This window comes from Pseudomonas sp. ES3-33, from assembly GCF_000952175.1.
Lineage (GTDB): Bacteria > Pseudomonadota > Gammaproteobacteria > Pseudomonadales > Pseudomonadaceae > Aquipseudomonas > Aquipseudomonas gregormendelii.
In genome coordinates, this window is record NZ_JZRI01000046.1 from 115,343 (window position 1) to 156,594 (window position 41,252).

The 41,252-nt window shown below is 61.2% G+C and carries 38 protein-coding genes, 1 tRNA gene and 1 riboswitch (1 of these 40 cut by a window edge); of the genes, 23 read left to right on the top strand and 16 right to left on the bottom strand.

The window, feature by feature from the left end:
• A protein-coding gene (bamC, locus tag UB23_RS07790) for an outer membrane protein assembly factor BamC (protein WP_045058766.1) crosses the window boundary here: on the bottom strand, window positions 1–1,057 show its 5' portion. The gene continues 59 nt to the left of window position 1, outside the view; 1,057 of the gene's 1,116 nt are visible here — the first part of the coding sequence; the start codon lies at window positions 1,055–1,057; the stop codon falls past the left edge of the window.
• Between the two features lie 17 nt (window positions 1,058–1,074).
• The gene (gene dapA / locus UB23_RS07795; RefSeq protein WP_045058767.1) at window positions 1,075–1,953 is read right to left on the bottom strand and encodes a 4-hydroxy-tetrahydrodipicolinate synthase; all 879 of its coding nucleotides are present in this window, start codon (window positions 1,951–1,953) and stop codon (window positions 1,075–1,077) included.
• A gap of 326 nt (window positions 1,954–2,279) precedes the next feature.
• Here dapA and UB23_RS07800 point away from each other — a divergent pair, with 326 nt between their 5' ends.
• A complete protein-coding gene (locus UB23_RS07800; RefSeq protein ID WP_045058768.1) occupies window positions 2,280–2,840 on the top strand; it encodes a glycine cleavage system protein R in 561 nt (186 codons plus the stop codon).
• Window positions 2,841–2,851: 11 nt separating this feature from the next.
• The gene (locus UB23_RS07805; protein ID WP_045058769.1) at window positions 2,852–3,325 is read left to right on the top strand and encodes a peroxiredoxin; all 474 of its coding nucleotides are present in this window, start codon (window positions 2,852–2,854) and stop codon (window positions 3,323–3,325) included.
• Between the two features lie 89 nt (window positions 3,326–3,414).
• Here UB23_RS07805 and UB23_RS07810 read toward each other — a convergent pair whose 3' ends face one another.
• Window positions 3,415–4,485, bottom strand: coding sequence for an AI-2E family transporter (locus UB23_RS07810; RefSeq protein WP_045058770.1), 1,071 nt, complete (start codon window positions 4,483–4,485; stop codon window positions 3,415–3,417).
• A 32-nt stretch (window positions 4,486–4,517) separates the two neighbouring features.
• Window positions 4,518–4,757, bottom strand: coding sequence for a sulfurtransferase TusA family protein (locus tag UB23_RS07815; RefSeq protein ID WP_045058771.1), 240 nt, complete (start codon window positions 4,755–4,757; stop codon window positions 4,518–4,520).
• 98 nt (window positions 4,758–4,855) lie between these two features.
• On the opposite strand from UB23_RS07815, the gene UB23_RS07820 reads away from it, so the two are divergent.
• Window positions 4,856–6,289 carry a M48 family metalloprotease gene (locus UB23_RS07820; protein ID WP_045058772.1) on the top strand — a complete coding sequence of 478 codons (1,434 nt, stop codon included), beginning with the start codon at window positions 4,856–4,858 and terminating at the stop codon, window positions 6,287–6,289.
• A gap of 77 nt (window positions 6,290–6,366) precedes the next feature.
• On the opposite strand, the gene UB23_RS07825 is transcribed toward UB23_RS07820, so the two are convergent.
• The 4 genes from UB23_RS07825 to rpoE all read right to left on the bottom strand — a co-directional run bounded on the left by UB23_RS07825 (window position 6,367) and on the right by rpoE (window position 10,147).
• Entirely contained in the window at window positions 6,367–7,800 is a 1,434-nt protein-coding gene (locus UB23_RS07825) for a DegQ family serine endoprotease (protein ID WP_045058773.1), read from the bottom strand.
• Between the two features lie 181 nt (window positions 7,801–7,981).
• Window positions 7,982–8,938 carry a MucB/RseB C-terminal domain-containing protein gene (locus UB23_RS07830; protein ID WP_045058774.1) on the bottom strand — a complete coding sequence of 319 codons (957 nt, stop codon included), beginning with the start codon at window positions 8,936–8,938 and terminating at the stop codon, window positions 7,982–7,984.
• A gap of 8 nt (window positions 8,939–8,946) precedes the next feature.
• Window positions 8,947–9,534 (bottom strand): sigma-E factor negative regulatory protein, encoded by a 588-nt coding sequence (locus UB23_RS07835; protein ID WP_045058775.1) that lies wholly within the window; start codon window positions 9,532–9,534, stop codon window positions 8,947–8,949.
• A gap of 31 nt (window positions 9,535–9,565) precedes the next feature.
• Entirely contained in the window at window positions 9,566–10,147 is a 582-nt protein-coding gene (gene rpoE / locus UB23_RS07840; protein ID WP_007944079.1) for an RNA polymerase sigma factor RpoE, read from the bottom strand.
• Window positions 10,148–10,706: 559 nt separating this feature from the next.
• Here rpoE and nadB point away from each other — a divergent pair.
• Window positions 10,707–12,323: an L-aspartate oxidase gene (gene nadB / locus UB23_RS07845; RefSeq protein ID WP_045058776.1), complete on the top strand. Its 1,617-nt coding sequence runs from the start codon at window positions 10,707–10,709 to the stop codon at window positions 12,321–12,323.
• Here the strand turns inward: nadB and UB23_RS28355 are convergent.
• Window positions 12,292–12,744, bottom strand: coding sequence for a protein YgfX (locus UB23_RS28355; protein ID WP_082069149.1), 453 nt, complete (start codon window positions 12,742–12,744; stop codon window positions 12,292–12,294). The genes nadB and UB23_RS28355 overlap by 32 nt on opposite strands.
• Complete coding sequence (locus UB23_RS07850; RefSeq protein WP_045058777.1) at window positions 12,728–12,982, bottom strand: FAD assembly factor SdhE; 255 nt, start codon at window positions 12,980–12,982, stop codon at window positions 12,728–12,730. Before UB23_RS07850 ends, UB23_RS28355 begins: the two co-directional genes overlap by 17 nt.
• Before the next feature lie 149 nt (window positions 12,983–13,131).
• Between UB23_RS07850 and ygfZ the strand changes: the two genes are divergently transcribed.
• Together ygfZ and UB23_RS07860 are read left to right on the top strand one after the other, a co-directional pair.
• Complete coding sequence (ygfZ, locus tag UB23_RS07855; RefSeq protein ID WP_045058778.1) at window positions 13,132–14,073, top strand: CAF17-like 4Fe-4S cluster assembly/insertion protein YgfZ; 942 nt, start codon at window positions 13,132–13,134, stop codon at window positions 14,071–14,073.
• 38 nt (window positions 14,074–14,111) lie between these two features.
• Window positions 14,112–14,933 (top strand): HDOD domain-containing protein, encoded by an 822-nt coding sequence (locus UB23_RS07860; RefSeq protein ID WP_045058779.1) that lies wholly within the window; start codon window positions 14,112–14,114, stop codon window positions 14,931–14,933.
• A gap of 38 nt (window positions 14,934–14,971) precedes the next feature.
• Here the strand turns inward: UB23_RS07860 and UB23_RS07865 are convergent, their stop codons facing one another.
• Together UB23_RS07865 and UB23_RS07870 are read right to left on the bottom strand one after the other, a co-directional pair.
• On the bottom strand, window positions 14,972–16,357 hold the full coding sequence (locus UB23_RS07865; protein ID WP_045058780.1) for a sensor histidine kinase: 1,386 nt from the start codon (window positions 16,355–16,357) through the stop codon (window positions 14,972–14,974).
• On the bottom strand, window positions 16,350–17,021 hold the full coding sequence (locus UB23_RS07870; protein WP_045058781.1) for a response regulator: 672 nt from the start codon (window positions 17,019–17,021) through the stop codon (window positions 16,350–16,352). Before UB23_RS07870 ends, UB23_RS07865 begins: the two co-directional genes overlap by 8 nt.
• Window positions 17,022–17,399: 378 nt before the next feature.
• Here UB23_RS07870 and UB23_RS07875 point away from each other — a divergent pair, with 378 nt between their 5' ends.
• Genes UB23_RS07875 through UB23_RS07890 form a run of 4 tightly spaced genes read left to right on the top strand, consistent with a single transcriptional unit; the run spans window position 17,400 to window position 21,435 of the window.
• Window positions 17,400–18,377, top strand: coding sequence for a Bug family tripartite tricarboxylate transporter substrate binding protein (locus tag UB23_RS07875; RefSeq protein WP_045058782.1), 978 nt, complete (start codon window positions 17,400–17,402; stop codon window positions 18,375–18,377).
• Between the two features lie 56 nt (window positions 18,378–18,433).
• Window positions 18,434–18,892, top strand: coding sequence for a tripartite tricarboxylate transporter TctB family protein (locus tag UB23_RS07880; RefSeq protein ID WP_045058783.1), 459 nt, complete (start codon window positions 18,434–18,436; stop codon window positions 18,890–18,892).
• Window position 18,893: 1 nt separating this feature from the next.
• A complete protein-coding gene (locus UB23_RS07885; RefSeq protein WP_045058784.1) occupies window positions 18,894–20,408 on the top strand; it encodes a tripartite tricarboxylate transporter permease in 1,515 nt (504 codons plus the stop codon).
• Window positions 20,401–21,435 (top strand): AbrB family transcriptional regulator, encoded by a 1,035-nt coding sequence (locus UB23_RS07890; RefSeq protein WP_045058785.1) that lies wholly within the window; start codon window positions 20,401–20,403, stop codon window positions 21,433–21,435. The genes UB23_RS07885 and UB23_RS07890 overlap by 8 nt, the downstream gene beginning before the upstream one ends.
• Here UB23_RS07890 and ung read toward each other — a convergent pair.
• Window positions 21,432–22,124 carry a uracil-DNA glycosylase gene (gene ung, locus UB23_RS07895; protein WP_045058786.1) on the bottom strand — a complete coding sequence of 231 codons (693 nt, stop codon included), beginning with the start codon at window positions 22,122–22,124 and terminating at the stop codon, window positions 21,432–21,434. The two genes, UB23_RS07890 and ung, sit on opposite strands and share 4 nt — an antisense overlap.
• Before the next feature lie 132 nt (window positions 22,125–22,256).
• Here ung and UB23_RS07900 point away from each other — a divergent pair, with 132 nt between their 5' ends.
• On the top strand, window positions 22,257–23,369 hold the full coding sequence (locus tag UB23_RS07900) for an enoyl-CoA hydratase/isomerase family protein (protein WP_045058787.1): 1,113 nt from the start codon (window positions 22,257–22,259) through the stop codon (window positions 23,367–23,369).
• A 341-nt stretch (window positions 23,370–23,710) separates the two neighbouring features.
• Here UB23_RS07900 and UB23_RS07905 read toward each other — a convergent pair whose 3' ends face one another.
• On the bottom strand, window positions 23,711–24,154 hold the full coding sequence (locus tag UB23_RS07905) for a hypothetical protein (protein WP_045058788.1): 444 nt from the start codon (window positions 24,152–24,154) through the stop codon (window positions 23,711–23,713).
• Between the two features lie 348 nt (window positions 24,155–24,502).
• Window positions 24,503–24,603: riboswitch (guanidine-I (ykkC/yxkD leader) on the top strand.
• A gap of 61 nt (window positions 24,604–24,664) precedes the next feature.
• On the opposite strand from UB23_RS07905, the gene UB23_RS07910 reads away from it, so the two are divergent.
• The 12 genes from UB23_RS07910 to UB23_RS07965 all read left to right on the top strand — a co-directional run bounded on the left by UB23_RS07910 (window position 24,665) and on the right by UB23_RS07965 (window position 38,495).
• On the top strand, window positions 24,665–25,732 hold the full coding sequence (locus tag UB23_RS07910) for a putative urea ABC transporter substrate-binding protein (protein WP_045058789.1): 1,068 nt from the start codon (window positions 24,665–24,667) through the stop codon (window positions 25,730–25,732).
• Window positions 25,733–25,747: 15 nt separating this feature from the next.
• The gene (locus UB23_RS07915; protein WP_045058790.1) at window positions 25,748–26,563 is read left to right on the top strand and encodes an ABC transporter permease; all 816 of its coding nucleotides are present in this window, start codon (window positions 25,748–25,750) and stop codon (window positions 26,561–26,563) included.
• Window positions 26,560–27,348 carry an ABC transporter ATP-binding protein gene (locus UB23_RS07920; protein WP_045058791.1) on the top strand — a complete coding sequence of 263 codons (789 nt, stop codon included), beginning with the start codon at window positions 26,560–26,562 and terminating at the stop codon, window positions 27,346–27,348. The genes UB23_RS07915 and UB23_RS07920 overlap by 4 nt, the downstream gene beginning before the upstream one ends.
• A gap of 12 nt (window positions 27,349–27,360) precedes the next feature.
• Complete coding sequence (locus UB23_RS07925) at window positions 27,361–28,086, top strand: urea amidolyase associated protein UAAP1 (protein ID WP_045058792.1); 726 nt, start codon at window positions 27,361–27,363, stop codon at window positions 28,084–28,086.
• A gap of 11 nt (window positions 28,087–28,097) precedes the next feature.
• Window positions 28,098–28,739, top strand: a complete 642-nt coding sequence (locus UB23_RS07930; protein WP_045058793.1) for an urea amidolyase associated protein UAAP2 — start codon at window positions 28,098–28,100, stop codon at window positions 28,737–28,739.
• A gap of 278 nt (window positions 28,740–29,017) precedes the next feature.
• Window positions 29,018–32,650 carry an urea carboxylase gene (uca, locus tag UB23_RS07935; protein ID WP_045058794.1) on the top strand — a complete coding sequence of 1,211 codons (3,633 nt, stop codon included), beginning with the start codon at window positions 29,018–29,020 and terminating at the stop codon, window positions 32,648–32,650.
• Between the two features lie 26 nt (window positions 32,651–32,676).
• Window positions 32,677–34,449, top strand: a complete 1,773-nt coding sequence (gene atzF, locus UB23_RS07940) for an allophanate hydrolase (RefSeq protein WP_045058795.1) — start codon at window positions 32,677–32,679, stop codon at window positions 34,447–34,449.
• A 172-nt stretch (window positions 34,450–34,621) separates the two neighbouring features.
• Window positions 34,622–36,121, top strand: a complete 1,500-nt coding sequence (locus tag UB23_RS07945; RefSeq protein WP_045058796.1) for a sensor domain-containing diguanylate cyclase — start codon at window positions 34,622–34,624, stop codon at window positions 36,119–36,121.
• Entirely contained in the window at window positions 36,114–36,332 is a 219-nt protein-coding gene (locus UB23_RS07950) for a cysteine-rich CWC family protein (RefSeq protein WP_045058797.1), read from the top strand. The genes UB23_RS07945 and UB23_RS07950 overlap by 8 nt, the downstream gene beginning before the upstream one ends.
• 32 nt (window positions 36,333–36,364) lie before the next feature.
• Window positions 36,365–37,057: a pseudouridine synthase gene (locus tag UB23_RS07955; protein WP_045058798.1), complete on the top strand. Its 693-nt coding sequence runs from the start codon at window positions 36,365–36,367 to the stop codon at window positions 37,055–37,057.
• A gap of 314 nt (window positions 37,058–37,371) precedes the next feature.
• Window positions 37,372–38,256: an alpha/beta fold hydrolase gene (locus tag UB23_RS07960; RefSeq protein WP_045058799.1), complete on the top strand. Its 885-nt coding sequence runs from the start codon at window positions 37,372–37,374 to the stop codon at window positions 38,254–38,256.
• A 165-nt stretch (window positions 38,257–38,421) separates the two neighbouring features.
• Window positions 38,422–38,495, top strand: a tRNA-Gly gene (locus UB23_RS07965).
• A gap of 153 nt (window positions 38,496–38,648) precedes the next feature.
• Here the strand turns inward: UB23_RS07965 and UB23_RS07970 are convergent.
• Complete coding sequence (locus UB23_RS07970; RefSeq protein ID WP_045058800.1) at window positions 38,649–39,863, bottom strand: hypothetical protein; 1,215 nt, start codon at window positions 39,861–39,863, stop codon at window positions 38,649–38,651.
• A 12-nt stretch (window positions 39,864–39,875) separates the two neighbouring features.
• Window positions 39,876–41,252: hypothetical protein (locus tag UB23_RS07975; RefSeq protein WP_045058803.1), on the bottom strand; the 1,377-nt coding region annotated here is incomplete at its 5' end.

Here is a 41,252-nt window from a genome sequence, read left to right on the forward strand (position 1 = left end):
CGGTGTTGATGTTCTTCTCGACGGTGACCTGGACGTTTTCACCCACCTTGCTCAGGCGAACCTGATAACGCTCGGCGCGGGCTTCAACTTCTTCCTTGTTCGGCGCGCTGCCGAACAGGCTGCTGAAGAAACCAGGCTTGTCGTCTTTCTTCTCGGCCTTTTCAGCCAGGTTGATGTAGTACAGGCCCAGGCTGCGGTTGATGTCTTCAACTCGCCATTCGCCCTGTTCCAGCGCACGACCGACACTCGACCAGGCGCGGTCCAGGTCGTTGCCGATGTTCAGGACCGGGTTGCCGCTGCCGTCTTCGCTCAGGCTGACGCGGCTTGGCGTATCGAAATCACGCGAAGCCAGCATGGAGACCGAACCGCCCTTCTCGGAGATACGGCTCATGCTCGCGAGCATGTCGTCGACCAGTGCCGCGTCCAGGCCGGTGTTGACCGAACGGTTGGTGAACTCGACATCGGCAGTGCTGCCCGCAGGACGTTCGGCGCTGACCACGTAGATTTCACTGGTATTGCGCTGCACGCCCGGCTCGATGCGCACCCGCACGCGGGTTTCGCTGTCGCTGCCGACACCGGCAGCGCTCAGGCGCTTGGCCATGGCGGCGGACAGTTCGTCGGAATGCTGCCAGGTGGTGGTGAATTCGCCGGTTTGCGGGCGCTGTTCGTCCAGGCGGAAGCCGTTGTCCTGGAAGAACTGCACGGCCACTGGCCAGGCTTCTGCCGGTGGATTCTGCGCGACGATCCAGCGAGTATCACCACTCTTCTGCAACGAGTAGGCACTGGCGTCAGCCGCCGCGGTCAGCGGTTGCGGACGAGGCACGACGTACTCGCCCTTGACGGAGTCATCGGCCACGTTGCGCGGGATCGGCAGCAACGGGTCCAGGCGCTTGGCGGTGGTGACATCCGGTGGCAGTTGCATCGGTGCAGTCTGTTGCGCTTCTAGGTAATCGCTACCACGGTCACGGAAATAACCTTCCGGGCCCCAGACCCATCCACAGCCACTGGTGCTGGAGATGATCACGGCTAGTGCGGAAAGTCCGGCCAATCGCTTCATGCGTAATACTTCCTCAATTAAACCAGGACGCCGGACTGGCGCATGGCCTGCCGCAGCGGTTCGTGACAGGCAGTGCTGAGCCAGGTGAGCGGCAGACGGATACCGTCCGGCATCAAGCCCATTTCATGCAGCGCCCATTTCACGGGAATAGGGTTGGATTCGATGAACAGGGTTTTATTGAGTGGCATCAGCTTTTCGTGAATGGCGCGGGCCGTGACGGCGTCGCCTTTCAGAGCGGCATTGCACAGGTCGGCCATGGCGCGCGGGGCCACGTTGGCGGTCACCGAAATGTTGCCCTTGCCGCCCATCAGGATCAGTTCGACGGCGGTCGGATCATCACCCGAGATCACCAGGAAGTCTTCGCTCACGCCATCGAGGATGGCCTTGGCACGGGACAGGTCGCCGGTGGCTTCCTTGATGCCGATGATGTTCTTCACAGTCGACAGGCGAATCACTGTGTCGGCCTGCATGTCGCACGCGGTGCGGCCAGGCACGTTGTAGAGGATCTGCGGGATGTCGACAGCTTCGGCGATGGCCTTGAAGTGCTGGTACAGGCCTTCCTGGGTCGGCTTGTTGTAATACGGCGTCACCAGCAGGCAGGCGTCGGCACCCGCGGTCTTCGCGTTGGTGGTCAGCTCGATGGCTTCGCGCGTCGAGTTGGCGCCCGTACCGGCGATCACTGGAATGCGCCCCGCAACCTGCTTCACCACGAAACGAATCACTTCGATGTGCTCGTTCACGTCAAGGGTGGCCGATTCACCTGTAGTGCCGACCGCCACGATGGCGTGGGTGCCGTTTTGCAGGTGAAAGTCCACCAGTTTGCTCAGGCTGTCCCAGTCGAGACGACCCTGTGCATCCATGGGTGTGACCAGTGCCACCATACTGCCCGCAATCATGCAACCGCTCCTGCCGGAAAAAGAGAGCGGTAATGGTACTGGCGCCAAGATGCTTGTACAAGCGAAGTACTGCGCTGCTGCCATTCCCCTTGGCGCCGCTTTTCGCTACCCTTCAGACTTTGATCGGTACTGATAAGCTCGTACGCCGGGTTCCAGCCTCCATTTTCGGCATCATAAGCCCCGATCCAGCGTTGCCACCCTTCGCTCTTGCCTCAATAGAGCACGTTGCAACCTGCCATCGGGTTTTCTGAATTCGCATCCGCAGGCTCGTGCACGGTAAAAAAGCCCGTTGAGGTATCGACCGCTCATCGCTTTAGGAATGCTGCATGTCCACCCCCACAGTTCGCGAACAATTCCTTGTCATCAGTGCCCTCGGCGCCAACCCTATGGAGCTGACTAACGTCCTGTGCCGCGCCAGCCATGAAAATCGCTGCGCCGTGGTCACTTCTCGCCTGACCCGTCATGGCGAGTGCAGTGCGTTGGTCCTCGAGATCTCCGGCAGCTGGGACGCCCTGGCTCGCCTCGAAGGCAGCCTGTCGGGCCTGGCCAAGAAGCACGCCTTCACCGTCAACGTAGTGCGCAGCGCAGCCCTGGAGAATCGTCCTCAGGCCCTGCCGTACGTCGCCTACGTCAGCTCCGCCTATCGCTCGGACATCATCAACGAGCTCTGCCAGTTCTTCATGGACCATAACGTCGAGCTGGAAAACCTCACCTGCGACACCTATCAGGCGCCTCAGACCGGCGGCACCATGCTCAACGCCACATTTACCGTGACCCTGCCTGCCGGCGTGCAGATCAGCTGGTTGCGCGATCAGTTCCTGGATTTCGCCGATGCGCTGAACCTGGACGCACTGATTGAACCGTGGCGCCCACAGAACCCAATGTAAGGAAGCTTTTCATGGCCGTTGCCATCGACCAACCGGTTGCCGACTTCGAAGCACCCGCCACCAGCGGGCAAACCGTCAACCTCGCCAGTCTCAAGGGCAAGCAGGTGGTGATCTACTTCTACCCCAAGGACAGCACGCCAGGCTGCACGACCCAGGGCCAGGGCTTCCGTGATCAGCTCGAGGCGTTCAAGGCGGCCAATACCGAAGTGTTCGGTGTGTCCCGCGACAGCCTCAAGTCCCATGAGAACTTCAAGGCCAAGCAGGCTTTCAACTTCGAGCTGATCAGCGACAAGGAAGAAGCGCTGTGCCAGCTGTTTGATGTGATCAAGCTGAAGAAGCTGTATGGCAAGGAGTACATGGGGGTGGATCGCAGCACTTTCCTGATTGATAAGGACGGTGTGCTGCGCCAGGAGTGGCGTGGTGTGAAGGTGCCGGGGCATGTGGATGCGGTGTTGGCGGCGGCTCAGGCCTTGAATAAAGCGTGACCCTTGAAAAGATCGCAGCCTTCGGCAGCTCCTACAGAGAAATTTGCGAGCTCCTGTAGGAGCTGCCGAAGGCTGCGATCTTTTACAGTTTAAAGCAGCGGCGCCACCACCGGCTCCTTGCGCGGCCACGCATCCAGCACGGCCTTGAACAGCGTCGCCAGGGGAATTGCAAAGAATACCCCCCAGAAGCCCCACAACCCGCCAAACAACAACACCGCGCAGATGATCGCCACCGGATGCAGGTTCACCGCTTCCGAGAACAGCAGCGGCACCAGCACGTTGCCGTCCAGCACCTGGATGATGCCGTAGACTGCCATCAGGTAGATGAACTGATCGCTCCAGCCCCACTGGAACAGCGCAATCAGCAAGACCGGCACCGTCACCACCACGGCGCCGACGTAGGGCACTACCACCGAGACGCCGACCAGCAACGCCAGTAGCGCTGCGTAGTTAAGGCCCAGCACCACGAAGCCGATGTAGGTCGCGCCGCCGCAAATGAAAATCTCGATGACCTTGCCGCGGATGTAATTGGCAATCTGCCGGTTCATTTCATGGGCCACGCGGGTGATCAGCGCCCGCTCCCGAGGGAGATAGCCGCGGACCCATTCGCCGATCATTTCCCGGTCCTTGAGGAAAAAGAACACCAGGATCGGCACCAGGACCAGGTAGATCATGATGTTCACCAGCAGCGGCAGGCTGGACAGCGAGAACGTCAGCGCCCACTGGCCGAAATTACCGATCTCGCCCCGCGCCACTTCAATTGCCCGTAACACCTGCTCGTCCGATACCAGATGCGGGTAGCGTTCCGGCAGCAGCAACAGCAACGACTGCCATTTGGCGAGCATGCCGGGCAGCTCGTTGAACAGGGTGATCAGCTGGTGCCAGAGCAACGGCACCACGACGACGATAAACACCAGTAACACACCCATGAACAGCGCGAACACCAGGCCCACCGCGACGCCACCGGGTACGCGCAGGCGTTCTAGCGTCACCACCAGGCCCTGCATCAAATAAGCCAGCACCATGCCTGCAAGCACAGGCGCGAGCATCCCGCCCAGGGTCAGGACTGCGGTAAATGCCAGGAACAGCAGCACCGCCAGCACCACGGCTTCTTCGTCGGAGAAATAGCGCTGAATCCAGTCGCGTAACACTTTGAACATCAAAAATCCTTAAGAAACGAACCCAACGCAGTTCAGGCTTTTTTCAACCAGTAGCGGTACACGCCTGCTTCATCTTCTTCGCGAAGCAGCGTATGACCGGCCAATCGGGCAAAGGTGCGAAAGTCGCGCTGCGACCCCGCATCCGTGGCGATGACCTTGAGTACTGCGCCGCTGGCCAGGCGATTGAGTTCGAGCTTGGCCTTGAGCAGCGGCAACGGGCAACTCAGGCCGCTGGCGTCCAGCTCGGCATCATGGGCTACAGCTTCAGTCATTGCATCACTCCGGGTCTGGCGGTTGAACGGCTTAGAATATCTGGTCCGAAGGCAAGTGTCCGGCTACAGTAAGGTCTTTGTCGACTAAGGCTTTGTGCATGACCTTTCTGCGCCCTACCCTGCTGACGCTCGCTTGCCTGCTCGCCTCACCGGGCTTCGCCGACGACCTGCCGTCACTCGGCGACGCCAGTTCTGCCATCGTCTCGCCGCAACAGGAATACCAGCTGGGCCGCGCCTGGCTCGCCCTGTTGCGCAGCCAGGTCTCGCAACTCAACGACCCGCAGCTCAAGGATTACGTCGAATCCAGCGTTTATCGCCTGGTGGAAACCAGCCAGGTGAATGACCGGCGCCTGGAGTTCATCCTGATCAACAGTCCGCAGCTCAACGCCTTTGCGGCGCCCGGCGGGATTATCGGGGTCAACGGTGGCCTGTTCCTCAATGCCCAGACCGAAGGCGAATACGCCTCGGTCCTCGCGCACGAATTGGCTCACTTGTCGCAGCGCCATTTCGCCCGTGGCGTTGAAGCGCAACAGCGCATGCAGGTGCCCATGATGGCCGCGCTGCTGGCCGGGATCGTGATCGCTGCAGCCGGTGCCGGCGATGCCGGGATCGCCGCAATTGCTGGCAGCCAGGCGGCGGCGATCCAGGAACAGCGCCGCTTTTCCCGCCAGAACGAACAGGAAGCCGACCGCATCGGCATTCTCAATCTGGAAAAAGCCGGTTACGACCCGCGCTCGATGCCCAGCATGTTCGAACGCCTGGGGCGCCAGTACCGCTTCGACGCCAAGCCCCCGGAATTCCTCCTGACTCACCCGGTCACCGAATCGCGCATCGCCGATACCCGTAACCGGGCCGAGCAGGCTAAAGCCGGCGGCATCGAAGATACGCTGCGCTACCAGCTGATTCGTGCCCGCGTGCAACTGGTTTACGAAGAAACCCCGGGCCTGGGTGCCAAGCGTTTTCGTGCTCAGCTGGAAGAGAATCCGAAAAGCGACGTTGCCCGTTATGGCCTGGCAATCGCCCAGATCAAGGGCGGCCAGCTGAACGAAGCGCGGGAGAACCTCAAGCTGCTGCTGGCCAAGTCGCCCAACGAGATCATCTACAACCTGGCGCAAGTGGACCTGGACATCACCAACAATCGCCTGGCGGATGCCCAGGCGCGGGTGGACCGGATGCTTACCCAGTACCCCGGCAACTACCCGCTGAACCAGGTGCGCGTTGACCTGCTGCTCAAACAGAACCGCGCAGCCGACGCCGAGAAGGCGCTGGAAGGCCTGCTCAAGTCCCGCCCTGATGATCCGGACGTGTGGTACCAGGTGGCAGAAACCCGCGGCCTGTCGGGCAACATCATCGGCCTGCACCAGGCGCGTGCCGAGTACTTTGCACTGGTGGGCGACTATCGCCAGGCCATCCAGCAACTGGATTTCGCCAAGCGCAAGGCAGGCAGCAACTTCCCGCTGTCGTCGCGCATCGATGCGCGTCAGCGTGAGCTGATGGAACAGGAACGAATGGTCAAGGACATGATGGGCTAAGCGGCCCGAGCATCAATCTGCGCACATAAAAAAACCGCCTCTCTCGAGGCGGTTTTTCATTCAGCCAACAACCGGTGTTATTCCGCCAGCTTGAAGGTGATGAAGCTGGCACGACCCTGACGCAGGACTCGCATCGACACCGAACGATTCTTCGGCAGCGCCTTGGCGATCTCGGTGAACTCCTTGGTGGAACCGATCGCCTGGTTGTTCAGGTGAGTGATCACATCATTGGGCTGCAAGCCGATCAGCGAAGCAGGACCGTCCTGGACTTCCTTGATGATCACGCCACCCTTGAGGTCGTAGGTTTTCTTCTGCTCGGCAGTCAGCTCGGCTACCGAGACACCCAGGCGATTGCTGCTGCGCTCGACGCCGGATTTAGCCAGGGTCTCCAGCTCTTTGCCTTCTTCCGGGATCGCGCCAACGATCAGTTCCACATTCTGGCGTTTGCCGTCACGGATCACTTCGAGGTTGGCCTTGGAACCTGCCTTCAGCGCGCCCACCAGGTGCGGCAGGTCCGCAGACATGACGATCGGTTGACCGTTCATGGTGAGGATCACGTCGCCGACCCGCAGGTCGCCCTTGGCAGCAGGGCCGTCATCCTGGATCTGCGCAACCAGTGCTCCGGCCGGCTTATCCAGGCCAAACGACTCGGCAAGATCCTTGTTCACTTCCTGAATGACAACGCCCAGCCAGCCGCGGCTGACCTTGCCACCGCTTTTCAGCTGGTTGGACACATCCATGGCCACATCGATCGGGATGGCGAACGAAACGCCCATGAAGCCACCGGAGCGGGTGTAGATCTGCGAGTTGATCCCCACCACTTCACCGTTCAGGTTGAACAGCGGACCACCGGAGTTACCCGGGTTGATCGGCACGTCGGTCTGGATGAATGGCACATAGTTTTCGTTCGGCAGGCTGCGACCAATGGCGCTGACGATGCCTTGGGTCACGGTGTGGTCAAAGCCGAACGGCGAACCGATGGCAACCACCCACTGGCCCGCCTTCAGGTCCTGGGACTTGCCCAGTTTCAGAACGGGCAGGTCCTTGCCTTCGATCTTCAGCAGGGCCACGTCGGAACGTGGATCGGTGCCGACCAGCTTGGCTTTCAGTTCGCTACGATCGGCAAGCCGCACGAGAATCTCGTCGGCATCGGCGATCACGTGGTTATTGGTGAGAATGTAGCCGTCAGACGAGATGATGAACCCCGAGCCCAGGGATTGCGCCTGCTGGCGATCGCCCCTTGGCGAGCGCGGCGAGCGTGGCTGCGGCATGCCGCGTTCAAAAAACTCGCGCAGCATGGGCGGCAGGCCTTCGAGGTCGGGCATGTCCTCGGCAGATACTTTGCGGTCCGGCAATTTTTGCGTGGTACTGATGTTGACCACAGCGGGCGAGGCTTGCTCGACCAGTTGGGTAAAGTCAGGCAACTCGACCGCCTGTACGGCGACGGCCTGCCCGAGCACCAGCACAGTGGCGACAATGGAAAGGTAAGACTTCAAGCGTGGTATCGACATACGGCTCCCGTTACAACGAGCATGATTAAGCGATATGGAGCAAGGAACACCGGGAAAGATACGCCGGTATTTTTGTTCCGGGAACAACAAACAAGGCCAGAGCCGAGAGGCTGTGACCTATAAAAAATTCTGGAGTGTTTTGCAAACTGAAATGCTCACGAAACATTTCGCTATCGACTCACTACTTGGCTGCAGTGGCATCAGTGCGCATGGACAGCGCGATTCGCTCAGCGGTGCCAATCGGAATCTCACCGACGACCGTTACCATGATTTCGCCCTCAGGCGTGGTCAAGCGCCGCGAAACCGCCACAGTAGGCCCCAACTGCGTGCGTGTGTCAGTCACGGTTGCACCGTTCAGAGGTTCCAGGAATACCGAAAATCGAGACAGGCCGTCGTCATACATCAGGCTGCTGACCTGAGTCTTCGTCTGGAGATCCTTGTGTGCAGAGCTGCTGACCAGTTCAAACCCAGGCGGCAACCAATCCGAACGCCAGGCTTGCGCAACGTTCGCTGCAGAAGTCTTGTCGCCATCGGCGACAATCATCTTGCAGTCGGCGCCCGCTTGCAAATCACTGTCGGAAGGTACGTCGGAAGTATTGAGCTGGGTGAACTGGAAGCGTTCCAGCAACTGCCCCTTATCATTCAACAACAATGATTTGAGTGGCAGGCCGGTTTCCTTATCAAGATGCAGCTCGAAACCGTAGCGATGCTGATCCCGCGGCGTCAGCGCAACAATCACTGCTGGACGCCCGGCCACACGCGATTTGCCGATCACGGCAATTTCATACCAGTTCTTGAGCTTTTGTGGATCAAGTGCACGAGCAGCAGACTTGGAGGATTCCCCAAGCCCTGCAATCAGGGTGCCGCTGACGCATTGAGTACGCCCATCAACACGTACGACTTCCTGAGCCGAGCCGTCGAGCTGGAGTAGACGCTCGCGGACCTTGCCATCCTGGACACGATGCCAGATGTTGTGGGTAGAAAAACTACCGTTACGCTCGTAGACAAAAGTACCGTTAAAGCTTTGCGTCTGCTCGGCATGGCCCAGCCGGGTCAACCAGTCCTGGGCTTCATCCGCGTGGGCTGGAACAATGAACCAGCCACTGAGCAGAAGCGAAAGTAGAGGTATGGCGCGCATGATCCTCCTTAACGGTTTTCCAGGCTTGCTGCACGAGCGTATGGCAGTGCGCTTTCAGTACCTTTTAACGCAGCTTCCTGAGCGTGTTGGCGCAGGTAGGTCGGCAGACGCTGGTCGTGCCAGCCTGGCTGACCTTGCAGCACGCCATTGGCCATAGGGCCATTCGCTTCAGAACTTTCACTATAGCCTGCCAATACCGCTGGGCCTTTGACCTGAGGAACGGCCAAGCCAGGCTGGTTGGACTGCTGTGCCAATTCCACACCGGCGATCTCGTCCTGGTTGTACAGGCGAACACCGGCCAGAACGGCCACGGTCACGGAGGCAGCTACTGCCAGGCGACCCAGGCTACGCCATGGACCACGGGTGGCTTTTGCCGGTACGGTTTCGTCAGCCAAGGCTGCCGAGACGGCCGCCGCAATATCCAGGCGTGGAAGCAGCAGATCCTTGTGCATGACTGCCCGAGCGATTTGATAACGAGCCCAGGTTTCACGGGTTTCAACATCGTCGAAGGCATTCAACACCCGACGCAATTCCAGTTCGTCCGCTTCGTTATCCATCACTGCGGACAGCGATTCCTGCAGGGCTTCACGACTCATGGCGTTCCTCTCTTGGCTGTCGCCGCTGTCTTTAGTTTTCCTGCAACAACGGCTGCAGGGCTTTATCGATGGCTTCCCGAGCGCGAAAAATCCGGGAGCGCACGGTACCCACCGGACATTGCATGACTGCTGCAATGTCCTCGTAACTCAGACCATCGAATTCACGTAAAGTTAAGGCCGTACGCAAATCTTCTGGCAGTTGCTGGATGGTCCGATGGACGGTGCCTTCGATCTCATCCCGCAGCAATGCGCGTTCTGGGGACTCGAGATCCTTCAGGCCATGATCGCCATCGTAGAACTCTGCATCTTCGGAACTGACATCGCTATCCGGCGGCCGGCGGCCGCGTGAAACCAGATAGTTCTTCGCCGTGTTAATGGCGATGCGGTAAAGCCACGTGTAAAACGCGCTGTCTCCGCGAAAATTACCAAGTGCACGGTACGCCTTGATAAAGGCTTCCTGTGCCACATCCTGGGCTTCATGGGTGTCGTGCACGAAACGCACGATCAACCCGAGAATTTTGTGCTGATACTTCAGCACCAGCAGATCGAAAGCTCGCTTGTCGCCACGCTGAACGCGCTCGACCAGCTGCTGATCCTCTTCCTGGGTTAGCATGAACACTCCTCGATAAGCTCGAAGGAGGCTTGCATAACTAAACGACCAGACTTGCAAACATAGACTCGGGCTTTTCGCAAAAGTTCTCCCCCTCCAAGCAAGTTTCCTGCGGGCTCTGATTTGGCACGCACGAAAAGCGCAGCGCGGGTCAACCCGGCTGCGCGAATAATCTTGTCGCCGGATTCACGTGGCAGGCCTCTGAACACAGATCCTGCACTGAAGCCGACACTGTCCCTTGAATCGGGCAACGGTCTATTGATCTTGGCACTTTGGCAAAAGTTCCAATTATTTATAGCCTTGCACCAACAGCAATGGGCGAATTCGAGCAGAAAACGACTGTTAAATCCACGATACAGTCATGCTGTCGCCGAACCGGTGAAAAAACCATCCGACGAAGCGTCCGACTTTTCCTGTCATCGTAGTTTCACAATGCCATGCCGCCTCGGCTATTGTGCCGCTCCCCCCCTCTATATACTAGTGGGCTGTGTGGCTGCCTTGACTTGCCGTTGCGGAGTCTTGCGCCAACCCCGACTCGGGTCGCTTTGTGCGGAATTCTGAAATGAGCCAACAGTTTCAACACGATGTTCTGGTAATAGGCAGCGGCGCTGCAGGCTTGAGCCTGGCGCTGACCTTGCCTGGTGATTTGCGCATCGCCGTTTTGAGCAAGGGCGACCTCGCCAACGGCTCGACATTCTGGGCCCAGGGCGGGGTCGCTGCAGTGCTGGACGATACCGATACTGTCGAATCCCACGTTGATGACACCCTCAACGCCGGCGGCGGGTTGTGCCATGAAGATGCCGTGCGTTTTACCGTCGAGCACAGCAAGGAAGCCATTCAATGGCTGATCGACCAGGGCGTGCCCTTTACCCGTGACGAGCAGTCGGGCACTGAAGATGGCGGATTTGAATTCCATTTGACCCGCGAAGGCGGTCACAGCCATCGGCGCATCATCCACGCCGCCGATGCAACCGGCGCTGCAATTTTCCGCACCCTGCTCGCCCAGGCCCGGCAAAGACCGAACATTGAACTGCTGGAACAGCGGGTGGCGGTCGACCTGATCACCGAAAAACGCCTGGGCCTGGCCGGCGATCGCTGCCTGGGTGCCTACGTGCTCAACCGCGGCACCGGGGAAGTCGACACCTACGGTGCGCGGTTTGTGATCCTCGCGTCTGGTGGTGCCGCCAAGGTCTACCTCTACACCAGCAATCCCGATGGCGCCTGCGGTGACGGGATTGCAATGGCGTGGCGCTCGGGCTGCCGGGTGGCCAACCTGGAGTTCAACCAGTTCCATCCGACTTGCCTGTATCACCCGCAAGCCAAGAGCTTTCTGGTGACAGAAGCCCTGCGCGGCGAAGGTGCGCACCTGAAACTGCCCAACGGCGAACGTTTCATGCAGCGTTTCGACCCGCGTGCCGAACTCGCGCCCCGGGACATCGTGGCACGGGCCATCGATCATGAAATGAAGCGCCTGGGGGTGGACTGCGTCTACCTGGACATCAGCCACAAGCCGGAAGCGTTCATCAAGAGCCACTTCCCGACAGTGTACGAACGCTGCCTCGAATTCTCCATCGACATCACCAAACAGCCGATCCCCGTGGTACCGGCTGCGCACTACACGTGCGGCGGGGTGATGGTCGACCAGCACGGTCGCACCGATGTCCCAGGCCTGTATGCCATCGGCGAAACCAGCTTCACCGGGCTGCACGGCGCTAACCGCATGGCCAGCAACTCGCTGCTGGAATGCTTTGTGTACGCACGGTCAGCGGCGGCGGACATTCTAAAACAGCTGCCTGCAGTGTCGATCCCGATCGACCTGCCGGTCTGGGATGCCAGCCAGGTCACCGATTCGGACGAGGACGTGATCATTGCGCACAACTGGGATGAACTGCGCCGTTTCATGTGGGACTACGTCGGCATCGTGCGCACCAACAAGCGTCTGCAGCGCGCCCAGCACCGGGTACGTTTGCTGCTTGATGAGATCGACGAGTTCTACAGCAACTATAAAGTCAGCCGGGACCTGATCGAGTTGCGCAACCTGGCCCAGGTGGCCGAGCTGATGATCCGCTCGGCCATGGAACGCAAGGAAAGCCGCGGTCTGCACTACACGCTCGACTACCCGAACCTGTTGCCGGTGGCGCTGGACACTATTCTGGTGCCGCCCACCTACGTCGACTGAACCTCAACCGCACCCGCAGGCGGCGGTGCACATCTACCGCCTGCGAATCCCGGGGTACGCACACTGATCGGACCCTTCTCTCGCCTCGCAGGCGAAAGCGCAACACCACGATCAGTGGCAGCGCCAGGCTGTCCGGGCGCAACTGCACCGGCTGCCAGCCCCTGGCCTCATTCCACAACTGCCAGCCATCGGCATCTCGACGCAGCCCGCGAAACGCCTGGGGATGACTCAACAGAATCTGCCTAGGCAAGACCCACGCACCGTGGGCCACGCACAGCAGCACCCCAAGCGCAGTGGCCCAGAGTGGAATGGAGAGCAGGAACAACGAAACCAGCGCGAGCAGCTGCGCCAGCAGATAGGCCGCCAGCAGCTGCCGTGAGGCGTGCCAGCGGCATTCAAACAGGTTACTTGGGCTGGACACGATCCAGGATCATCCGGACCATGCGCTGCAGCTCCGGGTCTTCCGATTCAGCGCGTTCCATGAACCAGCCGAACATGTCCTGGTCTTCACACTCGAGCAACCGGACGTAGCAGTCGCGGTCGACTTGGTTCAGATGCGGATAAACCTCTTTGACGAAGGGCACCAGCAACACGTCAAGTTCAAGCATGCCGCGGCGGCTGTGCCAGTAGAGGCGATTGAGTTCAACATTTTCGACCATGGAGCGCTCCTCAAATAGGCCGCAAGTATACAGCCCCGTGCCCGGCGGGACACTCGGCTTTGGTCGGGCGCGATCAGGCTTTTGTAAACTACCCATTTCGAGGGCACACCCTTATGATGTCCTCCAGACTCTTTACCCTGCGATGACTCATGGCCGATTCTGCTTTTTTTTGCACCCTGTCTCACGAAGGCGTACTCGCGGTCCGAGGCGCGGACGCCAGTAAATTCCTGCAAGGCCAGTTGACCTGCAACCTCAACTACCTGAGTGATACCCAGGCCAGCCTGGGCGCGCGCTGCACGCAAAAAGGTCGGATGCAATCGAGTTTCCGCATCCTGCTGGAAGGAGACGGCGTGCTCATGGCCATGGCGAGCGAACTGCTGGAGCCGCAGTTGGCGGACCTTAAAAAATACGCCGTGTTTTCCAAATCCAAATTGACCGACGAAAGCGCCGCCTGGGTCCGCTTTGGCCTGGAGCATGGCGACGCTGCACTGAACGCCCAGGGTTTAGACCTGCCGGCAGTCACCGACAGTGTCGCGCGCCACGGCGGTCTCGTCGCCATCAGGGTTTCGCCTGACCGCGCCGAACTCTGGGTGGCTGCCAATCAGGCCGCTGCCGTGAAGCAACAGCTGGCTGCCGTACTGGCTGAAGGCGAACTCAATCAATGGCTGCTGGGCCAGATTCGCGCCGGGATTGGCCAGGTCATGGCGGGCACCCGCGAGCTGTTTATCCCGCAGATGCTGAACCTGCAAGCCATCGGTGGGGTGAGTTTCAAGAAAGGTTGCTACACCGGCCAGGAAATCGTCGCGCGCATGCAGTACCTGGGCAAGCTAAAGCGCCGGCTGTATCGCCTGCAACTGACTGGCGATGCATTGCCGGAGCCCGGCGCGCCGCTGTTTTCCCCCAGCCACGCCAGCGCCATAGGCGAAGTGGTGATCGCGGCACAGGCAGGCCAAGACATTGAACTACTGGCAGTATTGCAGGCCGAAGCAGCGGAAGGTGGTGATGTTCACCTGGGCAGCCTCGAAGGGCCTGCCCTGACCTTGCTTGACCTACCTTACGAGCTGGATCGCGACCGCGAAATCCAGCGCTAAAGGCAGCACCTCTCGCAATACCCTCCTGGATAGACAAAATGAGCAAGCTGGCGGAAAAGGTCCAACAGGATTTGGTTGCGGCCATCGACAACGATGACCTGGTTCTGCCTACGTTGCCCGAGGTGGCCTTGCAGATTCGCAAGGCTGCCGAAGACCCGGAAATCAGTGTCAGTGCCCTCGGCAAGGTGATTGGCCGCGATACGGCGTTGTCGGCGCGCCTGATCAAGGTGGTCAACAGCCCGTTGCTGCGCGCCACTCAGGAAGTCACTGACCTGCACACGGCGATCACCCGCCTGGGCGTCAACTACAGCAGCAACCTCGCGATTGGCCTGGTCATGGAGCAGATCTTCAACGCCCGTTCCGAGGTGGTCGAGCAGAAAATGCGCGAAGTCTGGCACAAGAGCCTGGAAATCGCCGGCGTCAGCTATGCACTGTGCCGTCGCTATACCCAACTCAAGCCAGACCAGGCCGCTCTTGGCGGGCTGGTGCACCAGATCGGCGTGCTGCCGATCCTGACGTATGCCGAAGATCACAATGAGTTGCTGGCCGACGCAGTGAGCCTCAATCACGTCATCGACCAGATCCATCCGCTGATCGGCGAAAAGTTGCTCAAGGTCTGGGATTTTCCCGAGAAGCTGGTGCAAATTCCCCGGCTGTACCTGGATCTGCAGCGCGATTCCGAACGCCTGGACTATGTCGACCTGGTGCAGGTCGCCAGCTTGTACTGCCACAAGAACAGCAATCACCCGCTCTCGCGAGTCGATGCCCTTGAAGTGCCGGCGTTCCGGAAAATGGGGATTGACCCGCAGAACGAGACGCTGTGCAGGGATCTGGAAGAGTCGCGGTCGATGTTTTACTGAGCCTTGTGCTCAGTAACCCTGGGGCCACTGCGCAACCTTTATCCCGCGACGAAACTCACCCGAACCTTCAAGCCCGAGTGCTCGCCATCGTGCAGACTGATTTGTGCCAGGTGCGCACGGCAGATCTCACCGACAATCGCCAGGCCCAGTCCCGACCCGGCGACCTGCTGATTGCGTCGGTAAAATCGTTCGAATACCCGCTCACGCTCTTCAAGGGGAATTCCCGGGCCATCGTCCTCGACCTCCAGCACCGCCGGCGCAGTGACCCGCAGAATCACATTGCCGCCCGATGGCGTGTGGGCCAGCGCGTTGTCTACCAGATTACTCAGCAGCTCGTTCAACAGCGTGGGTTCGCCGCGCAACCACACCGGTTCGTCTGCTTCCAGGGCCAGCGCCACCCCGCGAGCATGGGCAAGAGGCGCCATGGCCATGCCCAGCTCCCGGGCCAGTTGGCTGAGATCGAGCAACTGCGCACCGCCCTCGGCGATCGCCCGGGCGCCGTTCTCCACCCTGGCCAGTGACAGCAGCTGGTTCGCCAGATGGGTCAGGCGGTCGGTGCCCTGGGCTGCGGTTTCCAGGGTGCTGCGCCAGGTTTGCGGTTCGGTTGCCCGCAAGCCCAGTTCCAAACGTGCCTTGAGCGCCGCCAGCGGAGTGCGCAATTCGTGCGCGGCATCGGCGATAAATTGCGCCTGGCGCTCGAACTGCCCGCGCAGGCGTTCGGTGAAATGGTTGAGCGCGCGCACCAGCGGCCATAATTCGTGCTGAACCTCCACCAGTGGCAGTGGCCGCAAATCGTCCGGCTGACGCTCTTCCACGGCAGTGCGCAAGCGTTCCAGGGGCCGCAGCGCAGCGCTGACGGCAAACCACACCATCAACAGCGCTCCGATTGCCAGCATGCCCAGGCGCAGCAGGGTGTCCGCCGCGAGGCTGCGGGCCATGTCGACCCTGGCTTCATCGGTTTCCGCGACCCGAATCTCCGCCATGCCGTTCATGTTCGGCTCGCTGACCGGCTTGAGCAGGCTGACCACGCGAACATTCTGGCCCTGATACTTGGCGTTGTAGAACCGCGCGAGGGCCGGGTAATCGTCGGTGCGCGGGGTCCCCGGGGGCGGTGGAGGAAGGTTTTCATAGCCGGAGATCAGTTTCTGGTTGATGTCGTTGACCAGGTAGAAAATTCGCCCGGCGCTGTCGTAGGCGAAGGTATCGAGCGCCACATAGGGCACGTCGGCGCTGAGGGTGCCGTCGACCTGGGAGACCCCCGCAGCGATGGTTCGCGCCGAGGCCAGCAAGGTGCGGTCATAGGCCGTATCGGCGGCCTCGCGACCATTCCAGTAAGCGCTCAATCCACTGGCCAGCATCAACACCACCAGCAACAGCGCCAGGTTCCACAACAACCGCCAGCGCAGGCTGCTGGGCTTATGCATCGCGGCTTTCCAGCAAGTACCCGAGGCCGCGGAAGGTCACGATGGCGACCGACTGGCCGTCGAGTTTCTTGCGCAGGCGGTGCACGTAGATTTCGATCGCGTCGGGGCTGGCTTCCTCGTCCAGGCCGAATACCTGGGAGGCCAGTTGCTCCTTGCTCATCACCCGCCCCGGCCGGGCAATCAGCGCCTCGAGCACCGCCTGTTCACGGGAGGTCAGGGTGAGTAATTCCTCGGCGAGGGTGAAGCGTCGAGTGTCCAGGTCATAGGAGAGCACACCGCAAGTCTGCTGGCGCTCGCCACCCAGCACGCTGCGGCGCAGCAGGGCCTTGACCCGTGCCTCAAGCTCGGTCAGCTCAAAGGGCTTGGCCAGATAATCGTCGGCGCCCAGGTTGAGGCCATGCACCCGATCCTTGACGTCACTACGGGCCGTCAACATCAGCACCGGCAGGTTCTTGCCCCGGGAGCGCAGGCGCGCCAACACCTCGAAGCCATCCATGCGTGGCAACCCGACGTCGAGGATCGCCATGGCGTAGTCCTCGCTGCTCAGTGCCAGGTCTGCGGCCACGCCATCGTGTAGTACGTCCACGGTCAGCCCCGTGCTTTTCAGCGCCTGGGCGACACTTTCGGCAAGCTGCAAGTGGTCTTCGACGAGCAGAACACGCATGGATCTTTACCTCATTCAGGGATGGTCGACGCCATTCTTTGGCGCGAAGTTTACAGCCCGATCCGGCGCTGTGAAGCAGCAAAACCGTGAAAGCACGCTGAAAGGTTGGCGAAAGGTTGGCCCGTTAAAGTCGGCCGACGGATGGTTTCGACTGCAAACCATCCCCCTTGCTTTGAAATGTAGCTCCCGAAAAACGCCTTGAAGCGTTTTCGCCAATAAGAACAATAAACGAGGTACTGCACCATGCCGTCTACACGCCGCCAGGCTGACCTGTCTCGTCCCATCCTTCGCTCCCCAACGCTTATCAACACCATTTGCATGGTGCGAAATTGCTTCGCCTGAATCATTCCAAAAACAATAACTCCCCTGGAGACACCTATGAATCGATCACTGCGCCGTTTCGCCCTCGCCGCCAGCTGCATACTCTTTGCTGGACAAATCATGGCCGAGCCCAAGCGCCCGGAATGCATCGCCCCCGCCTCGCCCGGCGGCGGTTTTGACCTGACGTGCAAGCTGGTACAGAGCGCCCTGGTGAACCAGAAACTGCTGAGCAAACCGATGCGCGTGACCTACATGCCCGGCGGAGTCGGCGCAGTGGCGTACAACGCGGTGGTTGCCCAGCGCCCGGCCGATGCCGGCACGCTGGTGGCGTGGTCAAGTGGTTCCCTGCTGAACCTGGCCCAGGGCAAGTTTGGTCGTTTCGACGAGAGCGCGGTGCGCTGGCTGGCGGCGGTCGGTACCAGCTATGGCGCGATCGCAGTGAAAAGCGATTCGCCCTACAAGACCCTCGACGACCTGGTACAGGCGCTGAAAAAAGACCCGAGCAAGGTAGTGATCGGCTCCGGCGGCACCGTGGGCAGCCAGGACTGGATGCAAACCGCGCTGATCGCCAAGGCCGCCGGGATCAACCCGCGCGACCTGCGTTACGTGGCCCTCGAAGGTGGCGGTGAAATCGCCACGGCGTTGCTGGGCGGGCATATCCAGGTCGGCAGCACCGACATCTCCGACTCCATGCCGCACATCCAGAGCGGCGACATGCGCCTGTTGGCGGTGTTCTCCGAGAAGCGCCTGGACGAGCCGGAAATGAAAGACATTCCGACCGCCAAGGAGCAAGGCTACGACATCGTCTGGCCAGTGGTTCGCGGCTTCTACCTCGGGCCGAAGGTCAGTGACGAGGATTACGCCTGGTGGAAAGACGCCTTCGACAAACTGCTGGCGTCCGATGAGTTCGCCAAGCTGCGCGATCAGCGTGAACTCTTCCCCTTCGCCATGACCGGCCCCGAGCTGGACACCTACGTGAAGCAGCAGGTCGCGGACTACAAAGTGCTGGCCAAAGAGTTCGGCCTGATCCAGTGATCGTCCTTGTCTAGCGGTTGCGACCCCGCCCCGGGGTCGCAGCCCAGGAGTTTCCCATGCTCTTACAACGCATTTTTGCTGCGGTGCTGTTGCTGGCCTGCGTCGGCCTGGCACTGATGGCATGGCCATATCAGGCCGCTTTTTCCTACGAGCCGGTCGGCCCACGGGCCTTTCCCCTGCTGATGCTCGGGCTGATGGGCTTGGGCCTGCTGTACATGCTGTTCCGTCCGACGCCGATCGTGCACAGCGACGATGACCCCAAACTCGACCGCGAAACCCTGAACAAGATCGGCATCTGCATCGTGCTGCTGCTGATCTTCGCCGGCCTGTTCGAACCGCTGGGCTTTATCCTCAGCAGCATCCTGATCGGTATCCCGATGGCTCGCCTGTACGGCGGTCGCTGGTGGCCGAGCATCGTGGTGACGACGCTGATGAGCGTTGGTCTCTACCTGCTGTTCGACAAGTTGATGGACGTGCCGTTGCCCCTGGGCCTGCTCGACGTTCTGGAGAACTGATATGGATACTTTTGGCTATTTGGGCCAGGGGTTCGGCGTCGCGCTGAGCCCGTACAACCTGGTGACTGCACTGTGTGGCACCCTGATAGGCACCGTCGTCGGCCTGTTGCCGGGCCTGGGCCCGATTAACGGCGTGGCCTTGCTGATCCCGATCGCGTTCGCCCTCGGCCTGCCGCCGGAGTCGGCGCTGATCCTGCTCGCGGCGGTGTACCTGGGTTGCGAATACGGCGGCCGGATCAGCTCGATCCTGCTGAACATCCCGGGTGAGGCCTCCACCGTGATGACCACCCTCGACGGTTACCCGATGGCGCGCAAGGGCCTGGCCGGCGTGGCACTTTCGCTGTCAGCCTGGAGTTCTTTCATCGGCGCGTTCATCGCCACCTGCGGCATGGTGCTGTTCGCGCCGCTGCTGGCGAAATGGGCGATTGCCTTCGGCCCGGCGGAATACTTCGTCCTGATGGTATTCGCGATTGTCTGCCTCGGCGGCATGGCTGGCGACCGACCGTTGAAGACGTTTATTGCGGCACTGATCGGCCTGTTCCTGTCGACCGTCGGCATCGACGCCAACAGCGGTGTGTACCGGTTCACCGGGGATAACATCCACCTGACCGATGGCATTCAGTTCGTGGTGCTGGTGCTGGGCCTGTTCTCCATCAGCGAAATCCTGCTGCTGCTGGAAAAAACCCACCGCGGCCAGGAAGCGGTAAAAGCCACCGGGCGCATGATGTTCAACTTCAAGGAAGCGTCGGCGGTGTTCGCGGTGAACATCCGGTGCGGCCTGCTTGGCTTCATCATGGGCGTGCTGCCAGGTGCCGGGGCCACCCTCGCCAGCGCCGTGGCCTACATGACCGAAAAACGCATTGCCGGGGCCAAGGGTACGTTCGGCCAGGGCGACATGCGCGGCCTGGCGGCACCGGAAACGGCCATCGGTGCTTCGGCCTGCGGCGCGCTGGTGCCGATGCTGACCCTGGGTGTTCCCGGCTCAGGCACCACGGCCGTGATGATCGGCGCCCTGTCGCTGTACAACATCACCCCAGGCCCGCTGCTGTTCCAGCAACAGCCAGACATCGTCTGGGGGCTGATCGCGTCACTGTTCGTCGCCAACATCATGCTGGTGATCCTCAACATCCCGATGATCCGCATATTCACCCGCATCCTTGCCGTGCCGAACTGGGCACTGGTGCCGGTGATCGCCATCATTACCGGGATCGGCGTCTACGCGGTGCACGCCACCACCTTCGACCTGTTCCTGATGATCGGCATCGGCATCTTCGGCTACATCCTGCGCAAGCTGGACTTCCCGCTGTCGCCGGTACTGCTGGGGTTCATCCTCGGCGGTTTGATGGAGCAGAACCTGCGTCGCGCCCTGTCGATCTCCAACGGAGCGCTGGAAATCCTCTGGTCCAGCCCGATCACCTTCGGGGTGTGGATACTGACGGCGCTGATGCTGTTGATGCCGTTGCTGCGGATCTGGCGCAAACGTTCGGTCGCTCGTCGCGCAGTCGCCGATGCCTGATCGAGCACCCCTCAACGCCTGGTGGGGTACGCCGCTGGTTGGCGCGCTGGGCGGTTACCTCGCCAGTCTGGTGGGCTGGCCGCTGCCGTGGATGGTCGGCTCGCTGCTGGCGATCATCCTGGTGCGCTGCCTAACGCCGTGGCAGTTGGCAGAGATCCCTGGCGGGCGTAAATGCGGCCAGTGGATCATCGGCATTGGTATCGGCCTGCACTTCACCCCGGTGGTGATGGAGCAGGTGCTGAGCCACTTCGGCCTGATATTTTTTGGCGCACTGGTCACCAGTCTGTCCGCCGTGGTCGGCGTCTGGCTGATGCGCCGGACGGGCGAAGATCGCGCCACCGCGTTCTTTTCCAGCATGCCCGGCGGCTCCGGCGAAATGGTCAACCTCGGTGCGCGCAATGGCGCAGTGTTGAGCCGTGTCGCTGCAGGGCAGAGTCTGCGAGTGCTGGTAGTGGTGCTGTGCGTACCAGCGGCATTCAAGTATCTGCTGGGTGACGGCGCACCGGTTTTCCATCCGGCGGCTGTCAGCTGGTGGTGGCTGGCCCTGCTCTTTCCGGCAGGCGCCATGGCCGCCTGGGTCTGGGATTTTCTGCGCCAACCCAACCCTTGGCTTTTCGGCCCGTTGCTGGTCACTTCGGCAGTGAGCATTGGCTGGGACCTGCACATCGGTTTACCCGATGGTGGCAGTCAGATCGGCCAATGGCTGATCGGCAGCGGACTGGGCTGCCACTTCAACCGGCAATTTTTCCGCCGGGCACCCTCGTTCATGGGCCGCACCTTGATAGCCACCGTGCTGACCATGCTGATCGCGACACTGGCGGCACTGGGGCTCAGTGCCTTGACCCATCTGGACTTGCGTTCGCTGACCCTGGGGATGATGCCCGGCGGGATTGCCGAGATGAGCCTGACTGCCGAGACCCTGCAGCTGTCGGTGCCACTGGTGACGGCGATGCAGGTGATGCGGTTGTTGTTTGTGCTGTTTCTGGCGGAGCCGTTGTTCAAGTACTGGAATCGCAATCCTGATTAGACCGGCGGCAACCGCCACTCGATGGGCGCTTCGCCGTTCTGTTCCAGAAACTTGTTGGTACGGCTGAAGTGCCCGCAACCGAGAAACCCGCGATAGGCCGACAAAGGCGACGGATGCACCGATGTCAGCACCAGGTGCTTGGTCGCATCGATCAGCTTCTGCTTGCTCTGGGCATGGGCGCCCCAGAGCATGAACACCAGATGCGGCTGATGGAGGCTGACCAGTTCAATGATCCGGTCGGTGAAAAACTGCCAGCCCTTGTCCTTGTGCGCATTGGCATTGGCGCGCTCAACCGTCATGGTGGTGTTGAGCATCAGCACGCCTTGATCGGCCCAGCTCTGCAAATAGCCGTGGTTGGGGATATCAATGTTCAGGTCGCGCTTGAGCTCTTTGTAGATGTTGACCAGCGATGGTGGCGCCGGCACGCCCGGTTGCACCGAGAAGCACAGGCCGTGGGCCTGACCCGGGCCGTGGTACGGATCCTGCCCGAGAATCACGACTTTGACTTTATCCAGGGGCGTCGAATTGAGCGCATTGAAAATCATCGGGCCAGGCGGATAGATCTCCTTGCCCGCCGCCCGCTCCTGCTGCAGGAAATTGCGCAACTCTGCCATGTAAGGCTGGTCGAACTCAGCACGCAGTGCCTCCTTCCAGCTCGGTTCGAGTTTGATACGGTCGTCAGCAGTCATGGTTACACCCGGCAAAAACAATGGGGGGAACCCTAAGAAGGCCGCTCACACTTGTCAATTGATCTGACGCAGATCCGGCACTTTCCTGCACAGCGATCATACTGAACGCTCAAATTCCTGATCGAGGTCACGATGAATCTGCACTTCGAAGAACTCACCGGTACCGACGGCGCACGCATCGGCGTGGCCACCCTGGATGCCGAAAAATCCCTGAATGCCCTGTCCCTGCCGATGATCAACGCATTGAGTCAGCAACTGGACGCCTGGGCCAAGGAGCCGCAAATCGTCTGCGTCCTGTTGCGCGGAAACGGTGCGAAGGCGTTCTGTGCCGGTGGCGAGGTGCGCAGCCTGGTGGAAGCCTGCCGCGCGCAACCGGGCGAAGTACCGCCCCTCGCCGCGCATTTTTTCGCGGCGGAATATCGCCTCGATTTCAACCTGCATACTTATCCCAAGCCACTGATCTGCTGGGGCCATGGTTACGTACTCGGTGGTGGCATGGGCCTGTTGCAAGGCGCAAGCCTGCGCATTGTTACGCCGAGCAGCCGCCTGGCAATGCCGGAAATCAGCATCGGCCTGTATCCGGACGTTGGCGCCAGCTGGTTCCTGTCGCGCCTGCCGGGCAAGCTCGGCCTGTTTCTAGGGCTGACAGGCGCGCACATGAATGCTCGCGATGCGATTGACCTCGACCTGGCTGACCGCTTCCTGCTCGATGAGCAACAGGAAGCGTTACTGGAAGGGCTGTTGCAGATCAACTGGCAGGAACAGACCGCCATGCAGCTCAACAGCCTGCTCAAGGCCTTGCAACAGCAAGCCCTGGCGCAGATGCCCGAGGCGCAATGGTTACCGCGCCGTCAGCAGATCGATGAGCTGCTGGATGTCAGTGACGTGCGCTGTGCCTGGAAAGCCATCAGCCAGCAGAGCGACCACAGCGACCCGCTGCTCAGCCGGGCTGCCAAGACCATGAGCGAAGGCTCGCCGCTGACTGCGCACCTGGTGTGGGAACAGATTGCCCGCGCGCGGCACATGTCGCTGGCGCAGGTATTCCAGATGGAATACACCCTGAGCCTGAACTGCTGCCGTCATCCGGAATTCAGTGAGGGGGTGCGGGCGCGATTGATCGACAAGGACCAGAAGCCGCATTGGCACTGGCCTGATATCAATAATGTGCCGGAGGCGGTAGTCGATGCGCATTTCCAGAAGGTTTGGGAAGGGCGCCATCCGCTTGCGGATCTCTCGGAATACTGAAAACAATTGCAGGAGCCGATTTTCTGGCGGTCCCAGCAACGCTGGTATGCCCGTTTAACCCGTAGGAGCTGCCGAAGGCTGCGATCTTTTGCCTTCGGCGCCCATTTTGACGCAGAAGATCAAAAGATCGCAGCCTTCGGCAGCTCCTGCGGGTGTGGTGTATCCGATGCGCAGCCATTCAGATGGCGGTATATCAGACGCATGTGACACGGGGGGCGGTGTATCAGACGCATAGCAATACAGATGGCGGTGTATCAGTCGCATGTAATACAGCTGGCGGTGTATCAGATACATCGTAGATTGCCGGCAATCCGTTGCCGGCAATCCGCCCCATCGGGGTTTCAACGGTTGCGGCCACCGCGGCCATCGTGATCACCGCGACCATTATGGTCGCCACGCCCACCGTGGCGTCCGCCGCCGCGATAGTCATTGTTGCCGCCGCCACGATTAGGTCCATCCCAGCCGTGCCGCTGTTGAGCCCGATAATCGGCCCGTGGTGACGAGTGGTAATAACGCGGTGCCGGCTGGTAGACCCGTGGCTGGTAATAATGCCGCGGAGTCGGCTGGTAATACCGCGCAGGCGGTGCGTAGTAGCGGCGCGGCTGGGTGTAATAACCGCCGCCTCCCGAGTAGTAAGTGCCGCCGGAATAGTAGGCAGGCGCGGGCGAGGTATAGACCTCGGAATTGTAGTAGCTGCCTCCTCCATCGGAATAGGGCACGCAGGCGCCCACTGACAATCCCAACGCAGCAATCAGAAGAATTCGCAGTTTTATTCGAGAGAGCATGGCGGCCTCCTGGACCGCGAGTGAGCCACACCAGCGACGCTGGCAGGCGACAGTCAATTATTCGGTGACTGTCGATAGATCAGACATCGATTCCGGAATCTGGTGCGGTCTTGCAATACGTTGAAACATCTCGCCGATGAAAGGTTCTTCATCTATCTCCTGCCCTTTGACCGGCACCACCACGATCCATTGCAGTGCACCGCCGCACCATCACAATGCGCACACCTATCCCCTCCCCTGCATGAAATCCGGCAGAACCCCGGCCCAGAGCGGTCGGGCCGACTTGGCACGGCTCTCGCTTTAACAAGTTCGTGCAGGAGTCATCACAGGTTCGCGGCACCACAATTTGCAATGGCTGACTAGGGTTCCGGCTCGCTAAGGCGAGTGGCTGGTCCGAGAGTTGGCGACCTCCAGTTGAGGTTACACGGCGGGACAAAAGCCCGGGAGACAAGCCACCGTTCGCGGTGCCGCGTTGCCTCCTGTCCGCCCATGATCAACTGGAGAACCACCATGTCCCAGCCTCGTTTACCCGTTCTGCTCGCCGCTGCCTTCGCAGCCATCGTGAGTTTCTCTTCCCAGGCCGCGCAAAAAGACCACTTCAGCGTCTGCTGGACCATCTACGCCGGCTGGATGCCCTGGGAATACGCAGGCAGCCAGGGCATCGTCGATAAATGGGCGAAAAAGTACGGCATCAAGATCGATGTGGTACAGCTCAACGACTACGTCGAATCCATCAACCAATACACCGCCGGCCAGTTCGACGGCTGCACCATGACCAACATGGACGCGCTGACCATCCCGGCAGCCGGCGGCGTCGACAGCACCGCGCTCATCGTCAGCGACTTCTCCAACGGCAACGACGGCATCGTGCTCAAGGGCGATGGCAAGAAAGTCACCGACCTCAAGGGCATGGACGTCAACCTGGTAGAGCTGTCGGTATCCCACTACCTGCTGGCCCGCGCGCTGGACTCGGTGGACCTCACCGAGAAGGACCTGAAAGTGGTCAACACTTCCGACGCCGACATCTCGGCCGCATTCAACACCGATCAAGTCAATGCAGTGACCACCTGGAACCCGATGCTCTCGGACATCAAGGCAAAACCCGGCGTGAGCGAGGTATTCAACTCCAGCCAGATCCCCGGCGAAATCATGGACATGATGGTCGTCAACAGCGCCACCCTCAAAGACAACCCTGCCCTGGGCAAGGCCCTGACCGGTGCCTGGTTCGAAGTGGTCGAGTTGATGAATCAGAAAAACGCCGCAGGCAAAACCGCGCTCGAACATATGGCCAAATCGTCCGGCACTGACCTGGCAGGTTTCCAGGCGCAACTGGACACCACCAAACTGTTCGCCACACCCCGGGAAGCACTCGACTTTGCCACTAGCAAACAACTGCCGGAAACCATGCGCAAGGTCGCTGAGTTTTCCTTCCAGCACGGCTTGCTCGGCGAAGGCGCCAAGGACACCAGCGCCGTCGGCATGGCCTTCGCCAATGGCGTGACCAGCGGTGACAAGGCCAACCTCAAGCTGCGTTTCGACCCGACCTATGTACAGCTGGCCGCCGACGCCAAGCTGTAACCAGGAGGACTGGCCATGCGCCTGATCAATCGTCACCCGGACCGCCCGAGTCGCCTTTTGTTGGTGATCCTGCCGTTCGCCCTGGTGCTGTTTGCCTACTTCATGGGCTCGGCCGAGCGACTGGCGGAAAACCCCAACGACAAGCTGCTGCCCAGCGCCGTGCAGATGACCGAAGCGATAAAACGCCTGGCGTTCAACGCCGACGCCCGCACCGGCGACTACCTGCTGTGGCAGGACACTGCATCGAGCCTGCGCCGCCTGGCCATCGGCCTGGGCATCAGCGCGCTGGCCGGCCTGTGCCTGGGTATTGCAGCCGGGACCCTGCCGCTGTTCGGCGCGCCGTTATCCCCCCTGCTGACGGTGCTGTCGATGGTGCCACCGCTGGCGATCCTGCCCATTCTGTTCATCGTGTTCGGGCTCGGAGAACTGTCCAAGGTGATGCTGATCGTCATCGGCATCACCCCCTGCCTGGCCCGTGACCTGGAACAGCGCGCCCGGGAAATTCCGCTGGAACTGCTGATCAAGGCCCAGACTCTCGGCGCTTCAACCTGGACCCTGATGCTGCGGGTGGTGCTGCCGCAATTGCTGCCGCGCCTGCTGATTTCCTTGCGACTGATGCTTGGCTCAGCCTGGTTATTCCTGATCGCCGCCGAAGCCATCGCCTCCACCGATGGCCTCGGTTACCGCATCTTCCTGGTACGCCGCTACCTGGCGATGGACGTGATCCTGCCGTATGTGGTGTGGATCACCCTGCTCGCCTGGTTGATGGACTGGGGTCTCAAGCACCTGACTCGGCGCGCATTCCCCTGGTATGAAGGGGCACGGGCATGAGCTTTATCACCGTAAAAAACGTCTGGCAGCAATACGCTGACCAGGTGGTGCTCGAAGGCTTGAACCTCAGGGTCAACGAAGGTGAATTCTGCACCCTGGTAGGCGCTTCAGGCTGCGGCAAGTCGACCTTCCTGCGCCTGCTGCTGGGCCAGGAACGCGCCAGTCGCGGCGAAATCCTGCTGGATGGCCAGGCCCTGGCCGGCGAACCGGATTCGAGTCGTGGGGTGGTATTCCAGCGGTACTCGGTATTCCCCCACCTGACGGTGCTGGACAACGTCGCACTCGGCCTTGAACTGCCGCACTCGCCGTTGTTCGGGCGATTGTTCGGCAGCGCAAAAAAAGAAGCCCGCGAACACGGCTCGGTGCTCCTGCACAAGGTGGGCCTCGGGCACTCGCTGGACAAGTACCCGGCGCAGTTGTCCGGCGGCATGCAACAACGGCTGGCCATCGCCCAGGCACTGATCATGAAACCGCGTGTGCTGCTACTCGACGAACCATTCGGCGCCCTCGACCCGGGCATCCGCAAGGACATGCACGGCCTGCTGCTGGAGCTGTGGCGCGAGACGCAACTGACGGTGTTCATGGTCACCCATGACCTGTCCGAAGGTTTCAGCCTGGGCACCCGCCTGCTGGTGTTCGACAAGGTTCGCGTCGACCCGCACGCCCCCGGCGCCTATGGCGCACGCATTACCTACGACATCCCTTTGAACAGCGACCGCCGCGTCCATCGCGCCGCCGTCGACGCTTTGCCGGCATCGCTGGCAGGCACGCTTGGAATCGCTTAGAGGAATTAGCACATGACTGACTCGACTCAACTGTTCCCCATATTCGCCGAAGAAACCCTGCCAGGCGGCGGCCACCGTTCGTTCATCCTCAAGCGCGGCCAACTGCTGCGCCTGACCGACCTGCGCGGCGGCGCCAACGTCAGCCTGACGCTGCTCAACGCCAACGAGAAAAGCGAACGCCTGAGCCTGCCCGACAGCCTCAAGTGCCAGCACACCGCCAAGCTCACCAGCGGCCATTGCCTGTACTCGGACATGGGCCGCGTACTCGCGGCCATCACGGCCGACACCTGTGGCTGGAGCGACAGCCTCGGCGGCGTGCTGTGCGCTGAAGAAGTCGCGCAAAAATACGGTGCAGGCCGTTATCAGGAACTGCGCAATGGCTTCTTCCGCAACGGCACCGACAACCTGCTGGTGGAGCTGGGTAAATGGGGGCTGGGCCTGTCCGACCTGCTGATGACCCTCAACCTGTTCAGCCGGGTGAACGTTGACGAGGCTGGGGCTTTTCACTTCGTTGCGGGCAATTCCAAAGCAGGGGACTACATCGAGCTGTATGCGCCGATGGACACGCTGGTGGTGCTGACCGCCCTGCAACATCCGATGGACCCGGCGCCCGATTATGCGCCCCAACCCCTGAAGCTCAGCTGGATGAACGCCGACGCCAGCGTCGCCGAGCATTGCCGCACTTCGCGCCCGGAAAACGAGCGCGGCTTCATCAACACCGACCGCCTGTTCGCCTGAGGATCGCTGCCATGTCACTCGCTATCGCCACCCCACAACAGCTACCTGAAACGGCGGCCTACCGCGCCACCATCCCGGCTGGCGAACCTTTTCTGCTGGAGGTCAAGACGGGGCAGACCCTGCGCATCCTTGACCTTGAGGGTAACCAAGCGGTCGACACCTTGTTCTACAGCCTCGCCAACCCCAGGGAGCGGTACGACGTACAGCGCACTCTGCGTCGGCAGAACAGCGTCTATCTGGGCACCGGGAGCGTGCTGTATTCCAACCTCGGCAGGCCGATGCTGACCATAGTCGCCGACACCTGCGGCCGTCACGACACCCTCGGCGGCGCCTGCGCGCAAGAGAGCAACACCGTGCGATACGCCCTGGAGAAACGCTACATGCACAGCTGCCGCGATAACTACCTGCGGGCCTGCGCCCACGACGGCCGCTTGAGCAAGGGTGATATCGGGCCAAACATCAATTTTTTCATGAATGTACCGGTGACGGCGGACGGCGGGTTGACGTTTGAGGACGGCATTTCAGCGCCGGGCAAGTACGTTGAACTGCGCGCAGAGATGGACGTGATCATGCTGATCTCCAACTGCCCGCAACTGAACAACCCGTGCAATGCCTACAACCCGACTGCGGCGGAGGTGCTGGTATGGAACTGAAAATGAAGCAGTTGCGCAAATGGCTGTTCGCCCTGTGCCAGGCCCGCTCAGGCCAGTGCCTGAAAAAGTGAGAACGCCATAGCCCCTGTGGGAGCGGGCTTGCCCGCGATAGCGGTGGGTCAGTCGGCATCGATGTTGGAGTGCCGGCCTCATCGCGGGCAAGCCCGCTCCCACAGTGAACGATGGTGTTCTGAAGAAAATTGAATCTGCAGTCGGGGACGACCCCGGCGCCTGTCGAAAAACTGCGGGACGGCCCGCATCCCCTCCAGGGGTTTGCCATGTTCGAAAAAGTCCTGATTGCCAACCGTGGCGCCATTGCCTGCCGAATCCTGCGCACCCTGCGAGAGCTGCAGGTCAAGGGCGCGGCCGTTTACTCCGAAGCCGATGCCGCCAGCCTGCACATCCTGCAGGCCGACGAAGCGCACAGCCTGGGTGAAGGCGCTGCCGCCGGCACCTACCTCGTCGTCGAGAAAATCCTTGCCATCGCCAAGGCCAGCGGCGCCACTGCGATCCATCCCGGCTACGGCTTCCTTTCAGAAAACGCCGCATTCGCCGAGGCCTGTGAAGCCGCGCACATCGCATTCATCGGCCCCACGCCCGAGCAGCTGCGGGTGTTCGGCCTCAAGCACACGGCGCGAGCACTGGCCCGCAAGCAGGGTGTGCCGATGCTCGAAGGCACCGAGTTGCTCGACAGCCTCGACGATGCCCTGCTTGCCGGCGAACAGGTGGGCTACCCGGTAATGCTCAAAAGTACGGCCGGTGGCGGTGGCATCGGCATGCGTGTCTGCCGCAGCGCCGCCGAGTTGAGCGAATCCTTTGAAGCGGTCAAGCGCCTGGGCCAGAACAACTTCAGCGACGCCGGGGTCTTCATCGAGAAGTACATCCAGCGCGCCCGACATCTCGAAGTCCAGGTGTTTGGCGATGGTCGCGGTGAAGTGCTGGCACTGGGTGTACGCGACTGCTCGGTGCAGCGCCGCAACCAGAAAGTCCTCGAAGAAACCCCTGCACCCAACCTGCCTGAAGGCATGGCTGACGAGCTCTGCGCAGCGGCTATCAAGCTGGCGAAGGCGGTCAACTATCGCAGTGCCGGCACTGTGGAGTTCGTCTTCGACAGCGCAGACCAGCGCTTCTATTTTCTCGAAGTGAACACCCGCCTCCAGGTGGAACATGGCGTCACCGAACAGGTGTGGGGTGTGGATCTGGTGCGCTGGATGATCGAACTGGCGGCCGGTGATCTGCCGCCGCTGAGCGAGTTGAGCCGCAGCTTGCAGCCTCAGGGTCACGCGATTCAGGCGCGGTTGTATGCCGAAGATCCCGGCCGGGACTTTCAACCGAGCCCTGGCTTGCTCACCACCGTGAACTTCCCGGCCGCCGACGGCAAACACCTGCGTATCGACACCTGGGTGGAAGCCGGTTGTGAGATTCCACCCTACTTCGACCCGATGATCGCCAAGGTCATCTGCTGGGCGCCGAGCCGCGAAGAAGCGGCCGGCGATCTGCATCGAGTCCTGGGCGACAGCCAGCTCTACGGCGTGGAAACCAACCGCGATTACCTGCGCCAGATCCTGCTCGACGCGCCGTTCGCCAGCGGTCAGCCGTGGACCCGTTGCCTTGAAAACCTGGTGTATCAGGCCAACACCTTTGAGGTGCTTAGCGCCGGTACCCAAACCAGCGTGCAGGACTATCCCGGACGTCTTGGCTACTGGGCGGTGGGCGTGCCGCCTTCAGGGCCCATGGACAGTCGCGCATTGCGCCTGGGCAACCGCTTGCTGGGTAACGACGAAGATGCCGCGGCCCTGGAAATTACCATGAGCGGGCCGCTGCTGCGCTTTAATTGCGACGCCGTGGTGGCGGTCACCGGGGCGGCGATTCCACTGACCTTGAACGCAGAAGCGGTGGCGATGAACACCACGCTGCTGATCCCGGCCGGATCCACCCTGAGCCTCGGCACAATAGCCGGCGCAGGTGCTCGCAGCTATCTGTGCCTGCGGGGCGGGCTACAGGTTCCGGACTACCTGGGCAGCAAAAGCACCTTCACCCTCGGCCAGTTTGGCGGCCACGGCGGTCGCGCATTACGCGCAGGCGATGTGCTGCACGTGCCGGCGCTGCAGGAGCGCAGCACTGGCATTACCCTGCCCGAAGCACAGCTCGGCGAGTTGCCCGCCGTCCGGCAAATTCGGGTGATCTACGGGCCCCACGGCGCCCCGGAATATTTCACCGAGCACTACATGGGTACGTTCTTCGCGACTCAGTGGGAAGTGCACTTCAACTCCAGCCGCACCGGTGTGCGCCTGATCGGGCCCAAGCCTGAATGGGTACGTGCCGACGGTGGCGAGGCGGGCCTGCACCCCTCGAACATCCATGACAATCCGTACGCCATTGGCGCGGTGGATTTCACCGGCGACATGCCGGTCATCCTCGGGCCGGACGGGCCGAGTCTGGGCGGCTTCGTTTGCCCGGTGACTGTTATCGAGGCGGACCTGTGGCAGCTTGGGCAGCTCAAGGCCGGAGACAAAGTGCAGTTCCACCCCGTCGATGTCCAGACCGCCCGCTATCTCGCCTGCAAATGGGATACCTGTGGGAGCTGGCTCGCCCGCGATGGGGCCCGACCAGGCAACGCATCAACTTCATCGCTGGCAAGCCAGCTCCCACAGGGCCTTATGTCGCCTGTGGTGTTGGAGTTGGGTCAGGGGGATACGCGGTTGGTTGCAAGGTTGTCGGGGGATACGCATCTGCTACTGGAAATCGGTGCGCCCGAGCTCGACCTGGTGCTGCGCTTCCGCGCCCACGCCCTCATGCAAGCCCTGGAAAGCAAACACCTGCATGGCGTGATCGACCTGACGCCCGGCATCCGCTCGCTGCAAGTGCACTACCAACCCGAGCAATTGCCCCTCGCCGATCTGCTGGGCATCGTTGCCGGCGAATGGGACGCCGTATGCGCCGCCAAGGACCTGCAAGTGCCCTCGCGCATTGTCCACCTGCCCTTGTCCTGGGACGATCCAGCGTGCCAGTTGGCGATCGAGAAATACATGACCACCGTGCGCAAGGATGCCCCATGGTGCCCGAGCAACCTGGAGTTCATCCGCCGCATCAACGACCTGCCGAACCTCGACGAAGTGCAGCGCACGGTGTTCGACGCCAGCTACCTGGTGATGGGCCTGGGCGACGTGTACCTGGGGGCTCCCGTGGCCACCCCGCTGGACCCCCGCCATCGCCTGGTGACCACCAAGTACAACCCTGCGCGCACCTGGACTGCGGAAAATTCCGTCGGTATCGGCGGCGCCTACATGTGTGTCTACGGCATGGAGGGCCCTGGCGGCTACCAGTTCGTCGGCCGCACGTTGCAGATGTGGAACCGCTATCGCGAAGTCGCCGCATTCGATGGCAAACCCTGGTTGCTGCGCTTCTTCGACCAGATCCGCTTCTACCCGGTCAGCGCCGAAGAACTGCTGCGCATCCGGCGGGATTTTCCCTTGGGTCGCTTCGAGCTGAACATCGAGCACAGCCAGCTGAACCTCGCTGACTATCAGGATTTCCTCGCGAAGGAAGCACAGACCATCGCGGCGTTTCGCGCTCAGCAGCAAGGCGCATTCAACGCCGAGCGCGAACGCTGGATAGCCAGCGGCCAGGCGCATTTCGACAGCGACGAGCCGGCCCCGCCAGTGACCGAGGACGCGGCGCTGGCCAGCGGCGAAATGAGCGTCGACAGCCATATCGCCGGCAACCTCTGGCAGGTTCAGGTCGAGGCCGGCAGCCGGGTTCAGGCCGGTGATGTGCTGGTGATCCTGGAGTCGATGAAGATGGAAATCCCGCTGATCGCGCCGATGGCCGGCATCGTCCGCGAGGTCCGCGTGCAACCGGGTTCGCCGGTGCGCGCCGGACAACGCGTGGTGGTACTGGAACTCGACTGAATCCATTTTGCAAAAGGACTGAAAGCATGAACATCAACCTGCAACTCGACGCCCTGCGCACGGCCTACCGCGATGGCAGCCTCACCCCTCGTCAACTGCTCCCGGGTCTGCGCGACAAGGCCGCAGCGCTGAACCCGGATTATCACCTGTTCATCCATTTGCTCAGCGCCGACGAGCTCGAACCTTACCTTGCCGCACTCGACGGTCGTGACATCGAGAGCCTGCCGCTGTACGGCGTGCCGTTCGCGATCAAGGACAACATCGACCTGGCAGGCATCCCGACCACCGCTGCGTGCCCGGCGTTTGCCTATGTGCCGGAGCGCTCGGCGACCCTCGTCGAGCAGTTGCTGGCGCTGGGCGCGATTCCCCTGGGCAAGACCAATCTCGATCAGTTCGCCACCGGCCTCAATGGCAGTCGCTCGCCATATGGAGCCTGCCCCAACAGCGTGTTGCCGGAGTATCCATCGGGCGGTTCCAGTGCCGGGTCTTCGCTGGCGGTCGCCCTGGGTGTGGCGAGTTTCGCGTTGGGCACCGACACGGCGGGCTCCGGACGCGTGCCGGCCGCACTGAACAATCTGGTGGGGATGAAAGCCACCAAAGGCTTGATCTCCACCGCAGGCGTCGTCCCGGCCTGTCGCACCCTCGATTGCGTCACCACTTTCACTGCTACCGCCCGGGAAGCCAGCCAGCTTTTGGCGCTGACCGCGCAGCTGGACCCACGGGACGCGTACAGCCGCAGCAATCCGCTGTGGAATGACGGCTCGGCATTCGGTACTGCGCGCCCGTTCCGCTTCGGCGTGCCGCGAGCGCAGGATCTGGAGTTCTTCGGTTGTCCTGAAGGGCCGCTGCTGTTCGGTGATGCCATCGACCGCCTCAAGGCGCTGGGTGGCGAGGCGGTCGAGCTGGATCTTTCGCCCTTTCTCGAAGCGGCGCGCCTGCTCTACGAAGGCCCCTGGGTCGCCGAGCGCTACAGCGTGGCCGGGGAATTGATGGAGCGCAATCCAGAGGCGGTGCTGCCGGTCATCCGCGCGGTGTTGGCCAAGGCGCCTGCGGTAGATGGCGTGCAAACCTTCCGCGCGCAGTACCGCCTGCAAGCCTTGAAAGCACTTTGCGACAAGGCGCTGGAAAACCTCGATTGCGTTGTTACGCCGACCATCGGCCGTCCTGTGACTTTGGCCGAACTGCATGCCGAACCGGTACAGCGCAATTCGGAGCTAGGGTACTACACCAACTTCATGAACCTGCTCGACTACGCCGCCGTGGCCGTGCCCAGCGCCTTCATGGGCAATGGCCTGCCGTGGGGCGTGACGCTGTTTGGCCGGGCGTTTACCGATCAATACCTGCTAAGCGTGGCCGAGGGTTTCCAGCATCCCGACGAGGCCTCCACGCCCGCCCCGGTCGCCCGCAATGATCGCGCCAGGCTGGTGGTGTGCGGTGCCCACCTGGACGGGCTGGCGCTCAACTGGCAGCTCAAGCGCCGGGGAGCGACGCTGGTCGAGACCACTTTCAGTTCAGCGGACTATTGCCTGTACGCATTGGCCGGTGGCCCACCGTTTCGCCCGGGAATGGTGCGGGTTAAGGACGGCGGCGTGGCCATTGCGGTGGAGGTCTGGGAATTACCGAGCAGCGAACTGGGCTCGTTCCTCACCGGCATCCCGGCGCCTTTGGGCCTGGGTAAAGTGCAGTTGGCAGATGGCCGTTGGGAGAGCGGATTTATCTGTGAAAGTTATGGCCTGGAAGGCGCAGTCGACATCAGCCATTGTGGCGGATGGCGTGCGTATCTGACAGATCGGCAGTGACCTCACGCTTCGCGAGCAAGCCCGCTCTTGTAGGAGCAAGGCTTGCCCGCAATGACACCCTCCCTGCCACCACCCGTCCTGATCCTTACCAATTCACCCTGCAAATCCCACAGTTATTTCCCCGCAGTGCCTTTAGAATGTTTTGCACCGGATCATTGCCAACGGAATTGTCATGCCGCTTCGCTCGCCGCTGTATTCGCAACGTTCATTGGTTTTCACCCTGATTGCCTTGCTCGGCGCCGGCTTCCTGGCCACGTCCTTGCTCAGCTATTACGCCTCGCGCGCGTCGATCCGCGACAGCATCGTCAACACCGAGCTGCCGCTGACATCGGACACCGTCTATTCGGAAATCCAGAAAGACCTGGTCCGGCCGATCCTGATTTCCTCGATGATGTCCCGCGACACCTTCATGCGAGACTGGGTGGTGGACGGCGAGCAGAACCCCGAGCAGATGACCCGCTACCTCAATGAAGTGATGACGCACTACGGTGCCTACACCGCGTTTTTCGTCTCCAACGCCAGCCTCACCTACTACCACGCCAAAGGCGTGCTCAAGCAGATCAAGGTCACCGAGCCCCGCGATGCCTGGTACTTTCGCGTGCGCGACATGGCCGAGCCCTACGAGATCAACGTCGATCCGGACCTGGCCAACAAGGACAACCTGACCTTCTTCATCAACTACAAGGTCTATGACTACAACAACCGATTCATCGGCGCAGCAGGCGTCGGCCTGACCGTCGATGCAGTGATCAAGCTGATCGACCGCTACCAGCAGCGCTATCAACGCAGCGTGTACTTCGTCGACACCTTCGGCCGCCTGGTGCTGACCGGCGCAGAAGGCGGGCCTCAAGGCGCGCACATCGGGCAGACCCTGAGCGAACTCGACAGCATGAAGAGCCTCGTCAGCCAACTGCCCAAACCCAACAGCGGCAGCTACGAGTACTCGGTTCAGGGCGAGGGCCATTTCCTCAACGTGCGGTTTATTCCGGAGCTCAACTGGTACCTGTTCGTCGAAAAGCGCGAAGACGGCGCACTGAGCGAAATTCGTCATTCGCTGTACCTCAATTTGCTGATCTGCCTGCTCGTCACCCTGATCGTGCTGGCCCTGCTGAACCGTGTGATCAAGCGCTACCAGCGCCGCATCCACGCCCAGGCCACCCTCGACAGCCTGACCGACCTGCCCAACCGACGCGGCTTCGATCTGCTGGCCGCGCAAGCCATGCATGAAGCGCAGCGCGAGCCGAAACCGCTGACCGCGTTGCTGCTCGACCTGGACCATTTCAAGGCGTTGAACGACACCTATGGCCACCTCGCCGGCGACCAGGTACTGATCGGCTTTGCCCGGGACCTGGAAAGCTGCCTGCGCCATTCCGACATCGTCTGCCGCTGGGGCGGCGAAGAGTTCATTGTGTTGCTCAAAGACACCGATGGCGAGACTGGCCAGATGATCGCCGAGAAAATCCGCCGGCACGTCGAGCAGCAGGACTATGCCTATAACGGTCATTCGCTGAAGCTGACCGTGAGCATCGGCCTCACCACCCTGCAACCTGACGACACCTTGCACACATTGCTGTCCCGGGCGGATCATGCGATGTATCGGGCCAAGCAAACCGGCCGCAACCGCACCTGCGTGCTATCCCACTCAAGCAGTCCACACACCGTTCATGAATAAACCAGATACCTGCCCGGCCTGCGGTGCGCCCAACGATTGCACCCTGGCCGACCCGCGCACCGCCGCACGGGCCTGCTGGTGCTACGGCGTCAGCATCGACCCGGCAGTGCTTGAAGCCTTGCCCGCCGAACTGCGCAACGCCACCTGCCTGTGCCCCCGCTGCGCCGGCGTCGAGGCGCAACTGCAAGCAGGCGCCCGGCCGATCACGTAAGATACGCGGCCTTTTCCTGCCGACGCCCCGTCATGCGTGTAGACCGTTTTCTCAGCAATCTGCCGTGCTTCAACCGCAAGCAGGTGCGCCTGTTGCTGGTGGAAAAACGCGTGCGCATCGATGGCAGTATCGTCAGCGACCCGCACGCCGAAGTCCGCGAATTCAGCCGGGTCGAAGTCGATGGCGCGGTGTTACAGCCTGGCAAGCCCGTGCGTCACTACATGCTGCACAAACCCCCTGGCTGCGTCAGCGCTACCCGCGACCCGGAGCACCCGACCGTCCTCGACCTGATCCACGAGCCGGACAAGGAGGACTTGCACATCGCCGGTCGCCTGGACTTCAACACCACCGGCCTGATGCTCATCACCAACGACGGCAGCTGGTCGCGGCGCCTGACCCAGCCCCAGACCAAACTGCCCAAGGTCTATTACGTCGAGACCGAGCAACTGATCGGCCCCGAATATGCGCGCAAGTTTACCAAGGGCCTGTACTTCGCGTTCGAAGACCTGACCACCCTGCCCGCCAACCTGGAGGTGCTTGGCCCCAGGTCGGCACGCCTGAGCATCGTCGAAGGTCGGTATCACCAGGTGAAGCGCATGTTCGGCCACTTCGACAACAAAGTGCTGCGCCTGCACCGCGAGCGCATGGGGCCGCTGGTGCTCGACAGCTCGTTGAACCCGGGGGAATACCGCCCGCTGAGTGCCCAAGAGATCGAAATGATCTAAGCGGGCTACCGCTGAGCAGAAGTTGTCGAACAATTTGCCAAAGGTACTTGCGCGATGCCTTCGCCCCTGCTTGAATCAGGTCGTCAGCCGAAATGTGACTGATGAGTCACAACATACTTCTAAGAAACTTTTTGCCGGTTAGTGAACCCTCAGGTTCCGCCTCAGACCAGCAAACTGCCCGCCAATAATAATACCCGTCGACCTGCCTTACCGGATCGACATGGGCCTCGCAAAATTCCAGGCATATGCCTACCTGTCACAAAGCTCGTGCAATCTCATTTGCGCGCATACCCGCTTGCCAGGAGTCTTATGACATGAGGCCAGAAATCGCTGTGCTGGATATACAAGGTCAGTATCGGGTTTACACGGAGTTCTATCGCGCAGACGCCGCAGAGAAGACCATCATCTTGGTCAACGGCTCGATGGCCACGACTGCGTCGTTTGCACAAACCGTGAAAAACCTGCATCCGCAGTTCAACGTGGTCTGCTACGACCAGCCCTACGCGGGCAAGTCGAAGGCCCACAACCTGCACGAGAAATTGCTGACCAAGGAAGTCGAAGGGCAGATCCTGCTGGAGCTGATCGATCACTTCGCCGCCGAACACGTGCTGTCGTTCTCCTGGGGCGGCGCCGCCACCCTGGTGGCGCTCGCGCAGCAGCCACGGCGCATCGAAAAAGCCGTGATCAGCTCGTTCTCCCCGGAGATCAATGCGCACATGCTCGACTACCTCGAGCGCGGCATCGACTACCTCGGCAGCCGTGACGGCGACCGTGTCGGCAACCTGGTCAACAGCACCATCGGCAAGCACCTGCCAACGCTGTTCAAGCGCTTCAACTACCGCCACGTCAGCAGCCTGGCCGAGCACGAGTACGGGCAGATGCACTTCCACATCAGCGACCTGCTCAACAGTGACCGCCAGTGCTTCCTCAAGGCGTCAGAGAAGATCAAGGTGCCGGTGCTGTTCATGAATGGCGAATGGGACGAATACACCGCCGCCGACGGCGCGCAACTGTTCGCCAACCACGTGCAGCACAGCACCTTTACCACTCTGGAGGCGACCGGCCACTTCCTCGACATGGAACACAAGGCTGCCTGCCGCGACAGCCGCAACGCCCTGCTCGGCTTCCTCAAACCCGCGCAACATGAAAGCCGAACCCGTTACCACTACGTCCAGGATCACCATGCACTGGCAATCTGAAACAGAGTCATCGCGAGCAAGCCCCTCCCGCTGTGCAGGAGCAAGGCTTGCCCGCGATTGACCGCCGTATGGTTTTTTTGAACGGTTTCACCTGTACTAAAGCCTTGCACTTAAAGAAAAACTTCATTTCCGCGCGCACATCTGGTACAAAGTCAGCCGCTCTGAGCGGGTGTCGTATAATGGCATTACTCCAGCTTCCCAAGCTGATAACGAGGGTTCGATTCCCTTCACCCGCTCCACTCGGATTTCGCACTCGCGTTGTTGTTTTGACGGGAGATGCACGTAAAGAAAAAAACCGGCCTTGATGGCCGGTTTTTTTATTTCCACAGATTCCCCGGCACCACACCCGGACACCTGGAGAACCAGGCGCCCAAGCGCAGCACCCAGCTCAATCAGTCCGTCTCAAGCGTATAGCTCTTGCTCACAAACAACCCCGCGAACAACGACTTGTCTTCCTTGAAGCTGTACGCCTCCTTGAACTTGCCATCGGCAACCAGCTTTTGCGCAATCGCGCATTCCGAGTCGCTGTGCTGCTTGGCCTTGGCGCCGAAGTCGTTCTGGAACGTTGACAGGCCGGCCGCTGCGCAGTAACCGGCGAACTCCTTCTGCTTGGTCGCGGCCTGGTATTCGTCGAAGCCATCCTTGAGTTCATCAAAGCCCTTGTAGGTCAGCGAGTAGCTGGCCACCTTGGCTTTGCGCGCGAAGTTGCCCACGGCTTCGGCGATGACGGTTTGCCCGGTGGAGGTGCTGTAGGCGCCGACGATGAAGCCGCTGAACGCCGCCTTGAGCTGTTCCTGGACGTCGTCCAGCGGCGGTATCGAGGCGAATGAAGCCTCGCGTACGATGCGCCCGACTTCACTGCCGTCGTTGCGGTGTACTACCACGAATTTCATCGAGCCTTCACCGTCATCGGAGCGCTTGAGGGTGAAATCCAGGTCGACCTTGGTGCCGATATCGCCGGTAGCAGCGCTGATGAACGCACCGGTAAACGGCAGGCGGGCGACCATGTTGCTGCCCCACGAGAAGTTTGAGCTGACGACGCGACCGTACTGATCGACCTCGGCCCGCGGCTGGATTTCGTCTGCCACCTCCGACACCAGTACTACGTCACCACCTTTCTGCGAGAGGTAGGGATTGCTCAGGTCCAGGCCCAGCAACTGGACGTGGATCTCGCCGTCCTTGCTGTCGCCGGAGCGACTGACCTTCAGGGCATCGGCCTTGAGGTACACGCCACCCGCTTTGCCGCCACCGGTGGTGGAGGTGATCAGGTAGCGGGACCAGGCGGCCAGGCCGCTTTCCGCCGTATTGGCGTTGAGACCGGCGAGCATGCCCATCATGCTCTTGAGGAATTTGTCAGCGCCATTGGTATTGGCGGCGACCAGGCGGATCTCCGGGGCCTCCACAGTGAGGTTGCCGGACCAGAACGAATAGGATACGTCCCCTTCGTTCAGCACGTTCTCAAGGAAAAACTGTTCCTTGAGTTCGTCGTAATAACCCAGGGTTTCCTTTTTTCCGGCACTGGACAGCATCGAGCCGACAATGCCGAGGATCACCACGCCGGCGACCGCGGCGGCGATGATGATTTGTTTCTTGTTCATCGATTTCATATTGGCGGTGCCTTACTGAATTTGGGCGGAAGCTTGCTGCCAAGCTGTCACGTAGCGCTCGGAGACTTCAGGCGTCCAGCTGAAGTCGATGCCGGCGTTTGGAAATTCCTTGGCCAGCACGGCACCAAACGACACGCGGTCGGCGCAGTGATCCTGCTTGCAAGCCTCTGGATCGCCAACGGCGTATACGCGGAACGTTGGAATCGCACGGCCGTCTTCCAGGGGCAGGTAAGGCGTCATGTTCGCGGCATGGATCACGTACCACTGATCCTCCAGCTCTACATCGGCCTGGACCCGGCCCTTGCGCGGGAAGTCGATTTCATAGAAGTCGCCGCGTTTGCCGGTGACGTGAATCATCATCGGCACCGCCGAGGTCGAGGACGACGGATCGAGCAGGGTCATGGGTGCGGCGAACGTCACCTTGATCCCGGCCATCTGCGCCAGCGCTTCGGTCTCGCGGCCCTTGAACGCGGTCATGCCGTCCTTGAGCTGCTCGTAACGGGCGAGTACGCGGTTGTGCAGTTCAGCCATCTGCTGCTGCTGGCGACGGGCTTCACGCAGACGAGTCTCCTCACGACGCTGGGCGTAGTTGGTGCCTTCACGCGCATCGAAGTAGAACTCGCCACGGTTCTCACCCATGCGATTGCGCACGATCTTGTCCTTGTCGTCGTTGGAGTAGCCGGACGCCGGGTAGAGGGTTTCCAGGTTCTTGGCGATGAACAGGTTCGACAGGTCGACCGTGGTGGGCGAGGTTGCTTTCACCAGTTGATACACCTCCAGCACCGCACGCTTGTACTCCGCCGGATCGAGGGCGAAGCTTTCGTCCGCCGTGATCGCCACGTAGTACGGGTCGCTGCTGAACGGCGACAGGATGCGATAGGTGGAGCGCTGGTAAGCCAGGTACACCTTCATGCCACGCGCCGGGATTTCGCCGAGCTGGAACAGCGCCTGGTCGGCGTTGTTGCTGAGGAATGACAGCGACTTGCCTTTGACGGCGGCACTGATGGACTGATTGAACATCAACCCGCTCGGGTGCACGTAGGTGCGCGACCAGGTGTCCCCGCGATAGGTGTTGGGGATCGACCAGCGCAACTTGTCGAAAGCACCTTCGGCATAACCGGAGATGCCACAGGGCATCGCTGGAGTGGAGGCGAAGGCAAAGCTGGAGTCGTTTTCGTCGATAGCGCTTTTGCTGATCAACCATTTGCAGCCGCTGGCATCTGTGATGCCGACGAGATTCTTGTTGGCCAGGACCAGCGCACGGCCAAGGTCTGCGGACTGCACGGCAGCGACTGCTGCAGGCGGTGCGACGGGGGCTGCGGGTGTTGGCGGGGCTGCTTCTGGGGCTGGGGCCGGGGCGGGGACGGAAACCGGGGCGACAGCGACAGG

Bases quoted from the DNA above. Each gene is read 5' to 3' on its own strand.
- UB23_RS07860 (WP_045058779.1), top strand. From the start codon at position 14,112: ATGAGCAAGCTGGCGGAAAAGGTCCAACAGGATTTGGTTGCGGCCATC.
- UB23_RS07875 (WP_045058782.1), top strand. From the start codon at position 17,400: ATGAATCGATCACTGCGCCGTTTCGCCCTCGCCGCCAGCTGCATACTC.
- rpoE (WP_007944079.1), bottom strand. From the start codon at position 10,147: ATGCTAACCCAGGAAGAGGATCAGCAGCTGGTCGAGCGCGTTCAGCGT.
- UB23_RS07800 (WP_045058768.1), top strand. From the start codon at position 2,280: ATGTCCACCCCCACAGTTCGCGAACAATTCCTTGTCATCAGTGCCCTC.
- dapA (WP_045058767.1), bottom strand. From the start codon at position 1,953: ATGATTGCGGGCAGTATGGTGGCACTGGTCACACCCATGGATGCACAG.
- nadB (WP_045058776.1), top strand. From the start codon at position 10,707: ATGAGCCAACAGTTTCAACACGATGTTCTGGTAATAGGCAGCGGCGCT.
- UB23_RS07810 (WP_045058770.1), bottom strand. From the start codon at position 4,485: ATGTTCAAAGTGTTACGCGACTGGATTCAGCGCTATTTCTCCGACGAA.
- UB23_RS07910 (WP_045058789.1), top strand. From the start codon at position 24,665: ATGTCCCAGCCTCGTTTACCCGTTCTGCTCGCCGCTGCCTTCGCAGCC.
- ung (WP_045058786.1), bottom strand. From the start codon at position 22,124: ATGACTGCTGACGACCGTATCAAACTCGAACCGAGCTGGAAGGAGGCA.
- UB23_RS07820 (WP_045058772.1), top strand. From the start codon at position 4,856: ATGACCTTTCTGCGCCCTACCCTGCTGACGCTCGCTTGCCTGCTCGCC.
- UB23_RS07830 (WP_045058774.1), bottom strand. From the start codon at position 8,938: ATGCGCGCCATACCTCTACTTTCGCTTCTGCTCAGTGGCTGGTTCATT.
- UB23_RS07825 (WP_045058773.1), bottom strand. From the start codon at position 7,800: ATGTCGATACCACGCTTGAAGTCTTACCTTTCCATTGTCGCCACTGTG.
- UB23_RS07900 (WP_045058787.1), top strand. From the start codon at position 22,257: ATGAATCTGCACTTCGAAGAACTCACCGGTACCGACGGCGCACGCATC.
- UB23_RS07835 (WP_045058775.1), bottom strand. From the start codon at position 9,534: ATGAGTCGTGAAGCCCTGCAGGAATCGCTGTCCGCAGTGATGGATAAC.
- UB23_RS07915 (WP_045058790.1), top strand. From the start codon at position 25,748: ATGCGCCTGATCAATCGTCACCCGGACCGCCCGAGTCGCCTTTTGTTG.
- UB23_RS07925 (WP_045058792.1), top strand. From the start codon at position 27,361: ATGACTGACTCGACTCAACTGTTCCCCATATTCGCCGAAGAAACCCTG.
- UB23_RS07950 (WP_045058797.1), top strand. From the start codon at position 36,114: ATGAATAAACCAGATACCTGCCCGGCCTGCGGTGCGCCCAACGATTGC.
- UB23_RS07960 (WP_045058799.1), top strand. From the start codon at position 37,372: ATGAGGCCAGAAATCGCTGTGCTGGATATACAAGGTCAGTATCGGGTT.
- UB23_RS07905 (WP_045058788.1), bottom strand. From the start codon at position 24,154: ATGCTCTCTCGAATAAAACTGCGAATTCTTCTGATTGCTGCGTTGGGA.
- UB23_RS07885 (WP_045058784.1), top strand. From the start codon at position 18,894: ATGGATACTTTTGGCTATTTGGGCCAGGGGTTCGGCGTCGCGCTGAGC.
- UB23_RS07870 (WP_045058781.1), bottom strand. From the start codon at position 17,021: ATGCGTGTTCTGCTCGTCGAAGACCACTTGCAGCTTGCCGAAAGTGTC.
- UB23_RS07805 (WP_045058769.1), top strand. From the start codon at position 2,852: ATGGCCGTTGCCATCGACCAACCGGTTGCCGACTTCGAAGCACCCGCC.
- atzF (WP_045058795.1), top strand. From the start codon at position 32,677: ATGAACATCAACCTGCAACTCGACGCCCTGCGCACGGCCTACCGCGAT.
- uca (WP_045058794.1), top strand. From the start codon at position 29,018: ATGTTCGAAAAAGTCCTGATTGCCAACCGTGGCGCCATTGCCTGCCGA.
- UB23_RS07865 (WP_045058780.1), bottom strand. From the start codon at position 16,357: ATGCATAAGCCCAGCAGCCTGCGCTGGCGGTTGTTGTGGAACCTGGCG.
- UB23_RS07955 (WP_045058798.1), top strand. From the start codon at position 36,365: ATGCGTGTAGACCGTTTTCTCAGCAATCTGCCGTGCTTCAACCGCAAG.
- UB23_RS07880 (WP_045058783.1), top strand. From the start codon at position 18,434: ATGCTCTTACAACGCATTTTTGCTGCGGTGCTGTTGCTGGCCTGCGTC.
- UB23_RS07815 (WP_045058771.1), bottom strand. From the start codon at position 4,757: ATGACTGAAGCTGTAGCCCATGATGCCGAGCTGGACGCCAGCGGCCTG.
- UB23_RS07945 (WP_045058796.1), top strand. From the start codon at position 34,622: ATGCCGCTTCGCTCGCCGCTGTATTCGCAACGTTCATTGGTTTTCACC.
- UB23_RS07930 (WP_045058793.1), top strand. From the start codon at position 28,098: ATGTCACTCGCTATCGCCACCCCACAACAGCTACCTGAAACGGCGGCC.
- UB23_RS07850 (WP_045058777.1), bottom strand. From the start codon at position 12,982: ATGGTCGAAAATGTTGAACTCAATCGCCTCTACTGGCACAGCCGCCGC.
- UB23_RS07890 (WP_045058785.1), top strand. From the start codon at position 20,401: ATGCCTGATCGAGCACCCCTCAACGCCTGGTGGGGTACGCCGCTGGTT.
- UB23_RS07920 (WP_045058791.1), top strand. From the start codon at position 26,560: ATGAGCTTTATCACCGTAAAAAACGTCTGGCAGCAATACGCTGACCAG.
- ygfZ (WP_045058778.1), top strand. From the start codon at position 13,132: ATGGCCGATTCTGCTTTTTTTTGCACCCTGTCTCACGAAGGCGTACTC.
- UB23_RS07970 (WP_045058800.1), bottom strand. From the start codon at position 39,863: ATGAAATCGATGAACAAGAAACAAATCATCATCGCCGCCGCGGTCGCC.